This is a genomic window from Priestia flexa (assembly GCF_021441905.1).
Taxonomy (GTDB): domain Bacteria; phylum Bacillota; class Bacilli; order Bacillales; family Bacillaceae_H; genus Priestia; species Priestia flexa.
Genome location: NZ_CP090431.1, coordinates 1,842,032 through 1,898,659, shown reverse-complemented (window position 1 = coordinate 1,898,659; position 56,628 = coordinate 1,842,032). Strand labels below are relative to the sequence as shown.

Below are 56,628 nucleotides of genomic sequence, written 5' to 3'. Positions count from 1 at the left end.
TTGGAGGCTTACTATTTGGATATGATACAGCTGTAATATCTGGAGCTGAAGGATCTTTAAAGGTTTATTTTATTGACAGCTTAGGATTAGGCTCTTTAGCACATGGAGTCACTGTATCAAGTGCTTTAATAGGCTGTATCATTGGAGGGTTAGTTTCCGGCTATTTTGCCACAAAACTGGGACGTAAAAAATCACTGATATTAGCAGCTATTCTTTTTATAGTATCAGCTTTAGGCTCTTCTTATCCTGAATTTTTATTTTTCACCAAGGGTGAACCAACTATTGCTTTATTATTGGCTTTTAATTTTTATCGTGTTATTGGAGGAATTGGTGTCGGCTTAGCTTCAGCTATTTGTCCAATTTATATAGGGGAGATTGCTCCAGCAGCTATTCGCGGTAGATTAGTATCATTTAATCAGTTTATGATCATTTTTGGAATGTTAGTTGTGTACTTTGTGAACTGGGGAATTGCAAGTGGTGAAACTATGGCGTGGACAAATGATGTAGGTTGGAGGTACATGTTTGCTTCAGAAGCGATTCCTGCTGTGCTTTTTGCGGTGCTTTTATGTTTAGTGCCTGAAACACCTCGCTATTTGGTGATACAAAAGCAAGATCAAAAGGCTTTAGCGATACTTACAAAAATTAATGGATCGCCAGAAGCAAAAGCCATTTTGATGGATATCAAACAAACTATTACAATGAATGCTTCTTCTCAAAAGTTATTCGCCTATGGGAAATTGGTGATTATTGTAGGAATACTACTTTCTGTTTTTCAACAATTTGTAGGTATAAATGTAGCTTTATATTATGCCCCACGTATTTTTGAAAGTATGGGAGCTGCTAAAGATTCTTCAATGTTGCAAACCATTATTATGGGATTAGTGAATGTTGTTTTTACAATTATTGCAATTTTAACAGTTGATCGATGGGGGAGAAAGCCCTTATTAATAGTAGGTTCAATTGGAATGTCTATTGGAATGTTTGGTGTATCAAGTATGGTATTTTCTAATATGATTGGAATAGGGACACTTATATTTATTATTATTTATACAGCTTCATTTATGATGTCATGGGGACCAATATGCTGGGTGCTGATTTCGGAGATTTTTCCTAATAAAATTAGAGGCCGAGCTGTAGCTATCGCTGTAGCAGTTCAATGGGCGGCTAACTATTTTATTTCCTCTACATATCCTACAATGATGGAGTATAGTGGAGGATTAACATATGGTTTTTATGGTTTGATGAGTGTACTTTCTGCTTTATTTGTCTGGAAGCTTGTTCCGGAAACGAAAGGAAAAACGCTTGAACAGATGGAAAATACATGGAGAAAAAGAAAAGAAGACCAAAAAGATAGTCAAATTATTTAAATTAGGAGAATCATTCAAAGTAAACCATAAAATATACGTTTCCGGATTTTTGTAGATTGACGAGTAGGGAGTTCCCTACTCGTTTTCTTCTTGTTCCAAACGTTTATAGTGTGTCTTCCCCATTTGATAGACGAAAAATAAAAAAATAGGCAAGAGAATGATAAGAGAAGACATGCGAATTAGCGTATCCACAATGGCTCCTTTTGTAATAATTAAGTTCACGATAAACATTAAAACAAAAATTACAATACCTACAGTTGTTAGCGTTTTTTTCAGCTTTTCTACTTTCACTTTTATCACCTAGTTTTAAAAATAATGGATGAAGCACTGAAAATCAACTCTTTCGATGAAAAGAGAGCAAAGAGGTTTACAGGATAAAAGATATGTTGTACGATAAAAAAAGTTTAATTCTTACTAAATCTATAAGATATGAGGTGTATATCGTGGCATCAACAACTGTACAAACTTCTAAGCATACTAATTCAGCTCGCACAACGGTTGTTACGGAGCTTAGTCCAATGCAAAAGCCGTTAGTTATTGTCGGAATTTTAATTTCGGTCGTGTTACTAACAGCGATTGTAAACACAACAAATTGGACACAAGGTGTATTATTTATTATCGGTCTCGCTCTTGGCGCGACGTTACTATATGCACGATTTGGTTTTACTTCAGCGTTTAGACGATTAATGTCGGTCGGAAACGTACAAGGTTTACAGGCACATATGCTTATGCTAGCAGTAGCTTCCACGCTGTTTGCTATTATTTTAAGCACTGGGTTTAGCTTTACCGGTACGACACCGGCAGGTTATGTGTCACCAGTAGGCGTGAGTGTGGTGGTAGGAGCATTTTTATTCGGAATTGGAATGCAGCTAGGAAACGGATGTGCATCAGGTACTCTTTATAATCTTGGTGGCGGTTCGTCTTCTATGATCATTACGCTCGTTTCATTCATTGGAGGTTCACTACTTGCAGCGTATCACTTTACATTTTGGATGGAGGATATGCCATCGTTCCAACCAATTTCGTTAGCTGAATCAACTGGGCTTGGCTATTTCGGTGCATGGGTTGTTCAAATGGTGGCATTTGCAGTTATTTACTGGATTACAGTTCAGCTTGCTAAAAAGAAAAATCCGCCAATGATGAAGCAGCTTCCAACAACAACAGGATGGAAGAAAGTTATTCGTGGTTCTTGGCCATTATTTGCGGCAGCAATTATCTTAGCACTTTTAAATGCTCTAACGCTAACAGTACGCGGTAACCCTTGGGGCATTACGTCAGCATTTGCTTTATGGGGTGGTAAAGCGTTAATGGCAACAGGAATTGATGTTTCGACTTGGGGTTATTTCCAAGGAGCGAATGGTCAAGCGTTAACGCAAACGGTTCTTGCCGACTCTACAAGCGTAATGAACTTTGGCATTATTTTAGGCGCGTTTATCTCAGCGGCAGCTCAAGGAACGTTCAAGCCTGGTAAAATTAAGCCAGGAGTTGCAGGAGCAGCAGTTGTAGGTGGCCTATTAATGGGCTATGGTTCTCGCTTAGCATTTGGTTGTAACATTGGTGCTTATTTTGGAGGAATCGCATCGTTTAGCTTACACGGTTGGGTATGGATGGTTATGGCAATGTTAGGAACAACGCTAGCCTTATTTATTCGACCATTGTTCGGATTAAAGAATCCAAAACCAAACGATTCGATTTGTTAAGAGAAAACCTACTTGCTTATTCAGCAAGTAGGTTTTTTTCTTGTACTTATATGAGAAGTGAGATAGAATGAGAAAATAGAAAAACTAAAAATGTTTTATGAGTTTATCACGAGGAGGACTGATAATGAAAGAGCGAATTATGCAGGCATTTATCGAAGAGATTCATCATAAAGGAATGAAATTTACAATGGATGACTTAGCCAAAAGGCTAGGCATTAGTAAACGGACGCTGTACGAACATTTCTCGTCCAAAGTAGAGATTTTAGATACCATTATCACTCAAACGCTACAGGATTTTGATCAGAAAACCGAAGCGATTGTGAATAATGAAAATCTATCTTTGGTGGACAAAATCAAGCGAGTTATTACCGTTATTCCAGAGTATAATGACTTCTATGACTTATGTATCATTGAGCAGATGAAGCGCTACTACCCAGCACAGTGGGAGCAGTTAAATGTGGCTTTGAACCAGTGGGACTCACTGAGAGAGCTCATAAAGCAAGGAATAGAAGAAGGAATTATTGTAAATCGAAATCTTGATTTAATGATGAAGGTAATCATCGACGCTGTGAATTCGACTTTAGATCGAAGCTTTTTTTTAGAAAATCGATTAACCGTATCAGATGCGCTCGATACGATTGTTGATATGCTATTGCACGGCCTTTTAACAAGTAAGGTAAAATCGGAACTTTAAAATAGAGCGCATACGACAGAGTCTGGCATATCTCTTGTTTTCATGGGAGTCAGTCTCTTTTATCGGTCGATAAAAACTAAAAAAACAAAAATAGTTTTCGTGTTTTATGGAGAATATAGGAGAAAGTTGGAGGGTTATTTATGTCACTACTGTTAAGAAATAAAGGAGCCATGCTGCTTTTAATGCTTAACATCTTTTTGGTGTTTATGGGAATAGGTCTTGTAATTCCCATTATGCCAACTTATATGATTGAGCTTCAAATTAGCGGAAGTATCGTTGGAATGCTTGTCGCTGCATTTTCGTTAACACAGTTTATCTTTTCACCTGTTGCAGGGAGATTATCGGATTCTTTTGGGCGTAAAAAAATGATCGTTACCGGTATGTTGATCTTTGCCGTGTCAGAGTGGCTATTTGGAATTGCCAATGCACCGGCGCTATTGTTTGGCGCTCGTATGCTGGGCGGAATTAGTGCAGCATTAATTATGCCAGCCGTTATGGCTTATACAGCTGATATTACGACGCCAAAAGAGCGCGCAACAGGAATGGGGTATATTAATGCAGCAATCACAACAGGCTTTATCATCGGCCCTGGAATCGGTGGATTCATTGCTGAATTTGGCATGCGAGTCCCGTTTTATTCAGCAGCCGTTGCAGGAGTTTTCGCAGCCTTACTTACCTTATTTGTTCTGCCTGAATCACCAATGGAAGAACGCGTGAAGGCTGACCCACTTCAAACAGAAAAGCAGAGCTTATTTACACAGTTACGTAATTCGTATAAGGAACCGTACTTTTTAAGCTTAATTATTGTGTTTGTTGCTTCGTTTGGCTTAGCGAATTATGAGACGGTATTTGGTTTATTTGTAGATCGTAAATTCGGCTTTACGCCAAAAGATATAGCATTTATTATCACGTTTGGTTCCATTGCAGGAGCTGTTGTTCAGCTCACTATTTTTGGGTGGATTGTCAATAAGTTTGGTGAGAAAAGGGTTATTTCAACCTGTCTGTTTGTAGCAGGCTTATTCGTACTTTTAACTTTGTTCACGCATGCATACTGGTTGATTGTTGTCGTAACGTTTACGCTGTTTTTAGCAATCGATATTTTACGACCAGCTATTAGTACACAAATGTCAAAACTTGCTCAAGAACAGCAGGGCTACGTAGCCGGCTTAAATTCTGCTTACACAAGTTTAGGAAACATTGCAGGACCTCTTGTTGCAGGGATTTTATTTGATATTGATATCAACTTTCCATATGTAGCAGCGGCCATCGTTTTATTCGTTTGTTTCGTCTTATCGTTAACAGTAGGAAAGCGAGTAGCTCAGTCAAATCCAGTTGTTGAGAAGTAAAAGTGGTTGAAGAACGTTCTATTCCTAGTGGATAGGACGTTTTTCATTGACTTTTGACAGGTTGTTTCATACACTTTTAGTAAAATATTTCAGCTTAGGCTGTATGTTGCTACTTATTAAAGTAGAGAAGATACATAAGGAAGGAACGAATATATGAATGAAACCTCATCTGTAAAGTCGATGGGCTATTTAATTAGCCGTAAGCTTATTGCAGGACTAATCATGGTTGTTGCCATTAGTGTCTTAGCGTTTGTCACGGCGATTATACCTGCGGATAAGCCAGCTGACTTTACTATCCTTAACTTTATTCGGGAGTTTAAGAAAGAAGGGAGTTTTTTCGCGCTTGGGTACTACTTTTTTATTGTAGGCTCAGCTGTTATCTTAACCTCTTTTGTGGTAGAGCTAATTGCGCAAACGATTACAAATCGCTGGGAAGGTAAGTACAAGTGGTGGATTACGGGTGCTTTACATTTTGTTTTATCACTCTTTTTCATCCCGATGCTGCTTTTTTTCTTTATTGTGGATCGCTTATTGGCATTTAAAAAGACGCCATATCATTGGAAGCATGTACTTGGATTTTTTGTAGCTCCAATTGCGCTATTTAGTTTATTTGTTGTTATCGTTTAAAGCCTCTCTGCTTCAGAGAGGTTTTTTTATGGAAGCGTTAGGGGGAACTTTGGTGAATAAGATGCTAAAAGGAAGAAAATAACGAATTTTATAAAAATAATGATATACTAAACTCATTAGTACTGTAGGAGGTTATTGTGTGAAAGGATACTTCAAGCCATTTGCCATTATAATAGGTGCGCTTTTACTTTTTCTAGGAGGATACGTATTTGGAAAATCCACGTCTGATCAAGTCACTCGGGAAATCTGGGTTGGCGACGGGAAGGACGGAGAGACAGACGTTCAAAAGGTCATTACGGACTTAGAAAATCAAGCTGCTGTCGATAACTTATCGCTGATTTACGCTCACCGAGAAAGCATTGATACTGCGGATGTAGATATAAACAATCCGGATCTTTACGTAGCATTTAATAGTCCAAAGCAATCGGCATTATTAGTTGAGTCTCGTCTTTGGCTAAACGATAAGGGAGCTGTTATAGCGGAACGTACGGGTGAGACGTGGGATGAAGTTGACTATTCTACAATTCCTGTGGAAGATGCTCTTTATATTCAAAGTTTGTTGAAGAACAATAATGAAGAATAATTTCTTTTATTTTCCATAAAATGAAACTTTTTGGATGGTCGTTCGTAATAGAAATAAAGGGGGGGATTCATTGAAAAATTACATAGCCTTCATTGCTAGCTTTGTAATGTTAATGCTTGTATTGCAAGTAGGTAGTGGTATGCTGTTAACGATGCTGTATGAGCCAGGCTTGACGGAAGAAGTTGGAACGTTAGGAAGCACGGTTACCTTTGGTGAAAGTACTTATATGTTTCCGCTTGTAGTAGCAATGCTAGCAGCAACAATTTCCTTTTTTATTTCAAAACGACTTTCATAATGTAGTAGAAAACTAGGCATGTACGGTGCCTAGTTTTTTCTTTTATATGTTCGAGCTCCGGGCTGTTCTTTTACTGCACGCCACGCTGCAATTGCATCTGCACGGCTTTTCCCTTTGTTGGTTGGGTCTGCAAAGAAATCTCTTGTAAACTGGTTATATTCAAACTGGGCTCCAATTTCTCGCTGATAGGAAGGATCTTTTTTTCGGCTTTCTTCTTCATACCAGGCCGTCACAACATCACGATATGTCTTGCCACCATTCTGTTTAAAGTAGTTTTGGATATAGGTTGAAAAATGAAAGTTTGGAATGATAGTTTTGAAAAATGTCCGTACGCTTTGGCTACAGCGATGGTGTTTTGTAATAACAGTGTCAAGACTCAGTTCTTCTAACTTCTTACCGTTAGGAGCACCCGTCTTTTTATGAACAGGACGTTTTATTTCTCCAGTTTGCAAAAAGAGATGAATTCGCTCTGTTAATTCTGCTTTGGAGCCACTTCTGGGGATGTGGTGGTCGTGGCAAAAACCTTGTAGTTCTTTCTTTAACCAATAATAGCTGAGAAATTCTTTTGTCTTAATGTGTTGATTCAGTTTAGGTCTCATACATAACCATCCTTTCCATCTATTTCAATATTAGAACATTAGTTCGTATTTTGTCAATGGCATAATAGAGAAAATATACCATTCATAACGATTCACTTTACTACACCTTATTTCCACCTTTTAGTATAATTAGTCATATCATTTAGAGGAAAGGAGCCGAGCAAATGCCTGCTTATAATAAGCTAGTCCGTGATTACATTCCGCAGATTATCGAACAAAGCGGAAAGAAGTATACAACAAGCAACCTAACTATTGATGAATACAAAAAGGAACTAAAGAAAAAAGCTGAAGAAGAATGGAGCGAATATAAGGAAGCCAAAACGGAGCACGAGGCAGTAGAAGAGCTTGCGGATTTACTAGAAGTTGTTTATGCGCTTGCTGCATTAAACGGCGCAACTCCTCAGCAGCTGGAACATGTGCGTCAGCAAAAAGCAGATGAGAAAGGTGGCTTTAACGAAAGAGTTTTTTTAGTAGAGGTGGAAGATCAATAACTCTTAGTATATAAACCTTTTTTAAAACGATAATTGTCCAAAGAAAGACGCTCCTTTTTAAGCACAACTAACCTCAAGTTGTGCTTTTTTATGGTACACTAAAACTAAGAAAAGAGATCTACATCAGGGGGCACAATTGTGATTACAGATTTACAGTTTGGTGAGGCTTTTGTACGAGGAAAGCGATATCGCCGCAAGCAAATTCATGACCTTTATAAAGGGCAGGAGCAAAGTGAAATTTCAACGCCAAAGGAATACCCATACATCTTTATTTTTACAAAGATGAGCGGTGAAGAATACGGTACTTCTCATGGATGGAACGACGATCAAACAACCTTCTTTTATACTGGAGAAGGACAGCGTGGTACGATGCAGCTAATCAAAGGAAATAAAGCGGTGATGGAACACGCAGCGAACGGTGAAACCATCTATTTATTTCAGTACGTAGAGTCTGGAATTGTTGAGTTTTTAGATGAGATGACGTATGTAAACCATCAGCTTGAGTTGATGTGGGATGCAGACGGAAGCTTTCGGGAAGCGATTATGTTTGAACTAAAACGCAACCATGTATTAGAAGAGAAAGCGAACGCAATTAGCATTAACTCAACGGTACAAGAAGAGCTGTTAGAAAAATTCTATGAGGAAAAGAACTTAACGAAAAAGGTAGCTTTCCTTCATCGTTATATAAAAGCGCGAGCGAACGGAAAGTGTGAATCATGCGGTGCACCAGCATCGTTTAAAGATAAAAAAGGAATGCCATATCTAGAGCTTCACCACATCAACCACTTAACCGACAGCGGGTTAAATAGAGTGGACCAAATTGCGGCCCTTTGTCCAATTTGTCATAGTCATATTCACCATGGACAGGGTGGCGGAAATTACAATGCAAGGTTGGGTACACTAATTAAAGAAAAAGAACTAGAAGCTGTTCAATAACTGAACGAATAGAAAGGCGTGAAAGTAATGGAACTATTAGGTCTACATCACGTTTCAATTTTAACGGGAAAAGCCGAAAAAAATTATGACTTCTTTACAAACGTACTGGGAATGCGTCTTGTAAAAAAGACGGTTAATCAAGATAACCCGCAGTCATATCATCTGTTTTACGCAGATGCAGAAGGAACACCTGGAACGGAAGTCACTTATTTTGATATTCCTGGCCTTGGTAGAACCTACCCGGGAACAACGGATATTTCAACCGTATCCTTGCGTGTGCCGACGACGGAATCCCTTCACTATTGGAAGCAACGCTTTGAAGAGCTAGGAATCGATCACGATGAGATGACAAACCAAGCAGGTCGCAACGCGCTTGCGTTTCGTGATTACGAAGGTACACGACTGATGCTTGTTGCAGATAACGGAGAAAAAGGTGTACGTGCCGGTGTTCCATGGAAGCGAGAAGATATTGAAGAAAAGCATGCAATTATTGGCTTAGGTCCGGTTACGTTAACAGTTGCAGAAGCGAAGCTAACAGCGGATATCCTAACAAACGTTATGGGATTTCGTCATGTGAAATCTTATAATTCAATGAAAGTTTATGCAACAGGAGAAGGGGGAAGCGGAGCTGAAGTACATATTGTAGAAGAACCCGGGGTGCCAAAAGCAAGGCTTGGAAGAGGTGGCGTTCATCACGTTGCGTTTCGTGTCCCAAATGAGCAAGAATACCGCTACTGGCTTGAACGCTTAAAGCAGGCTCGTATTCCTCACTCCGGCGAAGTCGAACGCTACTATTTTAAAGCAATTTATTTTAGAGAGCCAAACGGTATCTTATTTGAACTTTCAACCGATACGCCTGGCTTTGCGACCGACGAGCCCAAAGAAACGATGGGAGAGAAGCTCGCTCTACCGCCATTTTTAGAACCGCGTCGAGCAGAAATTGAAGCGAATTTACGTCCGTTGGATATATAGAAAGCACAGCTGTTTTTATAGCTGTGCTTTTCTGTTGTTTTTCGTTGCGTGTTTTTTAAGGTCGAAAATGCCGATAGTGACGCAAGTTATCCCACTGATTCCGCAAAAAACCGTCCAAAACCAGTTGCTTCCCCAATTGAAATAGGTAGTTACTAAGCAGCTGCATCCGGTAGCAATAGCTCCGTATTTAGCACGCCATTTGTCTAGCTTTGATTTTTGATTCGTAGATATCGTCCTTCCCCCCTTTCATAAACAATACGAAAGAAGTTAACCTTCACCGAGGTCCCATCTAATGATATGACCTGCATGAGTTAAGCCTCCTCCAAATCCATAAAGCAATACAAGATGGTTTTTCTGCAACTTACCCTCTTTTAAGGCGAGCTGCAAAGCGAGTGGAATGGAAACAGCTGATGTGTTGCCGTAATACTCGACGCTCGTTAGCATTTTTTCGCGCGGAAACTCAGCTTTTTCGCAAATGGACTCAATCATTCGCAAGTTGGCACTGTGCGGGACGAACCAGTCAATGTTTTCTTTTTGAAGATTGGTTTGCTGTAACAGCGAATCAATACCTGCTGGAACGGTTCTGGTAGCCCATTTGTACACTTCGCGTCCATTTTGAACCATTTTACCAGGTGTTTGAAGCTGCTCTCCGTTCATCGTTGTGGATAAGTTCGTTCGATACACGTGCTTACCGCTGCTGCCCCGTTGCCAAATAGGATGCAGGTAGAGCGGTCTTTATAATCCGTTACTTTTGATAGTGTCTCTGCTGTAACAACTAAGACTTTTTGGTGTAATCCAGACGTAATAAAGCTATCGGCAATATGTAATCTGTAAGTAAAGCCAGCGCACGTTGCGTTAAAATCAAATGTTCCTGCACTATTAAAACACCTTTCTTTATGACTAGGTTATATCATTAAATATTAGTGCTATATGACAAAAAATGTCAATAATTGTATATTTAAATATTCTTATAATTAAACGGAACTTATTCAAACCAAAGTAGATTTTGTCGAAAAATAGATGTAGAAATTAATAGTTTTATTAGAAAAATAGTAGTATTATAGTCGTGAGTAAAAAGTAACCGAATGGGACTTAGGGGGATTTTTTGATGAGTAAGAAGAAGGTTGTTACAGCATTAACTGCAGGTTTATTGGTTTCTTCGTTATCGATGGGGACAGGTTACGCAGAAGAGAATAATTATGATGTATCAAAAAAAACAATTGAAGAGCAGGCAGAAGTTAGCAAAAAGCTAGAAAAAAACATTGTGAAGCCAGAAATAATAAACGAGGTAAAGTCAGATGTTTTGAAGTCGTTAAATATGCCAGCACCATTTTCAAATAAAGCAGCAAAAAGTCTTCAGCGATCAAGCGTAAGCTTTGATAATGAAGAAATTGTTTTTGAATCAGAGCCCAATGATGATTTTCATACAGCAAATATAATGTCTTACGGTAACACAGTCATTGGTCAGCTTTTACCACTTTACGATTTGGACATGTATAAAGTGAATGTTCCTACAGCCGGCGCATTCATTATAGCAGGAGGTGCCTCTTCACCTGCAATCGATTTAGGCTTTACGGTTACCGAAAAAGATTATAAAGATAATAATAATGTCAGCTACTTAGGCAGCGAGTTTGACGAAGAGATTGAAACGCAAGTGTATCAAGTAAACAAAGCTGGTACTTATTATGTTCCAGTTATTGACTTTGATAATATCGATGACCTTGATGATAATTCGGAAGAAGATATTTATATTTTGTCAGCGGCGTTTGTTGATAACGTTGCGCCAGCAAAGCCAGTAGTGAATCAAGTTACTAACAATGATAAAGTAATCACTGGAAAAGCGGAGGCGAACTCAACGGTAACAGTGAATGTTGGTAAAAATCGAATCGGCTATGCGAAAGCAAATGCGAGCGGATCGTTCTCTGTTAGTATTCCAGCTCAAAAAGTAGGAACAACGCTAAACGTAACGGCAAAAGATGCAGCTGGAAACGTCAGCAGCTTGACCTATGTCAAAGTGACAAGCGTTGACGTGACGCCACCTGCGAAGCCAATTGTTAATCAAGTTGATGATAATGATAAAGTCATTACAGGAAAAGCAGAAGCGAATTCAATGGTAACGGTGAACGTTGGTAAAAATCGAATTGGCTATGTAAAAGCAAGCTCAAACGGATCATTTTCTGTTGGTATTCCTATTCAAAAAGCAGGAACGACGCTAAACGTAACGGCAAAAGACGCAGCTGGAAATGTCAGCAGCTTATCCTATGTCAAAGTTGTAAAAGCTGATATGACGCCACCTGCAAAGCCAACGGTTAATAAAGTAAAAGAAACTGATAAAGTAGTAACGGGTAAAGCGGAAGCAAACTCAACGGTAACGGTAAATGCCGGTAAAAACAGATTGGGTTATGCGAAAGCTAACTCTAAAGGCGTGTATTCCGTAAAAATTGCTGCACAGAAAAAAGGGACTCTTTTAAACGTAACGGCAAAAGATGCAGCTGGAAATGTGAGTAAACTTTCATACGTAACGGTTGTAAAGCGTTAATAACCATAAAAAATGCACTTCAGAATATTAGCTGAGGTGCATTTTCTATGAGAGCTCATTGTAAATAACGAGGGGTATCCGTTTTTGGATAGTTAATCTCTTGAAACAGATCCTTTTGAGTTCCTGTGTCACTAGGTGGACTGTTCTCTAACTGCTGAGCTAAATGAGGAAAATAAAGATTCATTAAGTTTTTAAATTCTCCGATTGTTAATGGCTTTTCCGATTCTTTTAGCTCATAGCCAAGTTGTCCATTGGGTTCAATCGTGGCAGATTTTACGTGTTCTAGCTTTGCCACGCCGTGATTACGAAGCCGCATTTCAAGCTGATCAATGGTTAAACGCAGTTTTTTTAATTGCTTAATATCAAGCTGGCCATTTTCAATTACAACTTTTGATTTGCCTGTAATGAACTTTTCTAGCGCATTGGATTTCACCTGTACGTATTCTAAAACCAAGATAGCTAGTACAAAAACAGCAGCGCCTATAATTGCTTTAAACATGCTTTTTTCGACAATAGGCTGAACGATAATAGTTCCTAGTGAAATCATTACAACGGTTTGAGCTAGCGTCATCTGAGCAATGGATTTACGTCCAGCTATCCTAAGTAAAAATATACCTGTTAAGATTAAAATAAGCGATTGCCATATGAAATTCATTCTTTCACCCTTTCCTATTTATTCCTGAATTTTAGGTTGGTTAAAAAGGAGTTTTTTTATGTATAGATAGGAGGTGAGAGATTTCATATGGTAAAATATATGAATCATATAAATTTAAATAGTATCAATGGAGGAAAGTATGAACGAGTCTATGAGCAGCCATTTTAAAAACTTAGAAGCAGCTGATAAAGCCCTTCAGTATGAAGCTTTTCAAGAAATTCTAAACGCAACTTCTGAACCGGTAGATTGGGCTTATGAAGTGTGGGAGGAGTTAATGAGGTGGTTAGGAGATGCTGATAACCATAAAAGAGCAAGAGGAGCTCAAATTCTTGCAGGTCTTGCGAAAAGTGATCAGGAAAAACGAATACTAACTGATTTTGGTTCCTTGTGGAAAGTAACCAAAGACGAAAAATTTGTTACGGCTCGTCACGCCCTACAGGCAATCTGGAAAGTGGGCTTAGCAGGAGACGGACAAAAAGAGTTAGTTCTCAAGCACTTAGTTGATCGCTTTCATACATGTGAAGGCGAAAAAAATGCCACTCTTATTCGCTTTGATATCATTCAAGGCTTACGAAATCTATACGATGAAACAAATGATGAAAAATTAAAGCAGCAGGCACTAAAGCTAGTAGAGATAGAAACAGACGCGAAGTATCAAAAGAAGTACCTTAAAGTATGGAAATGAAAATCTGTAATTAAAAAACAGAACGCTTCGATACAAGTAAAAAGCATTGAATGGAAGGAGGCCTTTATATGCTTACAGGCTCTAAACTAACACCTGAGCTATCAGTTTCAAATATAGAGAAGAGCTTGAACTTTTACATCAACTTGTTAACATTCAAGGTAAAATACGAACGAAAAGAGGACAAGTTTGCCATGCTGACCTTGGGTGGGTGTGAAATCATGATTGAACAGGTAAACGGATATTGGAATACAGGTGAGCTAGCTTATCCATTTGGGCGAGGTATTAATTTTCAGATTATGGTAGACGACGCTGAGTTTATTTACAGTCGATTAAAAAAGTATGATTATCCAATTAAGTATAAACTTACAGAAAGCTGGTATCGCGTTGATGATAAACTTTATGGACAACAAGAGTTCTTGGTTATGGATCCAGACGGTTATTTATTACGGCTGGCTGAAGATATAGGAAAGAAAGCAGTATGAACACGCTAGAGTTGCACTATCATATTTATCAAGACAATGTAAAAGTTGCTGAACATTACTTGCCATGGGCTTTTTCTATGATAGAGAGTGACTATGAATCTACATCTTTATATATTCTGGCTGCGCTTCAAAAACCTTATAATATTTTTGAAGCGGAACACTATTTTCGAAGAGCTGTGGAAGAGCTTGAACTAAAAGTACCAACTGAACAAGAATGCACCACATATGTTGTATACAAAAGGCTTGAAGAATTAATCAATCAGTCAGATGATCTTTTCAACAAGGTATACGACTTGTCTACCCTCATCATATATGAGTTAGATTCTCCAAAACAACTGGCATCATTTGTAGAAATTAGTGATTTAATTGATGACTTTCTATACGGTGATAACTACTTAAAGTTGACAGAAACTATGTTGAAAGAGGAGATTTTGAGGAGAGCTGAAAAGTTGATAAAGTCAGTGAAAGAACTGGATGGAATAGACTAGCACATTTGTGGAATTAACAAAGGTTTTTTATTGATAAGATGTATTTAATATGTATATTTTATTGCAAAAAATCACACTCTATTCGAATGTGTTTACAGTAGGGGGGATTTGCTTTTGTTTACTATTTTGCAGTTTTTTAAAGTTAAATGTCCCAATCTTCTTTTAGTTGATCGAATAAAAGCCTGGCACCAGATGGGCTTAAAATAAGACCTTCTGCGTACTGCTTATTTTCTGGCGTTACTTCTCCTGTTATAAGGCATTTATTTTCTAGCTCAAATTTCCTTAACATAAGCTCGCCGTCTTTTACGAAGATTTCTAAAGGATCTTTTATGTTAATTCCCAACACTCTTCTCATCTCAACTGGAATGACAACGCGCCCTAACTCATCTACTTTTCGTACGATTCCTAGACTTTTCATAAGTTCCTCCTCACGACCCTTCAAATGAACAGGATTGTTTTAATCCTTTAACTAAAATATGTGAAACGATAGCAATACATGTTTACTTTTTTTAATTTGAATAGTAATTTGTAAATATTTTCATTTGTAAAATAATGTCTATAAATATTCTGAATGTACATAAATATCAAGGTTAATAAAATAAAATTATTTTACAAATGGAGCGTTTCTTTCTTGAAATATCTGTTTGTTATCATCAGTTAATGTAATAACCGTGATAACTAAACTTTATGAAGAAGAATCCCTCTCATTGTTTGTATTAAAAAATGGTAAGTATTTTGTTTGAATTTGTCGATTGGATTAGATTCTTGTGGTTGGAAAAATATATTAGGATAGTTTACTTGTTTAATATTATGGGTGGTTTAGGAGGGAGAAGCTACATTTTAATTTCATAAGTAGCCACAGGGTTTTTCTTTCTCACTTCTTATCGTATAATCAGTCGTATAAAGAATAAGGACTGATACAACAATGACCGTAGAGAATAATGCTTATTTATTAGCTTATGGCAGAGTGAAAGGAGAGTTTTTATGATTGATAAAAGCTCTTCTACACCTCTTTATTATCAAATTAAAGAAATGATAAAAGAAAAAATTATGTCAACAGAATGGCAAGCGGGAAGTGCGATTCCATCCGAGAACACGCTTTCTAAGCTATTGTCTGTCAGTCGACTAACTGTGAGACAAGGAATTCAAGAATTAGTTGATGAAGGCTATTTGACAAGGAAAAGAGGAGTAGGAACGTTTGTACTTGAGAATAAGATTGAACAAAAATTAGTAGCAGCAACGAGCTTTACCTCATTAATGCATCAGAAGGGGAAGGTTCCTACCAGCACTATTTTATCCATTGATGAAATTACCGCTTCAAGATCTGTCAAACATAACCTAGCGCTGAAGGACGATTCAAAAGTGTTATCCATAAAGAGGATACGATACGGAGATGACGTGCCAGTAGCACTAGAGACGGTTTTTTTGCCCCTAGAATATAGGGATTACGTGCTAGACAACAATATTACGCATTCTCTACATGGCTTTATTGAAAAGAATTTTAATGTGAAAATCGGTGACGCGAAACAAACGGTTGAAGCTACGCTTGCAAATGAGCAAGAAGCAAACTATTTAAATTTAGAAATGAATGCACCTTTACTGTTAATTAAAACGGTGACATACCTTACAAACAATAAGCCTTTTGAATATGTCATTTCAGTATATGCAGGCGAAAGATTCAAGATATCGTCTCAAATTGGAGAACTTCGTACTAATCAGGTGATGTAAAGAAATAGAGATTGGTGTGTATGTTGTTGGTCTTATGTTAGGAACACCTTTATGTGATATCGACGCAGCGCTTATTCATGACGAAGAAGAATGATTAAACGTTTAGTAGGTGAATCCGGTGAGTTATTAACATAAAAGCAGCTGAATCATTCAGCTGCTTGTTTGCTTATCGATTTCCCGCATAGTTAAAGATAGGATCACAAAGCTCAAATTCATACGTGTGCCCGTCTACAATACCGACAATTTTATCTCCGTCATATAAATCTAATAAGAAGCCTGCCATCTCTTTTGCTGTATGATATTTTGGTACATTACCTTTATAGTCAAATCCTGCTGTTCCACGAGCACGATCAGCAAACTCGGTTTCAGTAGCGGCTGGTGCCAGCACTTTTGCCTTCATTTTTGCACCTTTTGCTTGAAGTTCTTGGCCAAGGCCTTCTGTAAATACACTGACGTAGAACTTTGTTGCGCAATACGTTACGGCGTTTGGTACGATATTATACCCACCGGCTGATGAAATGTTTAGTAGCTGTGTACCTTCCACATTTTCATAATCCCGAACGTATAGAGAAGATAAAATGGTTAAGGCTTCAATATTTAAGTGAAGCATTTTACCGATTTTGTTTAAATCTTGTTCACCAACTGACGCAAAGTTACCAAAGCCGGCATTGTTAATCCATGTTTCAATCTCATATTTTTTTAAATCTTCGTAAAGGGTATACGCATTTTCTGCTGTTGCTAGGTCTGCTGTATAAATCACAACGTCACTCTCTGCGTTTATTTCTTTCACAGCAGCTTTTAATTCTTCAAGCTCGCCTTGAACTTTTAGAGAATCATCACCTTGCTATCCAAGAGCAGCTTCAAACCTTAATCATTACAGAAGAGATGTTAACTCATAAGATATCAACCTATAAAAAGATGCTAGCAAAGCAAAACGTGTAGAGACATCTCTACACGTTTTTTAGTATACGTATCTGCTACAATTCCACGCTCATTAGGTAAGAAAGATGGCTACTACAAAGAATCCAGTTATTAAAACAATAAGTGAAATTCCAGTACTTTTCCAGTCCGAGCCTCCAGCTCCATTAGGAGAAGTGTCAATTTGCGCACGGTCTATAGCATCTCGTAAGTTTCCGGCAGGATTACTTTCTAATTCCTTTTGGCGCAGCTGTTCTCGCTCATTTTCAGGTGTTCTATTATGAGTTTTCATATACACATCTCCACTTTGTCTCATTTTTAGCTAAGCTCTTTTCTCATTTTTTTTGCGCCAAATAACGGAACTAAGTAGTAAAAGAAAGGCTACTGCAAAAGGGAGCAGCGAATCCAGCAGTAATTCGTTCGTTTTGACATAGCGAAAAATAAATATACCGCCAAATATCAACATAATCATGAAGGAAAGCCTTATTAAATACGTATTAATACTCATTTTATTCACACCTTTCTACAAGACTATTTTAACAGAATAGGTAAAAATAGTAAAAAATATTCCCTGGACAAAAAATGCAAGGAATGGTTCTCTTTGTTATGGTGTTACCTCTACTAAAATTGCATCTCCATTTTTTCCAACCTTGACTTTGGCATGCTTTGCTTCTTGCTCGATTTGTAAACCGGTTCCTTCTGGAATAAAGTAATGCTCAATGCCGTATTGAATTCCCCAGCTGTAGTACGTACCTGTTATGAGAACATCATCTTTCTTTGCTTGATAAGGAGAATTCCACTTATCATGAATTTTATACTGCTTTGCGTATTCGAAAACACCTTGTTTATTTTTGCGAAGCAGCAGTTGAACACGTTGACCATCTTTAACCTTTTCTAATTCAATATCAGAAATTTCATAATGTAGCTCCACATAGTCTCCTTGTAAAAGAGAGCGTGGATCTAACGGAGCTAGCTCGAGCTTCACTTCTTTTCCACTTTGGAGAAGTATTTCATTTTTCATAAACAATCCGCCAAGAATCATAAGCTGTAAAGCAATGATGAATACTATTCTTTTTTTATGTTGCTCGATAAAGGAAGGGTGTTGTTTTTCAACAAGATCAAACTTATAGCTACATGCGGTAAATAAAGCACCTAATAGCAAAAGTGCGAACGATTTATCGAGAAGATCCCAAAGGTAGTCATAATATTGCGTTCCTAAAAAGATAAACCAAAAAATAATCGAAGCTGTAAACTCAAATTTCTTATCTTTCCGCACGCTTTTAAAGAGAAACGCCGTAGAAAAAGCAAAGAACAAGATGCTGTAGGTTATGTTTAGAGTAGGTGAATTCACGCTTCCAATAAGGGAAAGTGAAAAGATAAACGTAAGCAAAAGTGAGCTTCTTTTAAAAGGTAGGCAAGCTGTCAAACAACACACAATGACATTTAAAAGAATGAGCGCAATTAAAACGTAATCAAGTTGAATAGCTTCATAATAAGTTGTTGGTAGCTTAATAAGTATCAACAGCTGAGCAAGCGTGTAGATGGCTACGCGCAGGGATTTTTGTTTAGCAAACCATAGAAGTGATACAAAGAGTACAAAATAGATAAAGAACAGCGCATCGTATACAAAGAATGCGGATACTCCGCTGATTAAAAAGCCCGTCATAAAAAGGGTATACTTAACGGTTGGAACAGCCGCTTTGATAACGAAAAACGAAAGCATAATGGCTGTTCCAATCAGCATCATGAAGTTTTGTGAATACTCGCCGGTAAAGAGCGTTACAAGTCCACCAATGGATATGCTACCTAAAATAGAAGCGATTGCCGTAATTCCTATGATAATAATTTGTTTGATGACACGCAGCGATTTTTGTTGAGCATCAGTGTGAAGAGATAACCAGTTGATAAACCAAACGCTTGCTGCAACAAATAAAAAAACAAATCCAAGTACCAAAAATAAGGTGAGCTCACTGTAGTTATCGAACAGATACCACAAAACTTGCTGGACAACGAGCAGCGCAGCGGCAACGATTGAAATTCCTAACAATCCTTTGTGTGATTGTACTTTTGAAAAATAAAACAATGAAACAATTGATAGAGCGATATAAGCAATCAAAACGCTTACGCTTAGCACAGTATAATTTGGTTGTGAAATGCTTAAAAAGATGAAGTGAATGACAATAAAAGCACCATACATTACAATAGGCGACTTTACATATTGATTTTTTACGAATAGAAAGATAAGAGCGTTGATAAATGCCATTGTAAGGTAAAGAAAAATTTCTTCATTTTCTGTTCGGTGGAAAACGGCAGTTGGTGAAATATAAAAGTACATGGTGAGCTGAAGTAAGATAAACGAAAGAACATAAAACGGCTGATATTTTGTAAATACACTAAATAAAACGGCTGGTAAGAGCCAAATGAAAAATAACCAATACCCGTCTGCATGAGAGTTATAGATTTGCCCGATGAGCGCAGTGCTTAAACCAAATGAAATGGAGCTTGCAACGAGCAGCCAGTGACTAAGAAATGCTTGGTGAGGTAACAGCATTCTGCTAACAAATCCACTTCCGTAAAATAAAAGCATCATTGCCATGCTTAAGGCGATTTTTGTATAGCGGTCAAACCCTTGCCAGTTTGATGCAAAGAAATACAGTATTCCTGCCAACACTAACGAAATGCCCAGTAAATAACCAAGCTTTACAAGGTTTTGTCTCATAAAATCTCTCCTTTTTTTCGCCTATACTACTATATACTAGCGTGGTAAGAAAAATTTGACAACAAACGAAGAATTTTTCTACTATTGTATAATATAGGTAGTTAAACGAAGGGAGAGGTTTACATGAATGAAGCATATATATGCAGCGAGTGTCATCAAACGTACCCTGTGAAAGACATGCTGTGGAAGTGCAAATGTGGAGGAGTATTGGATTTGTTAAAAGAAAAGGTAGCTTTCCAAAGTGAAAACATTCATCACCACCTGCCAACGATGTGGCGCTATGTTGATGCACTGCCTTTTTCAAAAGAAGCAGACAGCTGGAAGCGAGTAACAATGGGAGAAGGCAACACGCCGCTTATCTCCTTAGAACCAAATGCCCCCAATACGTATGTCAAAGTTGATTACATGATGCCTACGCTCTCCTTTAAAGATCGCGGAGCAGCCGTATTGATTGCAAAAGCAAAAGAGTTAAAGGTAGAAAGCATCATTGCGGATAGCAGCGGAAATGCTGGCACAGCGATTGCAGCCTATGCCAAAAGAGCCGGCATTGCCTGTGACATTTTTCTTTCAAGCGGTACGTCTCCAAAAAAGGTGGCGCAAATAAAAGCTCACGAAGCGCGCGTACGAGAAGTGAACGGAACAAGGGAAGACGTTGCAGCCGCTGCTCAGCAAGCAGTTCATAATGAAGAGAAGTTCTACGCAAGCCATGTATATAATCCCTATTTCTATGAAGGTACTAAAACGTATGCGTACGAAATTTGGGAGCAGCTGAACGGAGCACCTGATACACTCATTGTGCCTGTTGGAAACGGAACGCTGCTTTTAGGTGCATACTATGGATTTAAAGAGCTAAAAGAGAACGGATTAATCAAAAAAGTTCCTAAAATTGTAGCTGTACAAGTCAAAAACTGTTCTCCAATTCAACAAGCATTTAAAAGAGGAGAAAAAGAAGCCATGCCGATTTCAGGACAACCTACTTTAGCAGAAGGAATCGCCATTGCGGCTCCGGCTCGCTCTAAGCAAATTTTATCAGCTATTCGTGATACAGGTGGAGATGTTATTCGTGTGAGTGAAGAAGATATTCAAAAAGCAAGAACAATGCTTGCTGAAAAAGGATTTTACGTTGAGCCAACGACAGCTGCGAATTATGCTGGGTATTTGCGATATGCTTGTGAATCAACAGAGAAAGTCGTTATTCCACTTTGCGGGGCAGGAATTAAAGCGACGTAAATAATACAGTATGAACTGTCATTTCTTTTTGATAAGAGACTTTAGGTTTAATAGAAAAAAGGAAAAGCTATAGAAGGAGATTGAAAGAATTGGAGGAGGAAAGATGATTTTAGTCAGCTCATGCTTAGCAGGAATGCCGGTTCGTTATAACGGTACGTCTTGTGGACTTTCAGCTATCCAATCGCTAATTCAAACGAAAAAAGCCGTTCCAGTCTGCCCCGAGCTTTTAGGTGGTTTTACCACGCCGCGCGAGCCAGCAGAAATTGTTGGAGGAAGCGCTGAAGATGTGCTAGACGGAACGGCGAGCGTGATTGGAAAATCAGGTAGAGACGTGACGAGTTTGTACATACAAGGAGCTTATCAAACGCTTGAAAAAGCACAAGAGCTAAACGCAACTGTTGTGGTGTTAAAAGAAAGCAGTCCTTCATGCGGAAGTTCGATGATCTACAACGGCACGTTTCAAGGGGAACAAGTTACCGGAATGGGAGTGACAACAGCTCTTTTACGAAGACATTCAATTAAGGTGTTTTCAGAAGAGGAGTACAAACTAATGCTTGAAACCAGTCCAGGCTAAACGTGTATAAAAATCAGATGAACAGGGAGGAGCATGGTTTGCCTAAAAGCACAAAAGTCTATATAGTAGCTACCATATTTTTCGGCTCTGCCATGCTAGCAGTAGCTTTGAATTATCATTCGTTTACGTATGCAAAAAATACGTGTGTTCAGCACAATAAAGAACCACTAGTTGAGAAAACATTTTTGGCGTTCAATTGGTCCGTAGATTGCCAGGAGTAAAATATATATTAATAAAAATCCCAGTAAATAGAACTAGGATTTTTAGCATAACGATACTCCTGAATTACATGTTATTTTTATATATGGTAGAATATTCAATATCATGAAAAAGGTGGGTGTTTCTCTATGTATACAAGTGAACAGCACGCTTCTCACATCCAGCGTGAGCTTGAAAAGTACTCACAGTCAGTTGTGAAGGAGCTAAGGAAGGTGACTCAATTTACCTTCCATTCAGAGATTGACCTGCTCGACTTTACTGCTTTTCCACAGGTATTGGATTTGTCCATTACGATGTTTTCGATGGACCGTGATGCAAATGAAGTGTTTGGAGAAGAAAGCAGAAGCGATGAGTTTGCTGGAAGCTTCACGATTAGTGAAGAAATAAATTACAATTATTTATCGGAAGAGGAAGAAGACGCATTTTGGGAGTTTTATGAGGAGAACGAAGAGGTTGAAGAAGCAGAACATAAGGCCATTGCAAGCTGGTTTTATAGCTGTTGGTTAGAAGCGGGTGGCTCTTCCATCAAGCTTCCAAGTTATTTTAGCTTCCACGACCACGACCTTTGCTTGGACTTGCATCAAAACAAGTGGATTTCCGACGGTGACAAGTGGTTTGAGTAAAGAGGGGAAGAAGATGATGTATGAGCCCAAGTGAAAAAGATAGTATTTTTACAAAAAAGTTAGTGAAAATAATCTAAATAGTAGGTCATGTCAGTTTCTTTTCCTGTTAAAAAAGTTCAGCCATTTTTCGTGAATGATAACAAACCCAAAGCTCTGTGAATTATTCTCACAGAGCTTTTTACTGTTTATAGCACCTTCTTTAATAGCTTTCCTTTGCTTTTACAAGCGCAGTTGATTTGACGTTTACTTTTGATAAGCAAGCGGTTAATATTCCGGCAGTCAGTAGAAATCCACCGATCATTCCAATAACGCCGTGCCAGCCGTAGTGTGACCAGAATATCCCGCCTAGAGTCCCGCCGACGCTTGAACCCGTATAGTATAAAAATAAATATAAGGACGAAGCTTGTGCTTTGTTGCGCAGGGCTCGCTGTCCCACCCAGCTGCTAGCGATGGAGTGAGCGCCGAAAAAGCCGAAGGTAAAGAGGCCAATACCGATAACTTTTAAGAGTAAGTGGGTTTCCAACGTAAGGCAGGCACCTGCAAACGAAACGAGTAGGTTCACAAGCAAGATGGGCTGTTTACCGTGGTGATCAATGAGCTTTCCGTTCCAAATCGAGCTGAATGTTCCAATCATCATAATAATAAAAATCCAGCTGATAACAGATTCGTTGAGTCCGTAAGGCTTAGCGGTTAGCACGTAGCCGATGTAATTAAACAAAGCAACGTTGCTTCCTAATAGCAAAAAGCCAATACAGAATAAAAAGAGTAAGCCAGGATCTCTTAAGTGATCAACTAGTGATTTTCCTAAACTTATGACATTGAGGCTACGCGGTACAAAATTTGTTGAAGCAGGTAGGCTGCGCCAAAAAATAATTGTAGCAACTAAGCTAATAATTCCAATTAATCCAATGGAGAAATGCCAGCTGGCTGCGTCGTTGACAACTCCTGAAATAACGCGCCCCGCTACGGCTCCAATTGCATTTCCACTAATGTATAATCCCATGGCTGCACCTAAGCTTTTTCTTTCAATCTCTTCGCCAAGATAAGCCATTGCAACGGCCGGTAACCCTGCTAAAGCGATTCCGACGAGTGCTCGAAATGCTAATAATATATAAAAATTAGGACTAAAAGCTGTTAAAATGCAAAGCGCAGAAGCAGCAAACATTGAATAAACCATCACAGGTTTTCGACCCCAGACTTCAGAAAGGGAACCAAAGACAAGCATACTGATGGCGAGGGTAATAGTTGTGATGGATAGTGATAAGCTTGCGATAGTCGGTGAAACATCAAATTCGTTTGTGAACGTTACCATTAATGGCTGAGTGCAATAAAGAATGGCAAAAGTATTGAAGCCCGCTGCAAAAAATGCAAAGCTCGTTTTGCGAAACGCTTTTGTTCCCTGCTGAATATAGCTCATACTATCATCACTTGTTCATGATTATATTCTCCACACATGTTTTATCCATCCTTTTGATTATTAATTTCGATTCTATAGCTATAGAAGAATTTCTCTCCTGTATATCCTATCACTTCTGATATATAATGTATAATGCATAGTTATCATGATTTTAATGCATTTATGTAATGAGTGGAAGGGGTGTCAAACGAGGTGGAATGGCAGCAATTTGAGTATTTCCAGACTTTAGCACGCTTACAGCATATGACAAAAGCAGCCAAGGAGCTTTCTATTACGCAACCCGCTTTAAGCAGGTCGCTAGCTCGGTTTGAAGAGGAAATCGGTGTTTCACTCTTTGAACGACAGGGAAGATCGATTCGCTTAAATCAGTACGGTGAAATTCTACTAAAAAGCGTTACGAATATGATGAGTGAATTTGAGAAAGGGAAGCAAGAGATTCAGCATTTACTTGACCCTGAACAAGGTCAGGTTTCTCTAGGGTTTTTACATACGCTGAGCACCAACCTCATACCTGATTTGCTTGTGGAATTTCGCAGACAGTATCCCAAGGTCAACTTTTCACTTAGACAGAGTCCAACGCATATTCTACTAGATCAACTGGAAAAAGGAGAGTTAGACATTTGCTTAATCTCTCCCATGGGTATTAAAGAACCCGTAGCGTGGAAAGAGCTTTGGAGAGAAGAGTTATTTGCGATTGTGCCGACGAATCATGCTTTTGCCACAAAAGAAGCAATAACCATTGAAGAGCTAGTAGAAGGACCGTTTATTCATTTGAAAAAAGGGTTTAGCCTACGCGTCACGGTTGAGCAGTTTCTTCATGAAGTGGGTGTGAATCCTCACGTAACCTTTGAAGGAGAAGAAGCAGACACGGTTGCGGGGCTTGTGGCCGCTGGGCTTGGCGTATCGATTTTGCCGGATTTAAAAGGAGTAGATCAAAGTCATATCGTGAAAATTCCAATCCACTACCCGAAATGCGAACGTCTTATTGGCATAGCTTGGGTTAAAGGAAGATACATTTCACCAGCCGTGCAGAATTTTAAAGAGTTTGTATTAAAAACGTTTTAGCCGTCTATCAATAAATAAAATCCCTTCTTTACGCATATACATGGGTATTAAAAGAGTGTGCCAAGCTATAAAGGAGGGGTTTTACATGTCAACAGTTCCAATGCCTCTTTATAAAAAATGGTGGTTTCTTGCGCTGATGCTTGCGCTAACGATTGTCTTTTTATTTTGTTCTGCACTTATTATTACGAGCTATCAAAAAATTTCACTGCTAGAAGAAGAGCTTGCTGAACTGACAGAAGAAAAGAAAGAAGTCCTCGTAGAAAAAAATCAGGCTTTAAAGCAGCTTGAACACGTAAAAATGCAGCTGTCTGAGCTTGAAGATAAGCTCGCAGGTCAAACGGCAACCAGTCATGATACGCCAACGGCTTTTTCAGCTACTCTTACGAATCCAATTTTGTCATTAGATAAAAAAGAGGTTGAGCATGCGGTTTATCAAGCTGCCGAAGAGAAATATCCTAAGAACAAAACGATGCAGCAGTACGTGGTTAAAGAACAGCTAGAAAGCTATGAATATTTAAAAGAATACGAGATTACTTCGCAGTTTGAGCTAAACCACCTACATGATGCGATGAAGGCCCATCCAGATGATTTTACCGCGATGCAAATGGTATTTGAAGAAGAGTTAAAAGCTTACGAATATTGATGTCGAGATGCTATGCGGGTTATCGTATAGCTATTTTTGTCTGGAAATCTCGTGAAATTCCTGTATAGTGATAGTAGAAAATATTGAATTAACGGGTGAATAACTACATGAGCACAATTAAATGGAATGAAGCAGCTTATGAGATGCTGCAAGAATGGCTGAGCTTATATAACGAAAAAGAACCGCTGCGCTCACGCCATTTACATAACGTAAAGGACAAGCTTCATCAGCTGACGGAACAAGAGTTTATGATGGAAGTTTCTAAAGAGCTGCATGAGGTTTATAAAGTAGTGAAAACAGAGCGCAAGCAGTATGATATGACTAACGGAGAATTTTTAGTGACAACGCTGCTTTCAACAGATTATCCAGCTTTTCTGGAAGCTCGCAGTCAAAACTTGCGCCGAGTAGAGAAGTTAAAACAACTACATACAGATATACTAAGCCTTTTTGAAACGAAAATTAACACATCGTCTGAGATGACAAGCTTGTTAAATCGTTTTTTCGATGCTATATCAGCATATGGTCAAACAAAAAAGCTAGCGAATCTTGAAGCGAAGTGCGCAGAGTATTTGCCAACGTTTATGGATGTTGATCAAAAGCGTGAAGGGTTAAAAGAAGATGCTTTAACTGCTCAAAAGCAAGAAAGTGAGCTGCTTGAAGAATGGAATCAGCTCCGAAAAAAGCGGTATATTACAAAACAAACAGCAACTGCGTTTCGTACGAAGCAGCACGAATACAATGAAAGCATTCGCCGTCTTACCGTAGCAAATAAACAGCTCGAAGAAATCGACTTACCTGGTTTGAAGAACAGTTTTGCGAATCTTGAAGCTGATATGAAAGCATACGCTATCGAGGCACTGCGGGCTATTGAAAAAGAAATTAATGAAATGATAAACGATAGCGAGCGTGCTCAACAACAGTTACAAAAACAAATCGAGAAAGTAAGCTACGTCGAAGAAATGGATGCGCATTATAAATGGCTATCATCGTTTATGAACGCTTCACGAACGTTTTTTCAAGGAAAAGAAATTGAAGCGTTCGACCAAGTAGCAGACCTGTACCGAAGCTCAGCTATTGCTGAATTTATTGAAGTTGCTGAAGAAGTACAAATGCTTACCGTGACGGAACGTATGTCACCTGTTTCTCTTCCTTCTTATTTTGCTAGTTTGCAAGTGAAAGAAAAAAAGCTAAGCGTTCCAGTTACAGCCGACTATCCGGTTTTAGAAAAACAGCAAAAAACAAAGCGAACGTTTCCCTTTTTCGTAGGGGCTGTTCTTGCAATCGTGCTCATTTTTGTTGTGTATATGAATTTTGGCCGCGGGGTTACGGATGATAACACGGCACCAGCTATGACAGAAAAAGCAGAAGCAAAAGATAAGCAATCAGCAGAAAATGAATCAAAGCCTGTAAAAGACGTGAGTGAAACAGAGATTCACAACTTTGTAGGGTCTTATAAAGCCGCTTATTTTTCGAGCTTAAACAGCGGTGACTTTAGCGGAATGGCACCTTATATCGATGAAGATGCGCAAGTGTATAGTGATTTAGAAGCGTATATTACGTCTTTAGCTGGAAAAAACGTGTCGTTTGCCAATGATCAACTGCTTGTTAGTAAAGTTGAAAAGACGGGTGAAGGTAAGTATTCGGTGTATGCAACAGAAGAGTACACGTTTACTGATTCGTATGATGCCAGTACGAAGTTTGTAAAGAATCGAATCTATCGCGTCGAGCTAAAAGGTGAAGATAAGCTTAAAATTAAAAGTATTGAAACCACCAAAGACGTTCAAACGCCAGTTAAATAAACTATAGAGAAAGATCCTCCTCTCATCATTTAAGAGATTTTGAGAGGGGGACTTTCTTGTTCAAGCGTTTTTGCTTTAGGAGCTTTTTGAAGCGTAAGTAAAAAAACAACGCCAAAGATACAAGCAGCTCCCAGCCACTGAAAGAATCCAAACGGCTGCTGAAGCCAAAAGACCGTTGTCAATACAGCAGCAAGAGGCTCCAGACTTCCTAGCAAACTTGTTTCTTTTGGGGGGAGGCTATCTAAGCTTTTAATATAAAGCCAAAACGCCAGCATCGTTCCAAAGATGATGACAAAGAGCAAGTAGCCGTACGCAGCAAACGTAAATGTGTCAAAATGAGCTTCCCAAGGCGCCCGAATAAAGCTAAGTGCAACTCCGCCAACCACCATTGACCATCCAACAACAACCAAAGAGTCAAATCGTTTAAGAAGCCGAACTGCATACAGGGTATAAAAAGCGGAGCATACCGCAGAAAGCAGTCCCCATACGATGGCTAGATAGGGCACAGAAAGCGTTGAGAGCGACCCGTTTGTAAGAAGGAAGAAGCATCCGGTTAAAGCTAATAAAAGGATCGTTCCGTCTTGTCTAGTAAAACGCATTTGTCTTCGAAACAGCAAGTATACAATAATAATGACGGGTGCTAAATATTGAAGCAGCGTTGCGACGGCTGCATTTCCATGATGAATAGCTGCCATATATGTATACTGTACGCCAAGCATGCCCAATATGCTATAAGTGACAAGCTGAAGAGCCGTCTGCTTTTCTTTCCAAATGAAAAGGACTTCCCGGCGATTTTTACCAAAGCAGCTTAAAAGTAAAAGCAGCAAGCCGGCTAGTAATAAACGCGTGGTCACCAGCCAGTTGACGTCAATTTCATAGTCTTGAAACAGCTTTTTTGTTACTGTTCCTCCAATTCCCCAAAACGTTGCGCCCACAATCACGAATAATAAGCCAGCACGTCGATTAGATTTCATTTGATTTCCTACCTTTACAAAATATCATGATAGTATAATCATAAAGAGAAAAAATGCGTATTTATATTCAAATCGAGCTTAAAAATATAAAAATATTGAGGTGGACTATGAAGTTTAAGCAGTTTTTAATCAATGAACAAAACTTAAAAGAGCTAACGAAGCACTATACGGGAGCGCTGCCGATTGCTTGCTATGAGACGACGATACTAGAACACGCCAGCGGTTACATTCCGCTTCACTGGCACGATGAAATTCAGCTCATCTACGTTTTAAAAGGAGAAGCGGTTTTTCAAGTGAACGAAGAAAAAATTAAGCTGCGTAGCGGGGATGGACTCTTTATTAACAGCGGCTGCTTGCATATGGCAGAAGATCTGAAGAAAACGGGCTGCGTGTATATTTGTTTAAACGTGCTTCCGCATCTTTTTTTACCTCAAGAGCTCTATACAACTTACGTTTTGCCTTACGTTCAATCCACCAACTTATCGTATGTATTGATTGATGGAAGCAAAGAGTGGAGCAGAGCTATTCAACAAGCTTTATTTGTCATTCGCAAGCTTGTGCAAACGAAAGAACCGCTGTTTGAAATTGAGATTACGGCTAATCTTATTAAGGTTTGGAAACAGCTCTTGGTTCACGCTTTTCAGAAGCAGTACGTGTACACAGAAGAAGTGAAAAATCAGCGCATAAAAGCTATGTTAACGTGGGTGCATATGAACTATAGCGAAAAAATTACTCTCGATGATATTGCAGCATCCGGTCAAATAAGCCGATCTGAGTGCTGCCGCTATTTTAAACGGATGCTAGACGTTACGCCGCTTCAGTACGTGATGAAGTATCGCATTCAAAAAAGTATTCTGCTCTTAAAGCAAGAGGAAAAAAGCATTACGGACGTAGCCTTTGAAGTGGGATTTAACAGCACCAGCTACTTTATTGATCAGTTTAAAAAAATGATGGGAATGACTCCACTTGCTTATCGGAAAGGAAAGCTCTAAAAGTGTTTGTGGAAAATAATTGTAAAAAATGCGTTTCTCCCTTATCATAGTGGGTAAATCTACCAAACTATGGAATAGGATAAGGAGAATCAAATGAAATCAAGAATAAATGAACTCATTCAACATACAAAAGAAAAATTGGGCTTGCAAGACTACTATTTATATCGTTCAGACGTTAGGCGCAGTGCTACTATTTTAGGAGACACAGTCTATACACTTTCAATGGAGTGGTTTCCCAATCATGAACAAGACTTGTTAGATGAAGATCTTAACCCTACTGGAACAGCTGTAGTGGAAGTCGATTTTCACACAGGACTGTTTACAACTGCTATTTTCGTTGGCGGGATTTCTTATGCTGAAGGTGTCAAGCTTTCGATTGAAGACTCGAATGCTGTTGTTCGTTGGATTGAGAGCGAAACGGGACTTCAAGAAGGCACTCATTTTGTATTTCATAAGCGTAAGGACAAGCGAATGTCCTTTAGAAAAATCCTAAACGGTGTTTCCGTATCGCCATCTGGATTGATTGAAGTTGAAGTGGATGAAGCGGGGAATTTAACATTTTTCTCAATCAACGGAGATTTTTCAAAGAAAGAGACGTTTAACAGAGAAAAGTATGAGCTTACTCTACCGCAAGTGAAGCACATTGTGGCTGAGCAGCTAAAGTTAGCTGAATTTCCAAATATGAAGACGGAAAAAATGACGCCTGCTTATGCAATTGAAGAAGTATACATACGAAATCGCGATTTGTCGCTGATACCGTTTCAATTAGTCGAAGATGAAAGATCACATGTTGACGTTCATAAAGTAATTGAATGGAGCCACGCTATTGATAAAGCGTTTCAGCGTAAAGAAATAAACGCAACAGAAAGTCTTTCACAGAATCAAATAGAAAATCAAGAACCGCATCCTGATTTAAGAAAAATAACGGAAAAAGAGATTAAAAATAGTGTGGTAGCGGTTCAACAATTTTTGGCACAAGTATATAGCAGCGATTCTGGAAAATGGGTTTTACAATCTCTAAGCCGCTCTGAGGGCTATTTGCTTGCAAAACTACAAGCAAAGCATGAAGCTGAACGGGTGTTTAAAAGACAACTTAAACTATTTATTCATTCCAATACATATGAAGTCTTAAACTATATGGACAATAAGTCTTTTATTGACTTGTATTTAGCATTTAGAGCAGCGGATAAAGTTATAATAACGAAACAAGAAGCCTTAAAGAGGCTTCGCGACTTCATGATACTGACGCCATGCTATGTTTATGACCGCAAACAAGGAAGGTACGTTCTTTGCGGAAAGCTAGACTGCCATTACGCTGTAAATGCTATAACTGGAGAAGTCGTTTCACTTGATGATCTGTAACAACAGGAGGTAAGGATATACAATGCGTTTAAATTTAAAAAGATTCACCGCTTTACTGATAGTAACGTTGAGCCTCACAGCTTGTCAAAGCGTAAACGAACAGGAAGAAACGCAACCGGAAGCGACAACAGAAGAACAAATAAAAGCAAGAGCACTCCAAGATGAATTTACGCGCAGCATGCTGAAATCCGCACAGGAAACGGAAAAAGGATACTATACGCTTGAATCCAAAACGGGGGAGTATGAAATGTTGTTTCCAGCTGGAGGAGGAATCGATGGGATTGGTTATAAGCAAAATGGTGAAAGTAGTGAGTCATTCTTAGCCGGTATTTTGTATGAGGATAAATCGTCAGCAGAACTTAGAATTAATTATAATACAATTCTATCAAATGACGAAACAGATATTGAATACGCCAAAAGATTCTTAACAAAAAACATAGGTGAAGACATGACGTTTGAACGAATTGATGTAAAAGGAAAGGTAATGTACATAGCGCCTTTTAAGATGAAGGAAACTGGTTCGTATGGTTATGGTGCATACGTTCATCCTGATAAAGGTTGGAGGGGATTGGAAATTATTTACTCAACAAGTTGTACAGACAAGACAAAGCCATGTGATCCACAAGAAGAAACGTTTAAAAAGCGTGCGTACAAGTTGATTTCCTCAGTAAAATTCTTAAACAAAAATGAGGCTGAAAAATAAGTGTTACACGTTATTACACAAACATAAAATCAGGAGGCACCAAATGTTCATAAAACGAAAACGAATCATACTCGTACTTCTCAGTAGTCTTGTCGTAGGCGGCTGTCAAATGAGTGACGAACAATCAAAGAAAACAAAGTCCCTAGACCAAAAGCCAAGCGAAGTGGCGACAGAAGAATTGCCAAATACTAGAGCCCTTCAAGATGAATTTACACGAGAAATGATTAAATCGACAAAAGAAACGGAAAAAGGGTATTATACGCTTGAATCCAAAACCGGTGTGTATGAAATGTTGTTTCCAACTGGTGGAGGAATTGATGGGGTTGGTTATACGCGAAAAGACGAGAGCAGTGAGTCATTTTTAGCAGGTATTATGTATGATGACAAAGCAGGAGCCGAGCTTAGCGTTAGGTATACGACACTACTATCAAATGATGAAAAGGACATTGAATACGCCAAAAGGTTTTTAACGAATAATGTAGGTGAAGACATGACGTTTAACCAAATTGATGGAAAAGGAAAAGTGACGTATGTAGCGCCGTTTAAGACGAAGGAGTTTGGTACATATGGTTATGGAGCCTATATTCATCCTGATAAAGGTTGGGGAGGGTTGGAAATTATTTACTCAACGCGTTGTGCAGACAAGACAAAGCCATGTGATCCACAAGAAGAAATGTTTAAAAAGCGTGCGTATAAGTTAATTTCCTCGGTTGAATTCTTAAACAAAAATGAGGTTAAACAATAAATGATAGTACTCGAACTAGCACAATTCAATCAAAATGCAGATCAGTAAGAACCAAATAAACAGAAAATCAGTTAGAATACATAAGTAAATTTACTCTGTAAGAATTAAACGATGATAGTTCCAAAAACCTACAAAAATCCATTTTTAAGTAAAAAGCCCAATGTAAAAACTAACCAAGTTTTTCTATAATAGAAGAATGTATACATAGAAAGAAAGTAGGAGGCACCAAATGTTCATAAAACGAAAAGGAATTGTAGCCTTACTTCTCAGTAGCCTTGTCATAGGAGGGTGTCAAATGAATGAAGAACAATCAAACGAAACAAGACCAGTAGAACAGAAGCCGAGCGAAGTGGCCGTGGAGGAACTGCCAAATACAAGAGCCCTTCAAGATGAATTTACGCGAGAAATGATCAAGTCGACAAAAGAAACGGAAAAAGGATATTATACGCTTGAATCCAAAACGAGTGTGTATGAAATGTTGTTTCCAACTGGTGGAGAAATCGATGGCATTGGTTATACGCGAAAAGGTGAAAGCAGTGAGGCGTTTTTAGCTGGTATTCTGTATAATGACAAAACGGAAGCGCAACTTAGCGTTAAGTATACAAACGTTCTATCGAACGATGAAACGGGAATTGGATATGCAAAAGAGCTCTTAACGAATAGTATAGGTGAAGATATGAAATTTGAACAAATTGATGGAAAAGGAAAAGTAACATACGTAGCACCGTTTAAGAGGAAGGAAACTGGCTCGTATGGATATGGTGCATACGTTCATCCAGATGAAGGATGGGGAGGTGTGGAAATTATTTACTCAACACGTTGTACGGATAAAACAAAGCCATGTGATCCACAAGAAGAAACGTTTAAAGAGCGTGCGTATAAGTTAATTTCCTCGGTTGAATTTTTAAAGAAGAAAGAAAGTGAACAATAAATGAGTGGTAACCAACTTGTAGAAACAAATGAACTATGGTTAAGAATTACAGACCTAGGTTATAAGGATATAAGTAAAGAAGAGTTTGCGCAAGAAGTAGAGCGGATTTATATTGAAGAAACAGGTAAGCCTTTAAAGGGAGAAATAAGCGTTGTGCGTTCTTCTGAAATTGATCAAATAGTGAAAGATGAGAATTCTTCTTATGACGGAACGGCTATACATATCTATTCAAAAGAACAGGACGTAAATGAGATGTACGTAGTATCTCAAGGGACAACAAACGCTGATGATTGGCTGTATAATATACGAGCAATGCAGGCTGGGGTAGATACTGCCCAAGCAGATAGTACTAACACTTTTGTGAAGGAAGCTCAGAAAGAGTTTAAAGAGAGAGCATCAGTAGAAGAGATTTCTAGTACCATTGGCTTGTCACATTCGTTAGCTCATAATAATAATACCGTTTCACAATTGCTAAATGGAAATTTTGACGAAGTTTACAGTGTAAATGGTGCCCAGTCAACATACTTTCAACTCTATAAAAAAGATTTTGAATTTAGAGATGAGGTAAATAAAAAATTCAACATAAGTTTAGCAGATTCTAAAGCCATCTACTCTCTGCCTCAAGACGAACTTAAAACTTTCGCAGAAGCGTATTATAAAGAAAAAGGTACGGTCATTCACCAGGTTATTTCTTCTGATGATCCATTGAACGCCCTGGCAAATATTCGAGGGTTTTTCACATTGGGTGATGTCACCATGATTGATACGAATCCTGACAAGCCAGGTCTAAAAGCTATTATTGACAAAATTCCAGATTCAGAGGTTAAAAGCTTACAAGATTTTGCATTAGTGTATGCAGAGGGATTTCAGAACGGTGGAAACAATCAAGGGATTGAAGACTTAACGGGTGTGAATATGGACGTCGTTGATAAAATTATGAACGACGGAGTAGGAGCTGCTGTTGGCACGTATTTCAGCAAAGACCTTGATGACATGATTTCAGACGTCAATAAAAAAGTGCCGCCTTTGCTTGACAAAGTTACGAACATCACGTCGAATGCAGATGTGATTTTTGGTGAATTGAAAAACGCAGGCTATATTACAAACGCACAGAAGCAAGTCGCAGTGGAAGAGCTTGCGAACATTGAAAAGTCATTAAAAATCATTGAAGAAAAAATTAATAGCATCGACGAGAACCGCAAGATGTCAGAAGAAATGATGAAAGGTACGAAGTACAGTCCATATGCGGGGCAAGCAGCTATGGCCAGCGGGTTTAACGTAATGGCTGGTGATGTGGATGCGGCTATTGCTATTTATCATGAAGTGCAAAATATGCAAGCAAGCGCTAAGCGATTACATGAAGAGCTAGGGTCAGTTATGGAAGAAATTATTGCAAGTCACGGAATCGTCGAGATGTTAAATGCGCTAGGTGCTTCTAAAAATCAAGGATATTCAGGTAATGATTTGGTGCTGATGACTGGTGGAAACCAAGAAATTAAAGTTAATATTTCGGCTGCGGTGCGCATGTACCAAGAAGGACAGCAGGAACTTCAGAAAAAGAAAACGTATATCACTAAAATTGCTGAAAGGTTTCAAGAGCATATTATTGATGATTATGAAAACCAAAAGCAAAAGGTGCTTAGCGATATCCGTAATATTGAAACGAACCCGTGCGGTCAGCTTCCGCTTTTACGAAAGCACGTGTTTTTACCTTACTTTTCACCTGTGCAAATTGATAAAGTAGAAGTAACTGAACAGTTTAACGGTTTAAGCGGCATGGATATTTCTCACTTGATGGAAGGTTTAACTAAAAGCTTGACGGATAACGAAGACTTTTTAGAGTCAACAAAGTCCAATATCGAACAGCTTTTCAGCAAGGACCGAGATCTTAGTATTCTATTTAACTATGTGCCTGGAGGATAAAAGATGGAAGGAACTGAAAGCAAAACAGCGTTTATGTTTGAGCGCGTCTCGCCGCAAGAAGACTTGACGGATAGAACCCAACAATTTACAGAGCTCACGGATAAAATTGCCGCTATTGACGACGCATTGGAAAAGAAAATCCAGAAAATTGTAGTGGAAGACGATAGCAAAGGTAAAGTAGTAAACGCGATTGTAGAAGAAGCAAAGGAACAAAAAACAAAAAGCATCGCGCTTTTAGAAACGGTAGAAGAAGAAATTGAAAAGCTTGTTTCATCTTACAATGAACAAGTCGATGCAATAAAAAGTCAAAGCATGATGATTACATACAGAGAAATGATGTATTCTACTTCACCTTTTGGGAACGTGCCGAAAGGTCCACCTTATAAGTAATGAAGAGTAGTAGAGAAGTTGAAAATCCCGCTATTAACATAAAGTTGATAGCGGGATTTTTTATGGTAAACATAAGTATTAAACTTTCTCTTCACTTCCAATTAATGATGTTCCGTATGAATTATCAATGACGCATAGCCAGTTACATCTTGATTTTTTTGGAACAATTGTATGGTTGCAGTGCTGAGCAATTTTAATGAATGCCCACTTAATTTCCTCTTTTCCACGAGCTATTTATCCCGGCTTGATTGCTAAAATAGTATTCTCAGTATAGTACTCCATTAATTCATCAAAGCGTTCAGCTTTAACTAACAAATTACATTCTTTAATAATTTCTTTTAACTCATGCTCCATCTCAATTACTCCATTCCGTCAAAATAGTGGTAAGTTCTTCATGTGCGAACTACTTTTATCGTAACATGAATAAGTTATGGATTTTTTTAAAAATAAAATGTAATATTTGTTAATTTAAGTAGTTAAAAAGTATGAAAAAAGGTCCGATATAATTAAAAATGGATATGAAATACGTTACCTCATACGTGAAATATAGTAAAGAAGTCTTGAGTGAAATCAGTATATTCTGTATATTGGATAGTAAGTGAATAAACAGATAAAAAGTCAGGTAGGAGAATGCCTATGAAAGAAACGAAAAGAGAGCGCTTTATCCGCGTAGCGGAAGCCAGAACAAACAAAATTATTGCTTTAATGGAGCTGCTTGGAAACTGCTCAAACAGAAATAACTACGAATACACGGACCAAGAGGTTGCGACCATTATGAAAACGCTAGATATGGAACTTGCGGCGCTGAAAGCGAAGTTTGATCAGCAGAGTGGGAAGAAGAGGGACCGGTTTAAGATTAAGGCAGATTAAAATATCTGCCTTTTTTATTAATAAGGCTCTGTTAAAGGTAAATGTTGATATTTGAAACCACCTCTAAATCTTATTATAATTAATTTTATGCCACCAGAAAACGAAATTAGTGCAATTGCATCAAATCTTTCTCAAGATAGTACAGTTCGCAAAGAATGGGCAGTGTGTAGTATACGGTCCGATGTTACAACCTGATGGGACGTTAAAGCAAGTGCAGCCTGTAGTAATTAATATAAGTAGTTTAAACGGTAGATTGAATTAATAAAAAGTAGCGGTGTATGAACCGCTACTTTTTTAATATAAATCTTTAAGTAGAGAAGCAATATAAGTATCATTTAACCAATAGCATTGCTTTGTAATCATTTGACCGTCTGGTAGTGTTATTTTATCATTGCTATTTTGAGCTTTAGGGCGAATATGGCTTACACCGTTAAAATCCTTTTTAGGAAAGTTATTATGTGTTCTAGATGATTTGCCGTAAGGCTTTTCTTGGATAACAACACCGTTTTGAAGAATGGTATTTACTTCTTGCCATAACTGTTTCATCTTGGTTTCAATTGTATTAACAGGCATATTCCAAAGTTTAATACCTTTAAAGTATACTTCTCGGTTCGGATTCTCTTTTTCAGTTTCTTTATATTGAAATACAACGAATAAAAACTTTGTGTCATAGAAAGTTTGTCGAAGTTCACTTTCTTCCCAACTTTCTGTAGCCCAAGCATTAAAGTCTATATTTTTAAAAGACATACTTTCTTTAGGAACGCCATTAGGTTTTAGTCTAATTGTTTTAAACTGAATATTTGCTTTGGAAAACTCTTCAATTCCATCTAATTTCGTACCTTTAATACCAAGCAAAGAGCTAATAATTTGAGGAATAAAACTTTTAGCTTTAGGATTACTGTTAACGTTCAAACGTGCAGCCATCTCTGTAGGTGTTAGTCCTTTGTATGGTGCAAACCTATCAGCTAAAATTTCTTCTAATGATTTCTTTTTTAACTCGTTAGCCGAGGTAAAACTAACTAATTGATCGCTATGTAAATATTTTCTTACTAGAGCAGTCATATACGATTGTTTTAAAGAAAAAGCTCGTTGCATAGCACGTAGAGGAGAGTTAGGTTGTTCCCGCAAAGAATTTTTATTAGCTCCTTTAGAGCAAGCACCGAGGTAGTTTGTATCTCCCTCAGATAGTTCATGAGCTTTTCCTGCCTTAATTTTATTAACTATTGTGTGCCAATCTTGTTTAATAATTTCTAAATCCGCTTCTGGAAAAGTAAATAAAATACTTTTAAACACCTTTAAATCTTCGCGCTCTATACCTGGAATCCATTCGTAAAACATTAATAAAAGGTTTTGATTTTTTTTCCAAAAGCTTGATGTTTCAAACGTGTACTTAACTTCTTCCATGTAATTAATAATATTAAGTACCAATCTTTCTTTTGCAGAGAATGTTTTATTTTTGTTTTGCTTAAAAGGGGTCACTTTAAGTTCTAAGTTTAAATGTTCAAAGTCTGGTCGAGCATCGGAATTAATCTTATAGCCAAATAGGCTCTCTTCAATAACTTGACCAAAGCCCCCCTTAGAATTTTTGTTAGAGAGTCGATTATAAGAGTCTATTTCTTTAAATGTTTTTCCTTCAGCTTCTTTTGCTTTCAACATTACTTCATCAGTTGTTAGATATTCCATTGCTTAACTCCTTATACTATTTGTGTTTTTACAATTAAAGGATATAGTGTAATTATAATATATCAAGGTATATATTACTAGATTTGGTGAATAATATAAGAAAAAGGCTTCTACATTAACCGTAGAAGCCTTTTTCTTATAACATTGTTGGTTGTTCAAAACCTTGTTCGTAAAATTTTTCCATATCTAGATTATAAATCTCTTTAATTCTTTCACCCATTAATGCTACTAGTCCTACAACTAAAGCATTTCCCATACAAAAATATCGAGTTCTTAAAGGCATCCCTGTTTCAGTCCATTTTGCAGGAAAGTCATTTAATCGTTCACACTCTTCTGGTGATAAATAACGAAGGCGTTTAGTATAAGGATCTTCAATAACGTGTGAACTGCGGTTTGAAGTACCTTCACTAGTTAGCATTGTTCTTCCTGGCAGCGTAAGGAGGTCTGGAAAGGACATTCCACCTTCTGAATAAATATATTTATGGCCTGTTTGTGCAATTCTCTCAATTTTTTTCGGACCTTTAAGGTATTTTAATTCTTCTAGTTCAGTGCGTCCTTTTTTATTAATCTTCGATTCATCAAGGTAAAATCTCTCATCTACTGGACCGAGTTCTTGATAAATTTCTTCGACTACTTCACCCAAAGTTTTTGGCGATTTTGTCAGAGGAATTAGTTCAGCTGTATAAACTTTACCATCACGCATAATACCTGCATTTCGATAATTTTCGCTAAACTCATCGGAGACATCGACGATATCACGTGGTAACGTAACAGATTTATCTTTATGTTTTAATGAAGGTTCTTTTTCAACTTTAAATGAAGGAGCAAAGAACCCTTTTTTATGAAGAATATCTTTTTCATCTAATTTAGCTTGCTGTGTTGCAAATTCAGTTTCAACTGTGTAAGCAAAGATAAAAACTCTGCGTCTGCGTTGAGCAAAACCATAATCAGCTGCATTAATTACACGCCACTCAACGTAATAGCCAGCATCACGAAATGCTGTTAACATTATAGAGAAGTCTCTTCCACGTTGTTTAGAGGGTGATTTTAACAATCTATCTACATTTTCTAAAAGAACGTATTTTGGCTTTTTATATTGGACGATGTTCATGATTTCCCAGAACAGAACCCCTTTTTTACCTTGAATACCTTTTTCACCAGATAAGGAACGTGCAACCGAATAGTCTTGACAAGGGAAACCACCAACTAATAAATCGTGATCTGTGATGTCTTTCCATACTTGCGCGATGTCCTCATTTACATGAGACGAGTCATCTCCAAAGTTTTCTATATAGCAGTTAAACGCATGCTGACTTTTAGTGGATGGCTCCCATTGATTCATCCAACTAACATCAAAACCTCCTGCGTTTTCTAAGCCTAAACGAAATCCGCCAACACCGGCAAACAGTTCAGCTACTTTAATATCTTTCATTACCAAATAAGAACATCCTTTCGGTTTAGAATAAAGCTTACCTTCTATTATAATAAAAATTGCTAGAAAGATCAATAGGAAAGAACCAATAGTAGTAACTTTTTAATTATACAATATGGAAGAGAAAAGATGATCAACTTAACTCGAGCTAAATTTAATTATTCTGTTAATCCTTCCCCAACCAATTCCCCATAATGCCCAACCTCAATGCCATCAACTTCTCTCGCAACCACCGCAGCATCCACCATCGACAGCTGCGCAGCATAAATTACGTGGTCTGGATACGCTTTTGTTAGCGCCGCTAAACCTTGAGACACAGCATCTAGATACTCTCGTTTTTTTCCGTTCATAATCAGATGAAAAGTATTAGGAAGTAGATGAGACTTAGCTTCTATAGAAGAGTCAAATTTAGCTAATGCTTGCATGGTACCGTCAACTGTTTGAGGATTAGTAAAGGCAAGAATAGCAGGCTTTTTTTCAGTTTTTAGCTGTGAAAATAATAGTTCGTCAATTTTAATAATGGGAACGGAGAGGTCCATTAGCGGTAGGTGGGCTGTGAAAAAGGTGCATGTGACTAAAATAGCATCCATGTGACAAGAAGAAATCCAGCTCATTGTATTGGCGAGCTTACTTTGAATAAATCCCGGTTTAAAGTGAGCATCAGCTTTTTGTCGGTCGAATCCGGGTTCGACGAAATGAATGAGTTCAGCTTGATGGGAGCTAAGCATTTTTTCGATGACTTCGATGTTTGAGTGGTGTGCATGTAGGCAAGCGATTGTTTTGGGCATAGTATCAGTTCCTTTTTTCGTTTACCCCATCATATCATGGATAAAAAAGGGCAGCTGCCTATTTACATGAAAAGACAAATATAATATGATAATAGCAACAATGAAAACGTCAATGAGACGAAGTCAAAACTAGACGAGGTGCTTTTATGAGCGGGGTAGTATCGAAATAGGATTAATTTAGCTAAATGAATACACGAGACGAAGGTGCGTTTTTAAGAGAAAAATGCGTAACCTTTAGTTTGTGTTGAATTCATTTAGACGCCTATGAAGATACCTACACCCCATACAAAGCGTATTCACCGCAAGCAATTGCGTTTGTTTGGTGATACATTTATGCCTTGTATACGTGCGAAAGCTGTGGGATCTAACTGATTCTGCAGTTTTTTTGTTTATTTTTAGTATTATATGTTGCTCATTGGCTTCTCATTGAGTAGGTATCTTCATTATGAACACCATCATAGTGAGGAGTAAAAAAGATGAATGAAATGACATTTGAAACATTGCAATATCGTGAGTTAAAGGAACTTGTGAAATCTTATTGCGTTAGCGGTTTAGGAAAGGATTTGCTTGATCGCTTACAGCCAAGCGCATCTCTTGACGTTGTCAAAACGCGCCTGCGCGAAACGACAGAAGCAAGAAGATTATTAGATGCAGAAAGCCACGTACCTTTAATGGGAATCTCAGCAATTAAGCATATTATGACAAAAGCTGAAAAAGGCATGCTTTTAGAAGCGAGTGATTTACTTGAGGTGTCTGACTTTTTACGAGGGTGTCGCCGAGTAAAGACGTTTATGCTTGAAAAAGAATTCTTTGCCCCGATGCTGTCGTCGTATGCGAAGTCCATGACGGAGTTTCGGACTATTGAAGAAGAAATTAACGCAGCGATTAAAGGCAATCGAGTGGATTCAGAAGCGAGTAAAGAGTTAAAGCGAATTCGTCGCCATATTGAATCAACAGAAGCAACCATTCAAGAACGCTTAGCAAAATTTTTGCGAAGCGGTGCGAACAAAGACTATATCCAAGAATTTTTTGTGAGTAAAAAAGATGATCGCTACACAATTCCTATAAAAGCTTCTTATAAAAAGCACGTGCAGGGAACAATTATTGAAGTCTCATCAAAAGGAACAACGGTCTTTATGGAGCCAACCGTCGTTGCAAAATTAAACAACGAGCTTGCGACGTTAAAGGTAGAGGAATCTGTAGAAGAGTACCAAGTGCTTGCGACGCTCTCAGGCCTGGTAATGGAACAGCTTCCTGCCATTAAAATCAACGTTGAGCTTATTGCGCAGTATGACATGGTATTCGCCAAAGGAAAGTATAGCCGCAGCATCAGCGGGGTTGAGCCTGGATTAAATGATCATGGTTATATCAGCATAGTAGATGGAAAACATCCGCTTTTAAAAGGAAATGTTGTACCTTTGAACTTTACAATAGGTGAAGAATATCGAGGGCTCATTATTACAGGACCAAACGCGGGTGGGAAGACCGTTGTATTAAAAACGATTGGACTGCTTACGCTTGCTGCGATGTCAGGATTTCATATTGCGGTGGGAGAAGGAACAGAAGTTTCTTTATTTGAACGAATTTTTGTCGATATCGGTGACCACCAAAGTATTGAAAACGCGCTAAGTACATTTTCATCTCATATGAAAAACATGGCGGACATTTTAGCAAGTGCAAATCACCGGACGCTGCTTTTATTTGATGAAATCGGAAGCGGTACAGAACCAAACGAAGGTGCAGCTCTTGCCATTTCAATCATTGAAGAGTTTTACCATAAAGGATGCATGACCGTTGCAACGACGCACTACGGAGAGATTAAGCGATTCTCTGAAATGCATCCTGACTTTATGAACGCGGCCATGAAGTTTAACAGCGAAACGTTAGAGCCACTTTATCAGCTAGTCATTGGAGCGTCAGGTGAAAGCAATGCGCTTTGGATTTCGAAAAAAATGAATGTGAGTGACGCGGTTATTGAGCGAGCAAAAGCGTACATGGCACATAAAGAATACAACTTCACGCTTGTCGATGAAAACAAGAAACGAAAGCCAAAAGTAGTGGAACAACAGCAAGAAAAGCTGTATGACTATGAAATAGGTGATAAAGTAACGCTGTTAGATGAGAAAGAATCTGCTCTTATTTATAAAAAAAGAGATAGCTACAATAACGTGACCGTGTTCTATAATGGAGCGTTTAAAGAAATAAACACTAAACGCATTGAGCTCGAATTGCCAGCAAGCGAACTGTATCCACCTGGTTACGACCTAAACTCACTTTTTGTTTCGCATCAAGAGCGAAAGATGCAGCACGACTTTGAGCGTGGTTCCAAAAAAGCGCTCAAAAAGGTTGAAAAAGAAATTCGTAAGCAAAAAGGAGAGAATAGGTAATTGAATTGGCGTTTCAAGACGAGAAGTTCAGTGATCAAACGGAACATAGACTTGTCCACTGTCTTCGAGAGTCCACCGAATGGATTGAAGAGCTATCGCTTGTGTATGAACTGCATGGAGAAATTGTGGGGCATGTTCTGTTAACGAAAGCGTATATTGGCACAGAGCGAGCAGAAACGCTGGCTCTCGCGCCGGTATCCGTACTGCCAGCACATCAGAAGAAAGGTATCGGTACACAATTAATCAATAAAAGTTTAGATGTAGCCGCTAGATTAAGGTTTGGTTCGGTTATTGTGCTCGGACACCAAGCTTATTATCCGAAGTTTGGCTTTGTAAAAGCATCTGCGCATGGAATCAAAGCCCCATTTGAAATAGCGGATGAATTGTTTATGGTCAAAGAGCTACGTCCACATGATTTAGATCATGTAAGCGGAGTGGTGGAATATTCATCTTGTTTTGGCGGGTGAATTTTAGTCAATCTCCCAAAGATGCAAAGTCATATCAAACATCGAATTAACTTATAAAAAGAGATAATTTGTACAAGATTAAAGCAATATGTATTACTAAGGAGGTGCTTAGCATTTATAAAATCTCTATCCTTGGAAATGCATGTGCTGGAAAAACGACGCTGAGTCAAAACCTTAGTAAGAAGCTAAAGGTTCCGACCTATAGTATTGATGAAGAGTTAAAAACTTTAAAAACAACACCTTTTCCAACGAGACAACAAATCAGACATTTTTCTCGAGAACTAGGTAAGTTAATGGGAAAAGACAGTTGGATTATAGAGGGATGGTGCCCTCGAGCTGTTTATGAGAGCCGATTTCAAGAGTCAAATATAATTATTTTTTTGGATGTTCCTCGTCTGTTTGTATGGAGAGGATGCATAGCCGTTTACTAAACGGGAGCTTAACCAATAACATAAAGCGAAAGATAGTAGATCGAGCAACAGATAAAATATGTACAGTTGAACAACATGTTAAACCGGTTATTTTAAGCTTAATGAATAAGTATTGGAAAAAGGATCAATCAAAGACTCTTCTTCACCTTACTGAAAAAAGTAACGAAGAAGAGTTAATAAGAAATTTGAAAGAAATTCATGCATAGGTAATAGAAAGAAAAGATTGGCTGTAGCCTGGTGAAGTGTCACTATTAAAAGTAAGCAGCTGGTCAACATAGTATCGTTAGTAAACCAACGAAGAAAAGAAGCCCGCTCAGACCGAAAATCTGAGCGGGTTTCTTATGTCTATCTTTTCTTAAACCGATTGCCTGTATTCAAATAAATGAGCGCAAACACAATTGATACGACAAACACTATGATACCAATAACTAATAGCAGCTGGTTGGCGAGCACTTCGCTTAAACCTACCAGCAAAATCCCAAGCGAAATGGCATACATGATCTTGCCCATAAATTTACATAGAGCCACCTCATCGTATTCCGCTTTTTTCTCAGCGGGTAAGGTATTATAGCCGGCGATCAAAAAACCACCTTTTCCTTTTGAAAGAACAAACGCGAGAATAAGAAAAGGAATCAAAATAATAAAAGGAACAATCGCTTCTCCGATAAGAATTCCTCCTTTTTAGGGTTTCCTACTAGACTATACGACGAGCGAATTGAAAGGTTTCATATATTTGAAAAAAAACAACTTGTCTAAGCAGATAGCATGGGCTAATAAAGAAAACGCTTACATAATTATGTAGTATATCCTAAAAAAGAGGGGTGTTTGTTATGTTAGGTTTTCTTCAAAAAATCGGTAAATCGTTAATGCTTCCGATTGCGATTATGCCTGCTGCTGCGCTTTTGCTCCGGCTAGGTCAAGATGATTTCTTAGGTATACCATTTATATCGGCGGCGGGTAACGCTGTTTTCGGGCATTTAGCTCTTTTGTTTGCGATAGGAGTTGCGATTGGATTTTCAAAAGATGGCAGCGGAGCCGCTGCGTTAGCAGGTGCTGTCGGGTACTTTGTACTGACAGAAGGAGCGGCTGCTATTAATGAAGAGATTAATATGGGCGTGCTTGGAGGAATTATCGCTGGGGTCATTGCCGGGCTTTTATATAACCGCTATCATACTATTAAATTACCAGACTGGCTTGGCTTCTTTGGTGGAAAACGTTTTGTGCCAATTGTCACATCGCTTGTGATGCTTGTGTTGGCTTTTGTGTTTGGATATGTTTGGATCTTTGTTCAGCACTTTATTGATAATATTGGTGAGTGGATTATTGGAGCTGGAGCAGCGGGAGTCGGAGTATTTGGGTTCTTAAATCGTATGCTAATTCCGCTTGGCTTGCATCATATCTTAAATACGCTCGTTTGGTTTGAGTTTGGTGAGTTTACAAACGCTGCGGGTGAAGTTATAAAAGGAGACCTATGGCGCTTTTTAGCAAAAGATCCTTCTGCGGGAATGTTTATGACGGGCTTTTTCCCTATCATGATGTTTGGCCTTCCAGCAGCTGCATTTGCCATGGTTGCCGCTGCGAAAAAAGAGCGTCGAAAAGCGATGATGGGTGTATTTGCAGGTTTAGCACTTACCTCGTTTTTAACAGGGATTACGGAGCCAATTGAATTTTTATTTATGTTTTTATCGCCGGTGTTATACGTGATTCACGCTATTTTAACCGGTTCTGCTATGTCGATTACGTACCTGCTTGATATTCATCACGGCTTTGGATTTTCAGCGGGAGCCATCGACTACTTCTTAAATTTTGGAATTGCACAGAAACCGCTGCTTTTAGCCGGTGTTGGCCTCATTTATGCGCTGCTGTACTTTATGATTTTCTACTATTTAATTATTAAGCTTGATCTAAAAACACCGGGGCGTGAAGATGAAGTAGAAGGAGAATTTGAAGAAAGCGGAGCGTTAACAGGTAGTTACGGTGACCTTGCGAAAGCTTACGCAGAAGCACTTGGCGGAAGAGGAAACTTACTTGAAGTGGATAATTGTGTGACGCGCCTTCGTTTAAAAGTCAAAGATACGAGTATCATAAATGAAGTTGAGCTAAAAAGGTTGGGAGCGAAAGGTGTACTAAAGCTAAGTGGCCAAGACCTTCAGATTGTTGTTGGAACAGACGTTGAGTTTTTAGCAAATGAATTGAAGAAGATGTAAAGAGAAGGAGTTACTCGTGATGAGTAGCTCCTTTTTTTACTATTTATGCCAGAATAGTAAAATATAACATTTCGATAAGGAGAGATGTCATGAATTCAAATCTCCAAACGTCTAAACCAGTAAAAGTCGTAGTGAAAAAGAAGCTACTGGACACTCTTGATCACTTTTACCTTCATTGTGCAGAGTGAAGAAGTCCAAGCTTATAAATTAATAGAGCTCTTTCTATTAAAAGAAAGAGTTTTTTTATGGATTAGCACCATTAATAGAAAGAATATTCAGATTTATATCATGTGAGTATCATACATATCTCACATCAACGACTCCTAAGAAATGGTACCATAAAGCTATCAGTAAAATGACTAATTAGGGAAAGGTTGGATGATTATGACACTAAAGAAGTGGATTTCTAATCGTTTAAAATTAAAAAAAGTCGCCCCTGTCTTATTTCTTTCATGCGTAACGCTTGTTGGCTTTTCTGGAGGGAATATATCATCAGCTGAACTTAAACATGAGACTACAATCGAAAGAAAACTTGCTAAGCTTGAGAATAAGTACGACGCTAAGCTTGGTGTCTATGCGTTGGATACAGGTACAAATAAAACAATTGCTTACCGTCCTAATGAACGTTTTGCCTATACGTCTACTCACAAAGCTTTAGCCGTTGGGGTGTTGCTGCAGAAAAACTCCATTAAAGACCTTGATAAACGAATTACATATACGCGTGATGATCTAGTGAACTACAATCCCATTACAGAAAAATATATTGATGTGGGAATGACGCTGAAAGAACTATCTGATGCATCGCTTCGCTATAGTGATAATACAGCTGGAAACCTTATTCTTGAAGAGATAGGTGGACCGATAGGGTTTAAAAAAGCTCTTAGAGAACTAGGAGATGACGTGACAAATCCCGTGCGAATTGAGCCGGAGCTTAATGATGTACCGCCAGGCGAAATCGCTGATACGAGTACGGCGAAAGCACTAGCTACGAGCCTGCAAGCTTTTACTTTAGGAGATGCACTTCCTGTTGAAAAACGTGAGCTTTTAATTGACTGGATGAAGCGAAATACTACAGGAGATGCATTGATTCGTTCAGGAGTACCAAAGAATTGGGAAGTAGCGGACAAAACAGGGGCAGGATTATATGGAACGCGTAATGACATTGCCGTCATTTGGCAAAAGAAAGGTGATCCTATTGTTCTTGCAGTGCTTTCAAGTCGTAATGAAAAAGATGCTTCGTACGACGACAAGCTTATTGCAGAAGCAACAAAAGAAGTAGTGAAAGCATTTAAAGGTAAAAGCCAGTAAGGTGATAATTTTTAACAATTTATAAAAAAGTAAATCAAAAATGGTACTATGTTTTTATAGTACCATTTTTATTAGAAGTAAGATAAATAGTTAGGGGAATACAAGATGAATAGTGAAAAATTAGGTAGCTTTCATGTGACTGGTCTTCAGCTTATCATTTCAGACCCGTGTTATCCAATTGATTGTGCAGTAGACGATAATGAAGATTTTGCATGGCAATTAGACTCTGCTAAAAAAGGTGAGTGGACGGCAACAGTTTACTATTACGATGATTTTACGATAAGTAAATTAGTAGCTACGCAAACTGAGTTTGAAATGACTGATAATTGGATTGACACTGGAAAAGAAGTTGGAGTAGATTCAGCCACAGCAGGAATATTTGATGCATCTGTTTATGGAAGAGACGACGCAATTACATATGAAGTGGAAAATGTGCATGAGATTAATATGGATGAAGAAGGTCTTACGTATTATGTAGCTTGCTGCGATGCAGTCGCATCTTCTGAATATGAAGCTGGTATCGTCCCTGGTGGAGTTGTGTCGATGTCCGGCATAGGTGACGGTTACTATCCAGCTTACGTTCAATATGATAATCAAGAAATAGCCGCAGTATTATTAGATTTTTGGTTTGATGAAGAAGAGGAATAAAAACAAACTGCTTTTATATAAAAGTGTTAACCTTTATAAAGGTAATCTTCAAGTGCGCTCTCTTGTGAGAACGCACTTTTGTATTTGGAAGACCTACTTTCTGCTTTCATTAATCTTGAAATAAAATCCAATTTTAATCTAGACAGTTATATCACATTGTGATATATTTTATTTAGTTATATCGTAATATGATATATCTTGAAGTGATATAAGAGGTGAGGATTTGGGAAAAACAGAGCAGTTAACAGATTCAATGTTTTACATAATGGCAGCTTTAACAAAGCCAAGACACGGCTATGCTATTATGAATTTAATCGAAGAAACATCAAAGGGCACCATTACAATAGGGCCCGCTTCCATGTATACCATTATTAAGAAGCTGTTAGAAAAAGAATGGATTTACTTATACGATGCTTCAGATTCAAGACGTAAAACGTATTTCCTTACCGATTCAGGAAGAACTGTGCTTAGAGAAGATGTAACCCTTAGAAAAATGATGATTGAGCTAGCTGAAACGGGATTGGGGGAGGATGAAGAATGAAACAAACCAAGTACATCATGTCAGGTGGCCTTGCTTTTGCTGAAGAGAAGGATATGAAAAAATTACGCCGATTTTCTTTAAAAGGATGGCACGTTACTGGTTTTAAATTTTTGGGGTACACGCTTGAAAAAGGAGAAAGCTCAGACTATATCTACAGCGTAGACTACCGATCCCTTGAAGTAGGAGAAGAAGATGAATACTTTGATGTTTTTGCATCCGCCGGGTGGTCTCACGTAACTTCAGAAGGAGATATTCATTTGTTTCGAGCAGAATCTGGTACAAAAGCGATTTATAGCGACTCTGAGACGTTAGTTGAAAAATATAAAAGCTTGTCTAATTCCATGGGGTATATCGCGATTTCATTAGTAGTACTCACAGCGCTTGCGTGGTTGGGAACGATGATGAGCTCTGGAGTTTTACATTCGCTGCTGACTGTGATTGGTATCGTGCTAACAGTTGTTGCCTTTCCAGCAACTTTGACTGCCATCGCATCCTATAATAATAAATGGAAAGTGGAGGAAAAGAAGGGTTTGGTTGCTTTGTTGAAAATTATACCAGCTGCTCTTGTCATAATGGCAGTTCTTGTCTTGGTATTGGGTGATTATGACTCAGCTCGTCTGCTAGCCTATATGATTATTGGAGGAACTGTCTTTCCAGCAGTGATCTGGCTGATTATGTCTTTATTTCATAAAGTGAGAAACGAAGCTTAAATGAATAGCTCAAACAGAGAAAAGCGATTAGACTCTTTAGTTTCTAATCGCTTTTTCTTGTCATTCAAGTTTACTAGAAAAAGTGAATAATTGAATAGTAGTGAAACTTTTCAAACCTAAAATACTTATATGTAAATAAATACTAAAAATGGATATGTTAAACATGAATAATCAGCTTTTAGCTGGACTAGTTGTGTTACTTGTTATGTCTGTGGCTTTCAACATATAGCAATTTATTCAACTGAAACGATATTAGCTACATAACCGTACCAAAGCATCTTGGCACGAGGTAATGAACTTAGGAAACCCAATTAGTTTATTTTTATGGTGGGGGCTATGTTCAGGAGCTGTGATTGGTATATTGGTAGGAATTATAGAATTGTTTATATAAGGAGGATCCTGTATGGTGAAGTTATTTCTAGTAATTGGTATAATCTCTATCATCATTTCTGGAATTTCGATTGGAGCTTGGGTCAATGGAGAGCAGCAAAGAGCGAACTTTCACTCTGAAACGGCTGAACATCGCAGCGTTAAAACAAAGGTATCTATGGTGTCTGGGTTGGTAGGGTTTTTAGCGTTAAGTATTGCTCGTTTGATTTACTTTCTATAAAAAGAGACAAAAGCCTTACTGAAAAAGTAGAGCTTTTGTCATAATGAAGAACTTTTACAAATACTTTTATCTAGTAGTGAATGCTTATTGTAACTCTTTAATTCTCTTCGTTAGTTCCACAAACTTCAAATCCAATTCTGTATAATCCTTATGATTGGGTGTGAGAAAACTTAGCTTCCCAAGCACTTCCTGACGCTCGGTTTCAAGGGTTAAGCGAAGCTTTTCTTTATCATCGATGTTGCTTGGCTTATCGCCTGATGTTTGTAGCTGCTTGTTCATGCGTTCATTTTCAATAATTAGCTGTACAGTAGTAACCTTTTCAACGAAGTAGCGGTCATGGGAAACGACTAGCAGCGTTCCTTTGTACTGCGCTAGCGTTTTTTCAAGCTGTTCTCGAGAAGGTAAGTCAAGGTGATTGGTGGGTTCATCTAAAATCAGAACGTCTTTTTCTTCTAGAATGTACTTCATCAGTTTACACTTTACGCGTTCACCCATGCTCATGTTCGCAATTGGCTCGTTCCACTGTGACGCCACAAAGCCTAAATGCTTCATTAAGTTTTGAACGTGTCCACGAGCTTCAAATGTTTCTCGATGAAAAAGCTCCTTTGGCGTTTGGTCAAGCGGAAGGTCAAATACTTCTTGCGTTAAGTACCCAATTTGAGCGGAAGGGGAAATCCATAGTTCGCCTTTTGTCGGCGCTTCGATTTTCATTATCATTTGTAAAAGCGTCGTTTTTCCGCTGCCGTTAGGACCTATAATCGCTACTTTCTCACCGTGCTGAATCGTGAAGTTTGCTTCTTTAAATAAGACACGGTCTATAAATGATTTTTCCAGGTCTTTTACTTCCAAAAAGCGCTTGCCGTGCTTATGAGTTGAAGTAAATGAAAATTGTACCTGATACTCCTCAGCGGGAGCTTCTGTTTTAAACTTTTCCAGCTCTTTTTCAAGACGCTTTTGTTTTGACTTCACCTGTGAATCTAAACGCTTGGCTTTGACGCGGTGATATTCTTTAAAACCTTCTTCTTTTGTTGATTGTGCATGACCTGACTGTGACCAAGCGGTAAGCTGATTCATTTGATTGTTGATGCGCTCTTTCATTTTTTGTTGCTTTTCGTATTCTCGCTGCTGGGTAAGGCGAGCTTGTTCACGGTGTTTCATATAGCTGCTGTAGTTTCCACTGTGCACAATAATTTCTTGATTCTCAATTGACCAAATTTTTGTTGCGACCTGATCTAAAAAGTAGCGGTCATGAGAAACGAGAAGAATGGTCCTCCGGTATTTCTTTATCTCTTTTATTAAAAGCGCCGTGCTGTCCGCATCTAGGTGGTTGGTAGGTTCATCTAACAATAAAAGGTCAGAGTAGCTCGCTAAGCCTCTTGCAAGGCGAGCTTTCAATTTTTCTCCGCCGCTCAATCGTTGAAAGTTTCCAGTTGGAACATTCCATTTCTTTAAAAGCGTTTCTTCTGATGATGACACGTCTTCAAATGAGTAGGAGCTTGCTTCTTGCTCGACCATAGAAATGGAAAGGTTGGGCTGAAAGTGCTGAATCTTTCCATCTGTTGGATTCATATCTCCAGTTAGTAAGCGAAGCAAGGTGGATTTGCCGGCACCGTTTTTACCGATAATGCCTATAATGTCACCCTGTTGAATACTTACATTCACATCTTTAAACAGCGTGTATTCATCTAACTCAAGCTTCAATTTTTGTAATTGTAGTAGTTCTAACATCGAATCATCCCTTCAGTACAGGGAGAATGAAAAAATCCTCCCAATTTCATTGGAAGGATTAGTCGAGTCCGCATTATTGTCCCGCATAAATAAGCCTATAAACATAGCGCTTGTAGGAATGATTAAAAAATGGGCAGACTAATCCTAAGTTTTTAAGACTTGAAATTATGAAATTTCAAACGTAAAAATTTAGGTTAGTTATCCATTGTTCATCCATCATTCCTCTCATATTTGTTAGTGCAAATTGTAGCATGCTTACATACAATGAGCAACCCTATTTAGAAAATAAAGCCTTTTTCAAGATTTGTTACGTCCCGTTAGGATATTTATGGTAAAATAAATTCAATTTTATAGGAGGTGCAAGGAATGAATCACAATCAAGCATCTCTCAATTCTTCATCTGCTAAGCTGAAGATGATTGTATCCATGGTTATTTTTGGTTCAATCGGCTTTTTCTCAGAGCGGTCTAATTTACAGTCAGTGGAGCTTGTTTTTGTTAGATGCGTGTGCGCGACGCTATTTTTAAGCACTTGTTGGGTGTTAACTGGAAAGTATAAAGAAGAAAAGTGGAGTAAAAAAGATGTTTTTCAAACGTTAGTGTGTGGCGTGTTTCTTGTGTTAAACTGGGTGTTTTTATTTAAAGCATTTGAACAAACGTCCGTTACGGTTGCTATTTCAATCTATCATTTGGCACCGGTGTTTGTTTTGCTTTTAGGAGCTATCCTTTATAAAGAAAAGTTAACCCTTATATCGGTTATGTCACTGGGGATTTGTTTTATCGGTACTCTTTTGGTTTCAGGGATTAATGCTGGTACATCAATGAGCGATTTACTTTCTTCAGGGGTGGTTTGGGGGCTTTTGGCTGCGTTCTTTTATGCATTCACTACGCTAGCAGGTAAAGGGATTAGAGAGCTAAGTCCTTATGCAACAACGTTTTTACAAACCCTGGTTGGAATCTTTATGCTGATTCCGCTCGTTAGCTTTCACTCTTTTTCTGAGCTATCTTCTATTAACTGGATAGTTGTAGCTACAACAGGCATCATACATACTGGTATAGTCTATTTGCTGTTTTTTGATAGTTTACGATTTTTATCGTCAAACGTCATTTCGGTTCTCGTGTTTTTAGATCCAGCGGTAGCTATTCTACTAGATACGCTTCTAACAGGCTTTAGACCAGATATTTTACAGAGTGTTGGCATTGTCCTCATTTTCGGAGGCATGGGGTTGACGATGATGAAAACGAAAAAGAAACCAGACTATTCATATCGTGAAGGGGAGAGTGTGAAATGATTGATCTTAAAATTAGACCCGTACATCCAAATGACGCAGAGGCTGTTCATGAAATTAGAATTCAGCCGTCCGTTGCGCGCCATACGTTAGCGGTACCTTCAGAGCGTGTGAAGACACCGAGCGAATTTATGAACAGTATGAATCATGATACGCATTTAATGGTGGCAGAGATTGAGGATAAAGTGGTTGGGATGGCTGGTCTTCATGTTAAACCAGGAAAGCAACGTCATATTGCTGTAGTGGGTATCTCTATTCATGCAGACTATCACGGAAAAGGTGTCGGCAGTGCTCTTATGGATTCACTACTGGACATTGCAGACAACTATTTAGGGCTGATCCGCTTAGAATTAGAGGTTAATGTCTCAAATAAAAAAGCAATGAAGCTCTACGAGAAAAAAGGGTTTCAAGTAGAGGGGCAACTAAAAAAAGCGCATTTCTATGCAGGTGAATATCATGATGTGTTCATAATGGGAAGGGTGAAGTGAGGGGATTAGGTTGGCAAAGTTTGTAGAAAAAGGTTTTATATATGGTCTTGTTTTAGGCTTTTGTATAGGCGTGTTTTTTGTACCTTATAAAGAGGTATTGGACTCAGGAGAAGGATTCATTGAAACGTCACACATGGAACTTATTGACGTATTCATGGTTTTAATGCGAATCTGTGCTGCTAGTGGTCTTAGCGGAGCTGGAATTGGTTATTACTTATATGTTGATAAAATGAAGCACTCTAAGTAGTGGAGTGTTGTGCCGAGATTGAGACATAAGTAGTTCAGCCCCTACTATACCTGAACAATTGAGAGTTCACAACTTTTAATCGTTCAGGCTTTTTGTTGAGTGGGAAAAACCAGTTTGGAAACAGGGTGGAATGGAGCGTAGAAAACTCGACTCCTCCCCGCGGAAAGCGTGTGGCGTAGCGCAATGGAACGAACGTGTTCAGACAAACTAAAGAGATGGGAACAGCTATTGTTCGTCTTTTTGAAGCAATCATTTTGTTATGTCCCAAACTCATTTTTTATTAATTAATTAAGCCCCTTATACGTGTTACTATTTTCCTAACGATGAATTTTTCCAATAATTTTAAAATGTATAATTATTTTCACTTTCTTTTATTGAAACTATCGGAAAATCTGATTATAATGAGGTGTGTAAATTTTTCCATTATTTGAATAAGCTGATACTTATGCCTGTTTCTTTGAAAAATTAGGTCAGCCACCCTTTACTGGTTATAAAGCGTTTATTCCTGTGAGAAAAATAGAGAAGTAAGATGATATAAAGGGGATTATAAATGAAGAAAGTACTGCTTGTAGCTTTTGTTTTTATATGTATAGTGGGCTGTTCTTTTGGTGGGAAAACAGAAGTGGAAGGACAAGCTGTTTTCTCTGATGAAGGAAAAGAGTGGAGTGCTGAATACATATATGACCACAAGCTTTATCAAGAGCGCAAAACAAATTGGGTAACGCTAGAGCCAAAAGAGATTCAGCTAACGCCAGAACAATTGAAATACATTACGGTTGAAATTCAAACGAGTGATGGTGATACGGTAACGGGAAACGTAAAAGCTATGATGAATAAATTGGACGATAACGCTGTTTCTTTTTTAGTTGGTACGCTTAATGATCGAACATGTAAAGAAGATGTATTTAAAATGAAGATTATCTATAAAAATGAGGAAGAAGTACTGAATTTAAAGATGGCAGAGGATGAGTAAAGAGAAGGCTTGTTGAAATGTTATAAAAATAATAAAAACATTTCGAAATCGACTAATACGTAGTATGATGATGGATGTACATACAGCGTGAAAGAGGTATAGAGATGGTTTTATTAGGAACGCTTGCAAATGGATTAGGCATTATTGTTGGAACGCTTTTAGGGAGCTTATGTCGGAACATTCCTGAAAGCATGAAAACTACCGTCATGCAGGCAATCGGATTAGCAATTGCGGTATTAGGAATTCAGATGGGCATGAAAAGCGAGCAATTTTTACTCGTGATTTTAAGCCTTGTTATTGGTACAGTAGCTGGTGAAGCGTTGAAGCTAGAAGAGAAGCTTTCGTCAATTGGCTCTTGGATTGAAAGCAAGGTAGGAAGCGGTCAAGGAAGTGTTGCTGAAGGCTTTGTAACGGCAACATTAATCTTCGTTGTGGGAGCAATGGCCATTATCGGTGCTCTTGATAGTGGTATTCGCGGCAATCATGACGTGTTGTATACAAAAGCCGTAATGGATGGATTTATCTCGCTGTTACTAAGCACAACGCTTGGGATTGGCGTTATTTTTTCAGCCGTTGCTGTCGTTTTATATCAAGGGTTAATAGCTCTTTTTGCTGCACAAATTGATCGATTAGTTCCAGATGCACTGATGGATCAGCTTATTATCGAAATGACGGCAACCGGTGGCATTATGATTCTAGCAATCGGCTTAAATTTAATTGGAATTACCAAAGTCAAGGTGGCGAATTTGCTACCGGCAATCGTTGTTGCTATTTTATTAGTGACGGGAATGTATGCTTGGATGTAGTAGACCTTTTATCAGAAGGTCTACTTTTTTGCTGGAAAATATGGATGAAAAGCTCGTTCTGTTGTGATTACTATATAAAATACGCGTACGGGGAGCAGTGAGGTGCTTTAAGTAATCCGTTTGAAAAAATCAGAAAATCTAAAAAAGAGGTAAGTTAGAAGCATTGCTATCGTAGATTAAGTAACAAAGGATAGAAAAAGGAGGAAAAGCTTTGTACTTTCCGTCTAAAAAAGATTGGTGGTTGTCGTATCTAATTTGGGGCATAAGTATTGCGGTTTTAGTAGATGGAATCTTTGTGATGGGATGGGGGATTTTTATGGTTCCGTTTATTCAAGATCATTACTTCATCCGACTAGCTGTTTTAGCGTTTTTTGCAGCTTTCTTGCTTTCGATTTGGTTTCGCACAGGGTATTACCTCACAGGCCAAACGTTAACTATTTATTATGGGCCTTTTAAGAAAAAAATAAATGTAAAGGAAATTCGCAGTATTTGCTTTGTCAAAATACCGTTTATTGCGCCCGCACTTTCGACTCAACAAATTCAAATCAAGTACAGCAAGCGTAAAACGATACGGATTTCACCTCGTGATCCAGAGGTCTTTGTCCAGTTTCTAAAAGTAAGAGCCACGTTTACGATAAAAGCTTAAAAGAGGCGTAGTAAGCTTTATTAGCTTAGCACGCCTCTTTTTTAATGCAGACATTTTCGAATACCTCCGTATTCTATCAGCGGCTTTGACACATAGCCGTCTGCTTCGAGTAAATAAATAATTGTTGCAGTGACGTATGGTACGTGAGCAGGATGAAGATCTAAATATTTTGAGAGCTGCAAGGAAGTAACGTCTCCTTTAAAGATATCGTGTCGGTTCACACAGACAAACGGGTACACATGCTTTACGATTTGCTTAGCGGTTTCTAACATCAACAAATCAATCAGGCCTCCTAATTGTATTTTAATATAAAGATATTCAGGAGTTTGTGTATTGATGACACGTATTTTTATAAGATAACGCTTACATTTATTGATTTTTAATTTATATGAAGATAATAAAAGAAAAAAGTAACCTGTTGAATAACTTCTTATACAGAAGCTATTCAGCAGGTTACTGCAAATGTTTCTTGCTCCAATCCCCCATGCTTTGAAGAATAGGTACAAAACTTTCGCCTAAAAAAGTGAGGGAGTATTCTACTTTAGGTGGTACTTCATTGTATACTTCCCGGTGAATCATACCATCCTTTTCTAGCTCGCGAAGCTGATTGGAAAGCGTTCCTTTGGAGATGCCAGGAAGTAGCCGCTGAAATTCATTAAAGCGAATGGTTTTTGTGCTTAAATGCTACAGAATAATAATTTTCCACTTTCCGGCGATAGTATTGTGGGTTTGAGTTACGGGGCAATTTTCTCTTTGGGCCATATAAGACAACTCTCTTTCTTTTCTTAAAGGTCACTTTTTTACGACTAGGTCATAAAAAAGTGACTACTTTTCAGAATTCCTCTATCCCTATAATATGAAATTATCGCTTGAATTTAAATATAAAAAAACATGGGAGGAAGAAAACATGAAACATTTAATTATTTATGCACATCCACATCAAGAAAGCTTAAATCA

Annotated in this window: 59 protein-coding genes and 5 pseudogenes (2 of these 64 only partly in view); 46 read left to right on the top strand and 18 right to left on the bottom strand. The window is 38.3% G+C overall.

Features of this window, described 5'->3' with window-relative positions:
• A protein-coding gene (gene xylE, locus LZP85_RS09770) for a D-xylose transporter XylE (protein WP_234562205.1) crosses the window boundary here: on the top strand, window positions 1-1,367 show its 3' portion. It extends 49 nt beyond the left edge of the window; the window shows 1,367 of its 1,416 coding nt (coding positions 50-1,416); the start codon falls outside the window, past its left edge; its stop codon occupies window positions 1,365-1,367.
• Between the two features lie 75 nt (window positions 1,368-1,442).
• Here xylE and LZP85_RS09765 read toward each other — a convergent pair whose 3' ends face one another.
• Window positions 1,443-1,658, bottom strand: coding sequence for a hypothetical protein (locus tag LZP85_RS09765; protein WP_061784931.1), 216 nt, complete (start codon window positions 1,656-1,658; stop codon window positions 1,443-1,445).
• 227 nt (window positions 1,659-1,885) lie between these two features.
• On the opposite strand from LZP85_RS09765, the gene LZP85_RS09760 reads away from it, so the two are divergent.
• The 6 genes from LZP85_RS09760 to LZP85_RS09735 all read left to right on the top strand — a co-directional run bounded on the left by LZP85_RS09760 (window position 1,886) and on the right by LZP85_RS09735 (window position 6,612).
• Window positions 1,886-3,067 (top strand): YeeE/YedE family protein, encoded by a 1,182-nt coding sequence (locus LZP85_RS09760; protein WP_242529522.1) that lies wholly within the window; start codon window positions 1,886-1,888, stop codon window positions 3,065-3,067.
• A gap of 124 nt (window positions 3,068-3,191) precedes the next feature.
• Complete coding sequence (locus tag LZP85_RS09755) at window positions 3,192-3,761, top strand: TetR/AcrR family transcriptional regulator (RefSeq protein WP_025911830.1); 570 nt, start codon at window positions 3,192-3,194, stop codon at window positions 3,759-3,761.
• A 140-nt stretch (window positions 3,762-3,901) separates the two neighbouring features.
• The gene (locus tag LZP85_RS09750) at window positions 3,902-5,107 is read left to right on the top strand and encodes an MFS transporter (RefSeq protein WP_206782665.1); all 1,206 of its coding nucleotides are present in this window, start codon (window positions 3,902-3,904) and stop codon (window positions 5,105-5,107) included.
• 153 nt (window positions 5,108-5,260) lie between these two features.
• Entirely contained in the window at window positions 5,261-5,734 is a 474-nt protein-coding gene (locus LZP85_RS09745; protein ID WP_119542647.1) for a hypothetical protein, read from the top strand.
• Between the two features lie 139 nt (window positions 5,735-5,873).
• Complete coding sequence (locus LZP85_RS09740) at window positions 5,874-6,317, top strand: hypothetical protein (protein ID WP_119542648.1); 444 nt, start codon at window positions 5,874-5,876, stop codon at window positions 6,315-6,317.
• Window positions 6,318-6,387: 70 nt separating this feature from the next.
• Window positions 6,388-6,612: a hypothetical protein gene (locus tag LZP85_RS09735; RefSeq protein ID WP_025911834.1), complete on the top strand. Its 225-nt coding sequence runs from the start codon at window positions 6,388-6,390 to the stop codon at window positions 6,610-6,612.
• Between the two features lie 29 nt (window positions 6,613-6,641).
• On the opposite strand, the gene LZP85_RS09730 is transcribed toward LZP85_RS09735, so the two are convergent.
• On the bottom strand, window positions 6,642-7,211 hold the full coding sequence (locus LZP85_RS09730; protein WP_206782664.1) for a DUF6434 domain-containing protein: 570 nt from the start codon (window positions 7,209-7,211) through the stop codon (window positions 6,642-6,644).
• Between the two features lie 164 nt (window positions 7,212-7,375).
• Here LZP85_RS09730 and LZP85_RS09725 point away from each other — a divergent pair, with 164 nt between their 5' ends.
• The 3 genes from LZP85_RS09725 to LZP85_RS09715 all read left to right on the top strand — a co-directional run bounded on the left by LZP85_RS09725 (window position 7,376) and on the right by LZP85_RS09715 (window position 9,610).
• Window positions 7,376-7,702 carry a nucleoside triphosphate pyrophosphohydrolase gene (locus tag LZP85_RS09725; protein WP_025911836.1) on the top strand — a complete coding sequence of 109 codons (327 nt, stop codon included), beginning with the start codon at window positions 7,376-7,378 and terminating at the stop codon, window positions 7,700-7,702.
• A 138-nt stretch (window positions 7,703-7,840) separates the two neighbouring features.
• Window positions 7,841-8,638: an HNH endonuclease signature motif containing protein gene (locus LZP85_RS09720; protein WP_234562203.1), complete on the top strand. Its 798-nt coding sequence runs from the start codon at window positions 7,841-7,843 to the stop codon at window positions 8,636-8,638.
• A 27-nt stretch (window positions 8,639-8,665) separates the two neighbouring features.
• Window positions 8,666-9,610: a ring-cleaving dioxygenase gene (locus LZP85_RS09715; protein WP_062686708.1), complete on the top strand. Its 945-nt coding sequence runs from the start codon at window positions 8,666-8,668 to the stop codon at window positions 9,608-9,610.
• 267 nt (window positions 9,611-9,877) lie between these two features.
• Here LZP85_RS09715 and LZP85_RS09710 read toward each other — a convergent pair.
• Window positions 9,878-10,476 (bottom strand): annotated as a pseudogene (locus LZP85_RS09710) (3-oxoacyl-[acyl-carrier-protein] synthase III C-terminal domain-containing protein); the annotation flags it as partial.
• A 242-nt stretch (window positions 10,477-10,718) separates the two neighbouring features.
• On the opposite strand from LZP85_RS09710, the gene LZP85_RS09705 reads away from it, so the two are divergent.
• The gene (locus tag LZP85_RS09705) at window positions 10,719-12,149 is read left to right on the top strand and encodes an Ig-like domain-containing protein (protein WP_119542664.1); all 1,431 of its coding nucleotides are present in this window, start codon (window positions 10,719-10,721) and stop codon (window positions 12,147-12,149) included.
• Between the two features lie 55 nt (window positions 12,150-12,204).
• Here LZP85_RS09705 and LZP85_RS09700 read toward each other — a convergent pair whose 3' ends face one another.
• Window positions 12,205-12,804: a DUF421 domain-containing protein gene (locus tag LZP85_RS09700; RefSeq protein ID WP_206782663.1), complete on the bottom strand. Its 600-nt coding sequence runs from the start codon at window positions 12,802-12,804 to the stop codon at window positions 12,205-12,207.
• Window positions 12,805-12,943: 139 nt separating this feature from the next.
• Between LZP85_RS09700 and LZP85_RS09695 the strand changes: the two genes are divergently transcribed.
• From LZP85_RS09695 to LZP85_RS09685, 3 genes are all read left to right on the top strand, one after another.
• Window positions 12,944-13,489, top strand: coding sequence for a hypothetical protein (locus tag LZP85_RS09695; RefSeq protein ID WP_061784937.1), 546 nt, complete (start codon window positions 12,944-12,946; stop codon window positions 13,487-13,489).
• A 68-nt stretch (window positions 13,490-13,557) separates the two neighbouring features.
• The gene (locus tag LZP85_RS09690) at window positions 13,558-13,971 is read left to right on the top strand and encodes a bleomycin resistance protein (protein WP_061784938.1); all 414 of its coding nucleotides are present in this window, start codon (window positions 13,558-13,560) and stop codon (window positions 13,969-13,971) included.
• On the top strand, window positions 13,968-14,459 hold the full coding sequence (locus LZP85_RS09685; protein WP_062954614.1) for a hypothetical protein: 492 nt from the start codon (window positions 13,968-13,970) through the stop codon (window positions 14,457-14,459). The genes LZP85_RS09690 and LZP85_RS09685 overlap by 4 nt, the downstream gene beginning before the upstream one ends.
• Before the next feature lie 142 nt (window positions 14,460-14,601).
• Here LZP85_RS09685 and LZP85_RS09680 read toward each other — a convergent pair whose 3' ends face one another.
• Window positions 14,602-14,877, bottom strand: a complete 276-nt coding sequence (locus tag LZP85_RS09680) for an AbrB/MazE/SpoVT family DNA-binding domain-containing protein (protein WP_062954612.1) — start codon at window positions 14,875-14,877, stop codon at window positions 14,602-14,604.
• A 566-nt stretch (window positions 14,878-15,443) separates the two neighbouring features.
• Here LZP85_RS09680 and LZP85_RS09675 point away from each other — a divergent pair.
• Window positions 15,444-16,187: a GntR family transcriptional regulator gene (locus tag LZP85_RS09675; RefSeq protein ID WP_062686704.1), complete on the top strand. Its 744-nt coding sequence runs from the start codon at window positions 15,444-15,446 to the stop codon at window positions 16,185-16,187.
• A 166-nt stretch (window positions 16,188-16,353) separates the two neighbouring features.
• On the opposite strand, the pseudogene LZP85_RS09670 reads toward LZP85_RS09675, so the two are convergent.
• The 3 genes and pseudogenes from LZP85_RS09670 to LZP85_RS09660 all read right to left on the bottom strand — a co-directional run.
• Window positions 16,354-17,001 (bottom strand): annotated as a pseudogene (locus LZP85_RS09670) (SDR family NAD(P)-dependent oxidoreductase); the annotation flags it as partial.
• A 180-nt stretch (window positions 17,002-17,181) separates the two neighbouring features.
• Window positions 17,182-17,397 carry a DUF6366 family protein gene (locus LZP85_RS09665; RefSeq protein ID WP_119542737.1) on the bottom strand — a complete coding sequence of 72 codons (216 nt, stop codon included), beginning with the start codon at window positions 17,395-17,397 and terminating at the stop codon, window positions 17,182-17,184.
• A gap of 312 nt (window positions 17,398-17,709) precedes the next feature.
• On the bottom strand, window positions 17,710-19,824 hold the full coding sequence (locus tag LZP85_RS09660) for a GDYXXLXY domain-containing protein (protein WP_234562201.1): 2,115 nt from the start codon (window positions 19,822-19,824) through the stop codon (window positions 17,710-17,712).
• 123 nt (window positions 19,825-19,947) lie between these two features.
• Here LZP85_RS09660 and thrC point away from each other — a divergent pair, with 123 nt between their 5' ends.
• The 4 genes from thrC to LZP85_RS09640 all read left to right on the top strand — a co-directional run bounded on the left by thrC (window position 19,948) and on the right by LZP85_RS09640 (window position 22,470).
• Window positions 19,948-21,054 (top strand): threonine synthase, encoded by a 1,107-nt coding sequence (gene thrC, locus LZP85_RS09655; protein WP_226638910.1) that lies wholly within the window; start codon window positions 19,948-19,950, stop codon window positions 21,052-21,054.
• A gap of 103 nt (window positions 21,055-21,157) precedes the next feature.
• Complete coding sequence (locus LZP85_RS09650) at window positions 21,158-21,628, top strand: 2-thiouracil desulfurase family protein (RefSeq protein ID WP_226638908.1); 471 nt, start codon at window positions 21,158-21,160, stop codon at window positions 21,626-21,628.
• Window positions 21,629-21,666: 38 nt separating this feature from the next.
• Window positions 21,667-21,849: a hypothetical protein gene (locus LZP85_RS09645; protein ID WP_139109178.1), complete on the top strand. Its 183-nt coding sequence runs from the start codon at window positions 21,667-21,669 to the stop codon at window positions 21,847-21,849.
• Window positions 21,850-21,975: 126 nt separating this feature from the next.
• On the top strand, window positions 21,976-22,470 hold the full coding sequence (locus LZP85_RS09640) for a hypothetical protein (protein WP_206833615.1): 495 nt from the start codon (window positions 21,976-21,978) through the stop codon (window positions 22,468-22,470).
• Window positions 22,471-22,669: 199 nt separating this feature from the next.
• On the opposite strand, the gene LZP85_RS09635 is transcribed toward LZP85_RS09640, so the two are convergent.
• Window positions 22,670-23,887, bottom strand: coding sequence for an MFS transporter (locus LZP85_RS09635; RefSeq protein WP_206833614.1), 1,218 nt, complete (start codon window positions 23,885-23,887; stop codon window positions 22,670-22,672).
• Between the two features lie 192 nt (window positions 23,888-24,079).
• Between LZP85_RS09635 and LZP85_RS09630 the strand changes: the two genes are divergently transcribed.
• The 3 genes from LZP85_RS09630 (at window position 24,080) to LZP85_RS09620 (ending at window position 27,394) form a co-directional block, all read left to right on the top strand.
• Window positions 24,080-24,952, top strand: a complete 873-nt coding sequence (locus LZP85_RS09630; protein WP_234562199.1) for a LysR family transcriptional regulator — start codon at window positions 24,080-24,082, stop codon at window positions 24,950-24,952.
• An 85-nt stretch (window positions 24,953-25,037) separates the two neighbouring features.
• Window positions 25,038-25,595: a hypothetical protein gene (locus tag LZP85_RS09625; RefSeq protein ID WP_061784946.1), complete on the top strand. Its 558-nt coding sequence runs from the start codon at window positions 25,038-25,040 to the stop codon at window positions 25,593-25,595.
• A 107-nt stretch (window positions 25,596-25,702) separates the two neighbouring features.
• On the top strand, window positions 25,703-27,394 hold the full coding sequence (locus LZP85_RS09620; RefSeq protein ID WP_206782657.1) for a TcaA NTF2-like domain-containing protein: 1,692 nt from the start codon (window positions 25,703-25,705) through the stop codon (window positions 27,392-27,394).
• 29 nt (window positions 27,395-27,423) lie between these two features.
• On the opposite strand, the gene LZP85_RS09615 is transcribed toward LZP85_RS09620, so the two are convergent.
• The gene (locus tag LZP85_RS09615) at window positions 27,424-28,368 is read right to left on the bottom strand and encodes an EamA family transporter (protein ID WP_206782656.1); all 945 of its coding nucleotides are present in this window, start codon (window positions 28,366-28,368) and stop codon (window positions 27,424-27,426) included.
• Between the two features lie 107 nt (window positions 28,369-28,475).
• Here LZP85_RS09615 and LZP85_RS09610 point away from each other — a divergent pair, with 107 nt between their 5' ends.
• From LZP85_RS09610 to LZP85_RS09580, 7 genes are all read left to right on the top strand, one after another.
• Window positions 28,476-29,360 carry an AraC family transcriptional regulator gene (locus tag LZP85_RS09610; protein WP_078989669.1) on the top strand — a complete coding sequence of 295 codons (885 nt, stop codon included), beginning with the start codon at window positions 28,476-28,478 and terminating at the stop codon, window positions 29,358-29,360.
• A gap of 93 nt (window positions 29,361-29,453) precedes the next feature.
• A complete protein-coding gene (locus LZP85_RS09605) occupies window positions 29,454-30,722 on the top strand; it encodes a hypothetical protein (RefSeq protein ID WP_234562197.1) in 1,269 nt (422 codons plus the stop codon).
• Window positions 30,723-30,744: 22 nt separating this feature from the next.
• Window positions 30,745-31,425, top strand: a complete 681-nt coding sequence (locus tag LZP85_RS09600; RefSeq protein ID WP_234562196.1) for a hypothetical protein — start codon at window positions 30,745-30,747, stop codon at window positions 31,423-31,425.
• A gap of 43 nt (window positions 31,426-31,468) precedes the next feature.
• Window positions 31,469-32,170: a hypothetical protein gene (locus LZP85_RS09595; RefSeq protein WP_234562194.1), complete on the top strand. Its 702-nt coding sequence runs from the start codon at window positions 31,469-31,471 to the stop codon at window positions 32,168-32,170.
• A gap of 295 nt (window positions 32,171-32,465) precedes the next feature.
• A complete protein-coding gene (locus LZP85_RS09590) occupies window positions 32,466-33,101 on the top strand; it encodes a hypothetical protein (RefSeq protein ID WP_234562192.1) in 636 nt (211 codons plus the stop codon).
• Entirely contained in the window at window positions 33,102-35,024 is a 1,923-nt protein-coding gene (locus LZP85_RS09585) for a DUF6792 domain-containing protein (RefSeq protein WP_234562190.1), read from the top strand.
• Between the two features lie 3 nt (window positions 35,025-35,027).
• A complete protein-coding gene (locus LZP85_RS09580) occupies window positions 35,028-35,414 on the top strand; it encodes a hypothetical protein (RefSeq protein ID WP_119542760.1) in 387 nt (128 codons plus the stop codon).
• A gap of 78 nt (window positions 35,415-35,492) precedes the next feature.
• On the opposite strand, the pseudogene LZP85_RS09575 reads toward LZP85_RS09580, so the two are convergent.
• Window positions 35,493-35,768: pseudogene (locus tag LZP85_RS09575) on the bottom strand (hypothetical protein).
• Window positions 35,769-36,050: 282 nt separating this feature from the next.
• On the opposite strand from LZP85_RS09575, the gene LZP85_RS09570 reads away from it, so the two are divergent.
• Together LZP85_RS09570 and LZP85_RS20890 are read left to right on the top strand one after the other, a co-directional pair.
• Window positions 36,051-36,284, top strand: a complete 234-nt coding sequence (locus tag LZP85_RS09570) for a hypothetical protein (RefSeq protein WP_197414243.1) — start codon at window positions 36,051-36,053, stop codon at window positions 36,282-36,284.
• Window positions 36,285-36,362: 78 nt separating this feature from the next.
• Window positions 36,363-36,546, top strand: a pseudogene (locus tag LZP85_RS20890) (hypothetical protein); the annotation flags it as partial.
• A gap of 32 nt (window positions 36,547-36,578) precedes the next feature.
• On the opposite strand, the gene LZP85_RS09565 reads toward LZP85_RS20890, so the two are convergent.
• The 3 genes from LZP85_RS09565 to LZP85_RS09555 all read right to left on the bottom strand — a co-directional run bounded on the left by LZP85_RS09565 (window position 36,579) and on the right by LZP85_RS09555 (window position 40,187).
• Window positions 36,579-37,967 carry a Sau3AI family type II restriction endonuclease gene (locus LZP85_RS09565; RefSeq protein WP_061786537.1) on the bottom strand — a complete coding sequence of 463 codons (1,389 nt, stop codon included), beginning with the start codon at window positions 37,965-37,967 and terminating at the stop codon, window positions 36,579-36,581.
• 136 nt (window positions 37,968-38,103) lie between these two features.
• On the bottom strand, window positions 38,104-39,399 hold the full coding sequence (gene dcm, locus LZP85_RS09560) for a DNA (cytosine-5-)-methyltransferase (RefSeq protein ID WP_234562189.1): 1,296 nt from the start codon (window positions 39,397-39,399) through the stop codon (window positions 38,104-38,106).
• Between the two features lie 158 nt (window positions 39,400-39,557).
• Window positions 39,558-40,187: a hypothetical protein gene (locus LZP85_RS09555; RefSeq protein WP_234562187.1), complete on the bottom strand. Its 630-nt coding sequence runs from the start codon at window positions 40,185-40,187 to the stop codon at window positions 39,558-39,560.
• A 476-nt stretch (window positions 40,188-40,663) separates the two neighbouring features.
• Between LZP85_RS09555 and LZP85_RS09550 the strand changes: the two genes are divergently transcribed.
• Together LZP85_RS09550 and LZP85_RS09545 are read left to right on the top strand one after the other, a co-directional pair.
• Window positions 40,664-42,574, top strand: coding sequence for an endonuclease MutS2 (locus LZP85_RS09550; RefSeq protein WP_234562185.1), 1,911 nt, complete (start codon window positions 40,664-40,666; stop codon window positions 42,572-42,574).
• 5 nt (window positions 42,575-42,579) lie between these two features.
• Complete coding sequence (locus tag LZP85_RS09545) at window positions 42,580-43,041, top strand: GNAT family N-acetyltransferase (RefSeq protein ID WP_242531517.1); 462 nt, start codon at window positions 42,580-42,582, stop codon at window positions 43,039-43,041.
• A gap of 776 nt (window positions 43,042-43,817) precedes the next feature.
• Here the strand turns inward: LZP85_RS09545 and LZP85_RS09540 are convergent.
• Window positions 43,818-44,108: a DUF3784 domain-containing protein gene (locus LZP85_RS09540; RefSeq protein ID WP_224840234.1), complete on the bottom strand. Its 291-nt coding sequence runs from the start codon at window positions 44,106-44,108 to the stop codon at window positions 43,818-43,820.
• 194 nt (window positions 44,109-44,302) lie between these two features.
• Between LZP85_RS09540 and nagE the strand changes: the two genes are divergently transcribed.
• From nagE to LZP85_RS09510, 6 genes are all read left to right on the top strand, one after another.
• The gene (nagE, locus tag LZP85_RS09535; RefSeq protein ID WP_206833601.1) at window positions 44,303-45,679 is read left to right on the top strand and encodes an N-acetylglucosamine-specific PTS transporter subunit IIBC; all 1,377 of its coding nucleotides are present in this window, start codon (window positions 44,303-44,305) and stop codon (window positions 45,677-45,679) included.
• A 381-nt stretch (window positions 45,680-46,060) separates the two neighbouring features.
• Entirely contained in the window at window positions 46,061-46,987 is a 927-nt protein-coding gene (gene bla / locus LZP85_RS09530; protein WP_206833637.1) for a class A beta-lactamase, read from the top strand.
• A 105-nt stretch (window positions 46,988-47,092) separates the two neighbouring features.
• The gene (locus tag LZP85_RS09525; RefSeq protein WP_119542772.1) at window positions 47,093-47,635 is read left to right on the top strand and encodes a DUF4241 domain-containing protein; all 543 of its coding nucleotides are present in this window, start codon (window positions 47,093-47,095) and stop codon (window positions 47,633-47,635) included.
• Window positions 47,636-47,858: 223 nt separating this feature from the next.
• On the top strand, window positions 47,859-48,176 hold the full coding sequence (locus LZP85_RS09520; RefSeq protein ID WP_119542771.1) for a PadR family transcriptional regulator: 318 nt from the start codon (window positions 47,859-47,861) through the stop codon (window positions 48,174-48,176).
• On the top strand, window positions 48,173-48,886 hold the full coding sequence (locus tag LZP85_RS09515; RefSeq protein WP_119542770.1) for a DUF2812 domain-containing protein: 714 nt from the start codon (window positions 48,173-48,175) through the stop codon (window positions 48,884-48,886). Before LZP85_RS09520 ends, LZP85_RS09515 begins: the two co-directional genes overlap by 4 nt.
• 403 nt (window positions 48,887-49,289) lie before the next feature.
• Window positions 49,290-49,496, top strand: a complete 207-nt coding sequence (locus tag LZP85_RS09510; protein WP_206782637.1) for a DUF5316 family protein — start codon at window positions 49,290-49,292, stop codon at window positions 49,494-49,496.
• Window positions 49,497-49,580: 84 nt separating this feature from the next.
• Here the strand turns inward: LZP85_RS09510 and abc-f are convergent, their stop codons facing one another.
• The gene (abc-f, locus tag LZP85_RS09505; protein ID WP_206833600.1) at window positions 49,581-51,224 is read right to left on the bottom strand and encodes a ribosomal protection-like ABC-F family protein; all 1,644 of its coding nucleotides are present in this window, start codon (window positions 51,222-51,224) and stop codon (window positions 49,581-49,583) included.
• Between the two features lie 366 nt (window positions 51,225-51,590).
• Here abc-f and LZP85_RS09500 point away from each other — a divergent pair, with 366 nt between their 5' ends.
• The 6 genes from LZP85_RS09500 (at window position 51,591) to LZP85_RS09475 (ending at window position 55,671) form a co-directional block, all read left to right on the top strand.
• A complete protein-coding gene (locus LZP85_RS09500; protein ID WP_119544174.1) occupies window positions 51,591-52,514 on the top strand; it encodes a DMT family transporter in 924 nt (307 codons plus the stop codon).
• The gene (locus tag LZP85_RS09495; RefSeq protein ID WP_119544175.1) at window positions 52,511-52,999 is read left to right on the top strand and encodes a GNAT family N-acetyltransferase; all 489 of its coding nucleotides are present in this window, start codon (window positions 52,511-52,513) and stop codon (window positions 52,997-52,999) included. Before LZP85_RS09500 ends, LZP85_RS09495 begins: the two co-directional genes overlap by 4 nt.
• A 10-nt stretch (window positions 53,000-53,009) precedes the next feature.
• Window positions 53,010-53,246, top strand: coding sequence for a hypothetical protein (locus LZP85_RS09490; protein ID WP_119544176.1), 237 nt, complete (start codon window positions 53,010-53,012; stop codon window positions 53,244-53,246).
• A gap of 550 nt (window positions 53,247-53,796) precedes the next feature.
• The gene (locus LZP85_RS09485) at window positions 53,797-54,219 is read left to right on the top strand and encodes a hypothetical protein (protein ID WP_119544177.1); all 423 of its coding nucleotides are present in this window, start codon (window positions 53,797-53,799) and stop codon (window positions 54,217-54,219) included.
• Window positions 54,220-54,323: 104 nt separating this feature from the next.
• Window positions 54,324-55,025, top strand: coding sequence for a DUF554 domain-containing protein (locus LZP85_RS09480; protein ID WP_119544178.1), 702 nt, complete (start codon window positions 54,324-54,326; stop codon window positions 55,023-55,025).
• 211 nt (window positions 55,026-55,236) lie between these two features.
• Window positions 55,237-55,671 (top strand): PH domain-containing protein, encoded by a 435-nt coding sequence (locus tag LZP85_RS09475; protein ID WP_025908007.1) that lies wholly within the window; start codon window positions 55,237-55,239, stop codon window positions 55,669-55,671.
• 41 nt (window positions 55,672-55,712) lie between these two features.
• Here LZP85_RS09475 and LZP85_RS09470 read toward each other — a convergent pair whose 3' ends face one another.
• Together LZP85_RS09470 and LZP85_RS09465 are read right to left on the bottom strand one after the other, a co-directional pair.
• A complete protein-coding gene (locus tag LZP85_RS09470; RefSeq protein WP_224840247.1) occupies window positions 55,713-55,943 on the bottom strand; it encodes a hypothetical protein in 231 nt (76 codons plus the stop codon).
• Between the two features lie 181 nt (window positions 55,944-56,124).
• A pseudogene (locus LZP85_RS09465) lies at window positions 56,125-56,433 on the bottom strand (winged helix-turn-helix transcriptional regulator).
• A 145-nt stretch (window positions 56,434-56,578) separates the two neighbouring features.
• Here LZP85_RS09465 and LZP85_RS09460 point away from each other — a divergent pair.
• Window positions 56,579-56,628: the 5' end (the start) of an NAD(P)H-dependent oxidoreductase gene (locus LZP85_RS09460; RefSeq protein ID WP_206782633.1), read on the top strand. 535 nt of this gene lie beyond the right edge of the window; the window shows 50 of its 585 coding nt (coding positions 1-50); its start codon is at window positions 56,579-56,581; the stop codon falls past the right edge of the window.

What these genes read in the sequence shown, in the direction of transcription:
- LZP85_RS09760 (WP_242529522.1), top strand. Translation starts at nt 1,886, where the DNA reads ATGCAAAAGCCGTTAGTTATTGTCGGAATTTTAATTTCGGTCGTGTTA.
- LZP85_RS09755 (WP_025911830.1), top strand. Translation starts at nt 3,192, where the DNA reads ATGAAAGAGCGAATTATGCAGGCATTTATCGAAGAGATTCATCATAAA.
- LZP85_RS09750 (WP_206782665.1), top strand. Translation starts at nt 3,902, where the DNA reads ATGTCACTACTGTTAAGAAATAAAGGAGCCATGCTGCTTTTAATGCTT.
- LZP85_RS09745 (WP_119542647.1), top strand. Translation starts at nt 5,261, where the DNA reads ATGAATGAAACCTCATCTGTAAAGTCGATGGGCTATTTAATTAGCCGT.
- LZP85_RS09730 (WP_206782664.1), bottom strand. Translation starts at nt 7,211, where the DNA reads ATGAGACCTAAACTGAATCAACACATTAAGACAAAAGAATTTCTCAGC.
- LZP85_RS09725 (WP_025911836.1), top strand. Translation starts at nt 7,376, where the DNA reads ATGCCTGCTTATAATAAGCTAGTCCGTGATTACATTCCGCAGATTATC.
- LZP85_RS09715 (WP_062686708.1), top strand. Translation starts at nt 8,666, where the DNA reads ATGGAACTATTAGGTCTACATCACGTTTCAATTTTAACGGGAAAAGCC.
- LZP85_RS09705 (WP_119542664.1), top strand. Translation starts at nt 10,719, where the DNA reads ATGAGTAAGAAGAAGGTTGTTACAGCATTAACTGCAGGTTTATTGGTT.
- LZP85_RS09700 (WP_206782663.1), bottom strand. Translation starts at nt 12,804, where the DNA reads ATGAATTTCATATGGCAATCGCTTATTTTAATCTTAACAGGTATATTT.
- LZP85_RS09695 (WP_061784937.1), top strand. Translation starts at nt 12,944, where the DNA reads ATGAACGAGTCTATGAGCAGCCATTTTAAAAACTTAGAAGCAGCTGAT.
- LZP85_RS09690 (WP_061784938.1), top strand. Translation starts at nt 13,558, where the DNA reads ATGCTTACAGGCTCTAAACTAACACCTGAGCTATCAGTTTCAAATATA.
- LZP85_RS09685 (WP_062954614.1), top strand. Translation starts at nt 13,968, where the DNA reads ATGAACACGCTAGAGTTGCACTATCATATTTATCAAGACAATGTAAAA.
- LZP85_RS09680 (WP_062954612.1), bottom strand. Translation starts at nt 14,877, where the DNA reads ATGAAAAGTCTAGGAATCGTACGAAAAGTAGATGAGTTAGGGCGCGTT.
- LZP85_RS09675 (WP_062686704.1), top strand. Translation starts at nt 15,444, where the DNA reads ATGATTGATAAAAGCTCTTCTACACCTCTTTATTATCAAATTAAAGAA.
- LZP85_RS09665 (WP_119542737.1), bottom strand. Translation starts at nt 17,397, where the DNA reads ATGAAAACTCATAATAGAACACCTGAAAATGAGCGAGAACAGCTGCGC.
- LZP85_RS09660 (WP_234562201.1), bottom strand. Translation starts at nt 19,824, where the DNA reads ATGAGACAAAACCTTGTAAAGCTTGGTTATTTACTGGGCATTTCGTTA.
- thrC (WP_226638910.1), top strand. Translation starts at nt 19,948, where the DNA reads ATGAATGAAGCATATATATGCAGCGAGTGTCATCAAACGTACCCTGTG.
- LZP85_RS09650 (WP_226638908.1), top strand. Translation starts at nt 21,158, where the DNA reads ATGATTTTAGTCAGCTCATGCTTAGCAGGAATGCCGGTTCGTTATAAC.
- LZP85_RS09640 (WP_206833615.1), top strand. Translation starts at nt 21,976, where the DNA reads ATGTATACAAGTGAACAGCACGCTTCTCACATCCAGCGTGAGCTTGAA.
- LZP85_RS09635 (WP_206833614.1), bottom strand. Translation starts at nt 23,887, where the DNA reads ATGAGCTATATTCAGCAGGGAACAAAAGCGTTTCGCAAAACGAGCTTT.
- LZP85_RS09625 (WP_061784946.1), top strand. Translation starts at nt 25,038, where the DNA reads ATGTCAACAGTTCCAATGCCTCTTTATAAAAAATGGTGGTTTCTTGCG.
- LZP85_RS09620 (WP_206782657.1), top strand. Translation starts at nt 25,703, where the DNA reads ATGAGCACAATTAAATGGAATGAAGCAGCTTATGAGATGCTGCAAGAA.
- LZP85_RS09615 (WP_206782656.1), bottom strand. Translation starts at nt 28,368, where the DNA reads ATGAAATCTAATCGACGTGCTGGCTTATTATTCGTGATTGTGGGCGCA.
- LZP85_RS09610 (WP_078989669.1), top strand. Translation starts at nt 28,476, where the DNA reads ATGAAGTTTAAGCAGTTTTTAATCAATGAACAAAACTTAAAAGAGCTA.
- LZP85_RS09605 (WP_234562197.1), top strand. Translation starts at nt 29,454, where the DNA reads ATGAAATCAAGAATAAATGAACTCATTCAACATACAAAAGAAAAATTG.
- LZP85_RS09600 (WP_234562196.1), top strand. Translation starts at nt 30,745, where the DNA reads ATGCGTTTAAATTTAAAAAGATTCACCGCTTTACTGATAGTAACGTTG.
- LZP85_RS09595 (WP_234562194.1), top strand. Translation starts at nt 31,469, where the DNA reads ATGTTCATAAAACGAAAACGAATCATACTCGTACTTCTCAGTAGTCTT.
- LZP85_RS09590 (WP_234562192.1), top strand. Translation starts at nt 32,466, where the DNA reads ATGAATGAAGAACAATCAAACGAAACAAGACCAGTAGAACAGAAGCCG.
- LZP85_RS09585 (WP_234562190.1), top strand. Translation starts at nt 33,102, where the DNA reads ATGAGTGGTAACCAACTTGTAGAAACAAATGAACTATGGTTAAGAATT.
- LZP85_RS09580 (WP_119542760.1), top strand. Translation starts at nt 35,028, where the DNA reads ATGGAAGGAACTGAAAGCAAAACAGCGTTTATGTTTGAGCGCGTCTCG.
- LZP85_RS09570 (WP_197414243.1), top strand. Translation starts at nt 36,051, where the DNA reads ATGAAAGAAACGAAAAGAGAGCGCTTTATCCGCGTAGCGGAAGCCAGA.
- LZP85_RS09565 (WP_061786537.1), bottom strand. Translation starts at nt 37,967, where the DNA reads ATGGAATATCTAACAACTGATGAAGTAATGTTGAAAGCAAAAGAAGCT.
- dcm (WP_234562189.1), bottom strand. Translation starts at nt 39,399, where the DNA reads ATGAAAGATATTAAAGTAGCTGAACTGTTTGCCGGTGTTGGCGGATTT.
- LZP85_RS09555 (WP_234562187.1), bottom strand. Translation starts at nt 40,187, where the DNA reads ATGCCCAAAACAATCGCTTGCCTACATGCACACCACTCAAACATCGAA.
- LZP85_RS09550 (WP_234562185.1), top strand. Translation starts at nt 40,664, where the DNA reads ATGAATGAAATGACATTTGAAACATTGCAATATCGTGAGTTAAAGGAA.
- nagE (WP_206833601.1), top strand. Translation starts at nt 44,303, where the DNA reads ATGTTAGGTTTTCTTCAAAAAATCGGTAAATCGTTAATGCTTCCGATT.
- LZP85_RS09525 (WP_119542772.1), top strand. Translation starts at nt 47,093, where the DNA reads ATGAATAGTGAAAAATTAGGTAGCTTTCATGTGACTGGTCTTCAGCTT.
- LZP85_RS09515 (WP_119542770.1), top strand. Translation starts at nt 48,173, where the DNA reads ATGAAACAAACCAAGTACATCATGTCAGGTGGCCTTGCTTTTGCTGAA.
- LZP85_RS09510 (WP_206782637.1), top strand. Translation starts at nt 49,290, where the DNA reads ATGGTGAAGTTATTTCTAGTAATTGGTATAATCTCTATCATCATTTCT.
- abc-f (WP_206833600.1), bottom strand. Translation starts at nt 51,224, where the DNA reads ATGTTAGAACTACTACAATTACAAAAATTGAAGCTTGAGTTAGATGAA.
- LZP85_RS09500 (WP_119544174.1), top strand. Translation starts at nt 51,591, where the DNA reads ATGAATCACAATCAAGCATCTCTCAATTCTTCATCTGCTAAGCTGAAG.
- LZP85_RS09495 (WP_119544175.1), top strand. Translation starts at nt 52,511, where the DNA reads ATGATTGATCTTAAAATTAGACCCGTACATCCAAATGACGCAGAGGCT.
- LZP85_RS09485 (WP_119544177.1), top strand. Translation starts at nt 53,797, where the DNA reads ATGAAGAAAGTACTGCTTGTAGCTTTTGTTTTTATATGTATAGTGGGC.
- LZP85_RS09480 (WP_119544178.1), top strand. Translation starts at nt 54,324, where the DNA reads ATGGTTTTATTAGGAACGCTTGCAAATGGATTAGGCATTATTGTTGGA.
- LZP85_RS09470 (WP_224840247.1), bottom strand. Translation starts at nt 55,943, where the DNA reads ATGTTAGAAACCGCTAAGCAAATCGTAAAGCATGTGTACCCGTTTGTC.